This window comes from Mesorhizobium sp. B3-1-6 (assembly GCF_006439555.1).
Lineage (GTDB): Bacteria > Pseudomonadota > Alphaproteobacteria > Rhizobiales > Rhizobiaceae > Mesorhizobium.
On record NZ_VFTM01000007.1, the window covers coordinates 1 to 57,671 of the forward strand.

Here is a 57,671-nt window from a genome sequence, read left to right on the forward strand (position 1 = left end):
ACTCCAAAACCCCTTCGGGCCAAAAGTGTTACCCATGTCTCCGGTATAAACCGTAACCCATGTGTCCGGAACGGACCGATGGCAGTTGGCTGGGGCGCCAGGATTCGAACCTGGGAATGTCGGTACCAAAAACCGATGCCTTACCACTTGGCGACGCCCCAGCATGCGGGTATGCCCGCTGCGCGCGGCCTTATAGGACGAGGCGGAGCAAAGCTCAATGCCGGGAGATCAACTAAAATCGGCAGCGACGCGGGCCGTCATTCCCGGCCAGTTCATCGCTCGATCACCCGGCGGTGGATCGTAAGCCGCACGCGCCGCGCGGCAGCTTCGCGCCTGTGCTGGCGCGGGAGCCGCTCAGCTCAGGCTTCAGGGAAGCAGGCGACGCATCCTTGCCTACGCCTGGGCCACGCGCGCGCGGCAATCCTCGAGAACGGCCGCAAGCGTATCCTCGAAGGGATGCTCGGGCGCCCAGCCAAGCAGGGTCCGGGCGCGGGTCGCATCGCCGACGATGCATGGCAAATCGCTCGGCCGCAGCCGCAGCGGATCCTGCTCCGTGACGATCTTGACGCTGCTCCGGGCCAGTAGCCGATCGAGGATGTCTCCCATCCGCCAGGACGCGCCGGATGCGACATTGAAAATGGTGTTCGGGGCGAGATCGCCGCTCTTCAGCACCGCGCGCGCATACGCGCTGGCGGCGTCGCGCGCATCCAGGAAATCGCGCCTCGCATCGAGATTGCCGACGCGGATGACCGGCGGGGCCACGCCCGCTTCGATCCGGGCGATCTGCATGGCGAAGGCCGGCACGGCAAATGCCTCGGTCTGACCCGGACCCGTATGGTTGAAGGGGCGCATCCGGAAACACTTCAACCCCCTGCGTGAAAGCGCGCCGAGCGCGAGGTCGGCCGCGGCCTTGGTCACGGCGTAGTCGTCGATCGGAGCAAGCAGCGTGCGTTCGTCGAGCGGCCGCCCGGTCTTGGCGCTCTCGCCATAGACCAGGCCCGATCCGACATGAACCAGCCAGCAGTCCGGAGCCTTGGCGAGCACGGCATTGGCCACGTTGAGCGCGCCGCCCACATGAATGCGCCATGCGTTGCGGGGATCGGCTTGGGCGGCACCCAGGGCCGCGACTGCCGCCAGATGAATGACATGGGTGGGCCGGTGACGGGCGATCGCATCCTGGACGGCAGCCGCGTCCGTCACGTCCAGCGCTTCGACCTGGCCGAAAGCGGGATGCGGACCGCCATCCTTGGAGGTTGCGGCAACGACAATTTCGCGGCCGCAAACGCTGCGCAGCGCTTCGAGCACATAGGGGCCGACGAACCCGTTGGCGCCGGTCATCAAAATCCGCATGCCGACCTCACGGACCATGACGTGTCGTCCGCATGCGGCTGCGCGGCAAAAGACGGCGCGTCAAGTCATCGACCCGTAGATGCAAGAGCTTCCTTTCAACGCCTGGCGGTTGAGTGGCGTGCCAGATCGGCGTCCACCATTTCGCGGATCATCTCTTCCAGGGAGATCGTCGCTTCCCATCCGAGCTTCGCCTTTGCCTTGGCCGGATTGCCGCGCAGGATTTCGACTTCGGCCGGCCTGAACAGGTCGGGGTCGATGACGAGATGGTCGTCCATCTTCAGCCCCACATGCTCGAAGGCGATACGGCACATGTCGCGAACCGTCGTCGTCCTGCCGGTGGCGACCACATAGTCGTCGGGCTGATCCTGCTGCAGCATCAGCCACATGGCGCGGACATAGTCCCTGGAGTGGCCCCAGTCGCGCTTGGCGTCGATGTTGCCCAGGCGCAGCTCCCTCGCCAGGCCCTTCTTGATGCGCGCGACGGTGTCCGTGACCTTGCGTGTCACGAATTCGATGCCGCGAAGCGGCGATTCGTGATTGAACAGGATGCCGCTCGAAGCATGCAGGCCGAAGCTCTCGCGGTAGTTGACGGTGATCCAGTGACCGTAGACCTTCGCCACCGCATAGGGAGAGCGGGGATGGAAAGGCGTGGTTTCCGACTGCTCCGGCTCCTGGATAAGACCGTACATTTCCGACGACGAAGCCTGATAGAAACGCGCCTTGGGGATTTCGAGACGCAGCGCCTCGAGGACATTCGTCACGCCGATACCGGTGACGTTGCCCGTCAGGATCGGCTGCTGCCATGAGGATTTGACGAAAGACTGTGCGGCAAGGTTGTAGACCTCGTCCGGCCTTACGTCGCGCATGGTTCGAGTGAGACCCGACAGGTCGGTCAGGTCGCCATCGACGATCCGCACGTCGTTCTCGATCCCAAGCCATTTCAGGCGCGCGGTGTTGATGTCGGCTGTGCTCGACCGTCGCGCCAGGCCGTGGACGCTATAACCCTTCGAAAGCAGGAACTGGGCCAGATAGGCGCCATCCTGCCCCGTAATGCCGGTTATCAATGCCGTCCTTGTCATCGGTGCTCTCGGGGATCGAGCGAGATGCGGGGCGCGCACCCCCGTTGTTGTCGAACCGGCCGCGCCCCAGGCGTGCGGCAACCGCCGACGCTACTTTCGTTATACCGCCTCTGATTCATCTGCCAGTGTGCTGTCCCGCGCCCGTTCCAGCGCCATTGCCACAATTTCGGTCGCCCTGTCATGGCTGGCGGCCTCGGCATAGCAACGAAATTCGGGAGCGTTGCCGGAAGGCCGCAGATGGATGATCTCGCCGCTGCTCATCCGTGCCCTGAGGCCGTCGGTCTCATCGACGTCCGTGACGGTGCCGAAGGGGGCAAGGAATTGCCGCAACGCATCGCGGTCGGCGAGCTTGCGCATCAAGCCGCGCGATGCCTCGACAGGGAAGTTCTCGAGCCGCTCGCTGGCGCAGACCGGAAGGTTCCAACTTTCGCGCAGGCCCGACAGCGATTTGCCGGTCGATGCCGCCGTGCCCAGAACCGCCAGGATGGGCAAGAACGAATCCCGCGTCGGCAGCGCGGACAAGACCCTGCCGTTCACCAAACAGTCCGACCCCAGAAGAACCCCGCCATTGGCTTCGAAACCGACGACGATGCCGCGGGCCGATTGCGCGGCCTCCATGCCCACTATGACGAAGGGAGACCCGACCTTGGTTTTCCTGACGCTGAACCCGAAAGCCTCGGAGATGCCTGAATTGGAGGTGACCGGCGTCACCACGATGTCGGCCTTGAGGAACAGCGCCGTCGCCAGCCCGATCAGGTCGCCGCGGAACAACTCGGCACTGTCGTCAATGACGAGAGGGCGATCGGCATCGGCATCGGCCGAGAGCACGGCGTCGAATTTGAATTCGCGCACCCAGGCTTTCATCTTCGCCATCGTTTCCGGGCTGACGGCCTCGGTATCGACCGGCACGAACGTTTCCGCTTTGCCTACGGGGATCACATCGGCGCCGTAGGATCGCAGAACCTCGACCAGCAGCGCCGCCGCAACGGTGCTGTGCTGGTAGACGCCGAGCCTCATTCCGGAAAGGGCGCCAGGGGGGAGAATGCCGCCGACCCGGTCTCGGAAGGCCACGCGCGCCTGTTCGTGGGCGGTCTGCCAGTCGGCGGGAGCCGGCGGCCACGGATACTGGTCCGACAGTTCAGCGACATGATGGGTGATCGCTGCCTCGTCCGCCTTGTCGATCTCGCCCTTCGGCCCGTAGAACTTGATGCCGTTGCGGTCGGCGGGAATATGCGAGCCGGTCACCATCAGCGCCGCGGCGCCGTGCAGGCGGGCATAAAAGGCAAGCGCGGGTGTGGGGATGGGGCCGCAATCGACCGGCTGGAAGCCGGCTGCGGCCAGGGCCGCCATGCAGTCCTCTGCAATTGCCGGACTGCTGTCGCGCAGATCGCGTCCGACGAAGACCTTGCCTTGCTGAAACCCGGTCGACCGCAAGCGCCGGGCAAAACCCTCGGTATAAAGCCCGCTTGGCCTCCCAACCAATTCGGAAGCCAAACCCCGAACGCCGCTTGAGCCGAATTTCATCAGTCTGCTTTTGCCGTTGGAAGATCGCCGCTACTTATTGGAGTGAGCAAGACTGTCAACAGCAAAAGATACCTCGAAATCCGCGTCTTTCCTAATATCCCCATACAGCCAGTTCGTTGCCGGCCGGATCTGTGAAATGAAACCGTCTACCGCCGGGAAAGGCGAAAATTGGCTTGATGATGGTGCCGCCGGCACTCTCGACAGCGTCCAGCGCTTCCTCGAGGTTTTCGCAGTAGATGACCGGAAGCGGCTTGGCCGGCGCTTCGCCGCCATCGGCCTGGAAGCCGCCGTCGAGCCCTTCGGCAAAGGCGGCATAGGTCGGGCCGTAGTCGGTGAACGACCACGAAAAGGCGGCGCTGTAGAAGGACTTGACGCTGTCCAGCCTGCCGCCTGTCGCCGGCAGTTCGAGATAGTCGAGTTTTCCGTTGAGTTTCATCACGCTACCCCACTATGTTCCCTTTATGTTCTATATCGCGCCGCCCCCTCCCGCAAGTCTTTTTGACGCAGCTTTTGCTTAATCGATTGTAGTTGCGATGCCCGCTGGGCCGGTGCCTTGCCTTTCGCACTGCAGCATCCTATCGCTCGGGTCGGGGAAGGCGGGGAACCGGGCAATCATCCGGATGTTCTATCTTCCACGAACTGGAGGGCAAGCATGACCAAGTGGGTTTACACCTTCGGCGACGGCGCTGCCGAGGGCCGTGCCGGCGACCGCAACCTTCTCGGCGGCAAGGGTGCCAATCTGGCCGAGATGTGCAGCCTCGGGCTGCCGGTGCCGCCCGGTTTCACCATCACCACCGAAGTCTGCAACGCCTATTACGCCAACGGCCGCACCTATCCCGACGCACTCGAGGCGGACGTCGTCTCCGCTCTCGATCATCTCGGCCGCATCACTGGCCGCCGCTTCGGCGACCCGTCGAAGCTGCTCCTGGTTTCCGTGCGCTCCGGCGCCCGGGCCTCCATGCCAGGCATGATGGATACGGTGCTCAATCTCGGCCTCAACGACGAGACGGCCGAGGCCCTGGCCGCCGATTCCGGCGATGCGCGTTTTGCCTATGACAGCTACCGCCGCTTCATCCAGATGTATTCCGACGTCGTGATGGGCCTGGACCACGAAGTGTTCGAGGAAATCCTCGAGGACGAGAAGGCGAGCCTCGGTCACGAGCTCGACACCGGGCTCTCGGCCCAGGAGTGGCAAGGCGTGATCGGCCTCTACAAGGCCAAGGTAGAGGAAGAGCTCGGCAAGCCGTTCCCGCAGGATCCGCGGGAGCAGCTCTGGGGCGCGATCGGCGCCGTGTTCTCGAGCTGGATGAACAACCGCGCCATCACTTACCGGCGCCTGCACGACATCCCGGAAAGCTGGGGCACGGCCATCAACGTCCAGGCCATGGTGTTCGGCAATATGGGCGACACATCCGCGACCGGTGTCGCTTTCACCCGCAATCCCTCGACCGGCGACCGGCAGCTCTACGGCGAGTTCCTGGTCAACGCCCAGGGCGAGGACGTGGTGGCCGGCATCCGCACGCCGCAGAACATCACCGAAGCGGCGCGCATCGCCGCCGGCTCCGACAAGCCATCGCTGCAGAAGCTTATGCCCGACGCCTTCCAGGCTTTCGTCGACATCTCCGACCGGCTGGAAAAGCATTACCGCGACATGCAGGACCTCGAATTCACCATCGAGCGCGGCAAATTGTGGATGTTGCAGACCCGCTCCGGCAAGCGCACCGCCAAGGCGGCGCTGAAGATCGCCGTCGAGATGGCCAGGGACGGGCTGATCACCAAGGAGGAGGCCGTCGCCCGCATCGATCCGGCTTCGCTCGATCAGCTGCTGCATCCGACCATCGACCCGAAGGCCGCGCGCGACGTCATCGGCATGGGCCTGCCTGCCTCGCCGGGTGCGGCCACCGGTGAGATCGTTTTTTCCTCCAGCGATGCCGAGGATGCCAAGGCGCAAGGCCGCAAGGTAATCCTGGTGCGCATCGAGACCAGCCCCGAGGACATCCACGGCATGCATGCGGCGGAGGGCATCCTCACCACGCGCGGCGGCATGACCAGCCACGCCGCCGTGGTGGCGCGCGGCATGGGCAAGCCCTGCGTGTCGGGCGCAGGCTCGCTGCGTGTCGACTACAAGGCAGGCACGCTGCTCTCGATGGGCCAGACCTTCCGCAAGGGCGACATCATCACCATCGATGGCGCCAACGGCCAGGTGCTGAAAGGGGCGGTCGCCATGCTGCAGCCGGAGCTGTCGGGCGATTTCGCCGCCATCATGGAATGGGCGGACGCCGCGCGCCGCATGAAGGTGCGCACCAATGCCGAAACGCCGCTCGACGCGCGCATGGCGCGCTCTTTCGGCGCCGAGGGCATCGGGCTGTGCCGCACCGAGCACATGTTCTTCGATGGCGACCGCATCGTCGCCATGCGCGAGATGATCCTGGCCGATACCGAGAAGGACAGGCGTGCGGCACTGGACAAGCTGCTGCCCATGCAGCGCTCGGACTTCCTCGAACTGTTCGAGATCATGGCCGGCCTGCCGGTGACGATCCGCCTGCTCGATCCGCCGTTGCACGAATTCCTGCCCAAGACCGAGGCCGAGCTCGCCGAGGTCGCCGCGGCCATGAACGTGTCGGCGGACAAGCTCAGGCAGCGCACGGAGGCGCTGCACGAATTCAACCCGATGCTCGGCCATCGCGGCTGCCGGCTCGCGGTCTCCTATCCGGAGATCGCCGAGATGCAGGCGCGCGCCATCTTCGAGGCGGCGGTCGAGGCCGGCCACAAGGCCGGCGCGCTTGTCGTGCCGGAAATCATGGTGCCACTGGTTGGCCTCGTGAGGGAGCTGGAATATGTCAAGGCGCGCATCGACGCGGTCGCGCAGAGCGTGATGCAGGAGAGCGGCACCAAGATCGATTATCTGACCGGCACGATGATCGAATTGCCGCGCGCGGCGATCCGCGCCCATGTCATCGCCGAGGCGGCCGAATTCTTCTCCTTCGGCACCAATGATCTGACGCAGACCACCTTCGGCATCTCGCGCGACGATGCGGCATCCTTCCTCGAAACATACCGGCAGAAGGGCATCATCGAGCAGGATCCGTTCGTGTCGCTCGATGTCGACGGCGTCGGCGAGCTGGTGCGGATCGCGGCCGAAAAAGGCAAGGCGACGCGGCCCGGCATCAAGCTCGGCATCTGCGGCGAGCATGGCGGCGATCCGGCCTCGATCCGTTTCTGCGAGGAGGTCGGCCTCGATTACGTCTCGTGCTCGCCCTACCGGGTGCCGATCGCCCGGCTGGCGGCCGCGCAGGCGGCCGTGGCGGCGGCGAAGGGCGCTGCAAAACGCGCTTCCTGATGCATGTCGCCCAGAAGTGCGCAGCGGTTCTGGGACAACGACATGCATCAAAGCAAAGACCATGTCGCCCAGAAGTGCGCAGCGGTTCTGGGACAACGACATGCATCAAGACAAAGACTTGAAGCGCGCTGCCTGAATTCGTTTCAGCGCGGCGCGCTCAAGGGGCATTCGGATACCTTACGGTTTTGTATGCAATGTCACGCGAACGTGCGCGTGACGGCCCTGAATCTCGACACCGTTTCAAGGGACTTTCCGACACCGAATCTATTGGTGTCGGAAAACCCATGTTGCAGATTTCCCCATCCGCTTACCGCTCGATCCTGATCCTGCAGACCAAGTTCATCGGCGACATCGTGCTTGCCTCCGCGCTGGCGAAGAACCTGCGGCTTCAATATCCGGGCGTCCGGATCGTGTTTCTTTGCGAAGCGCATTTCGCCGGCTTCCTGACTGCCCATGGCATAGCTTCCGAGGTCGTCCCCTTCAGCCGTGCCAAGATGCGTGGCTCGCCGCTCGAGCGGGGTCGCGAGCTCTTCCGCATGGTGCGCACATTGCGGCAGCACCGTTTCGACATGACCATCGACATCACCGATTCCAAGACCTCGCGGATCATTTCCGAACTGGTCAACGCTCCGGTCAGGGTCGGCTATTTTCCGACGGAGCGGCCTTTGCGCTGGCACGAGCGTCAACCCGCCAACGTCAGGATGAAGCCCTTCGGATTTGGCAAGACGCATTATCTCTACCGCTATCTGTCTCCGTTGGAGGCGCTGGGCGTCGATCTGCGCGTCAGGGCGCCGGCCATTCGCCCGCTGCCCTTCGAGACGACGCGCGCCCTGGCCTTGCTCGCCAGGCACCAGATCCGGCCAAACGCTTTTGTTGCGGTCCATGCCGGAGCAAGCTTCGTGGGTCGCCGGTGGCAGCCGGAGCGCTTTGCCGAGGCAATCGGCAGGATCGTCCGCGAAACCGGCCTGCGCGTGGTTCTGGTCGGCGGTCCGGACGAGAGCGAGGCGACCGACAGGATCATGGCCGCGGCCAAGACGCCAGTCGTCAACCTGGCGGGCACGCTGCGGTTGGAGACGCTGCTGGCGCTGCTCAAGGAGGCTCGGCTGTTTCTCGGCAACGAAAGCGGGCCGATGCATATGGCGGCCGCGGCCGGCACGCCGGTCGTCGGCCTGTTCGGCCTGACCAGCCCGGTTCGCTGGGCGCCGATCGGGGTGCCCAGCATTTCGTTACGGCCATCCATGCCTTGCGACTGCGTCGGCGGCGACCTTTGCCGCCGGACCGACCCGCGCAAGGCATGCTGCGTCTGGCGCCTGGAGGTCGATCCGGTCGTCGACGCTGCGCTCGAACTGCTGGCGCGCACCGAGGTGCTCCTGGAGGCCGCGGTCTGACATTCGCCGGAAAGTTGCCCGTCGGCGGCGTAGCGCCCTTTTGGACCAATCCCAGGAAGGTATGAAACGTTGGGCGCGGCCCCTTCGCTTTTTCCGTGAAACGGTGGAAGGCGCCTGTCGGCGCGCGAGTCACTCTGGTCCACGATCTTGCCATCTTGTATATGAGAGCCACGTGAAACAAGCGCATGACGGCTCCACATGTCGACGTCTCAGCCCAGCTTCGTGGACTCCGATCTATCCGGCGCCCGGACACGGGTGTCGCAGCTTCTCTCCGGCCCTGTCCGGTCGATCCTGATCCTGCAAACGAAGCACATTGGCGATCTCGTTCTTTCCTCCGCGTTGGCGAGGAATCTGCAGCTCGAATATCCCGGCGTGCGCATCGTCTTCCTCTGCGATGGCCGCTTCGCCGGCCTCCTCACGGCCAACGACGTCGCCTCGGAGGTCGTGACATTCCGCCGTTCCCATATGCGCGGCACGCCGCTGCGGCGCACGCAGGAGCTCATTCTCACGCTCCTTAAGTTACGCCGCGGCCATTTCGATATGGTCGTCGACATCACCGATACGAAGACGTCGCGATTCATCTCAGGACTGGTTGGTGCACGGATTCGCGTCGGATATCACCCGTCAGAAAGGCCCCCGCGTTGGCTCGAGCGCCAACCTGCCAATGTCAAGGCAAAGCCGTTCGGCTATGGCGAGCAGCATTTTCTCTATCGTTACCTTTCGCCGCTGGAGGCGCTTGGCATAGAGTTGCGTGTGCGGGATCCCGACATTCGGCCGCTGCCGTTCGAGACGACGAAAGCCTTGGCCCTGCTGGACAAGGTCCACCTTCGGCCGAACGCCTTCGTCGCGGTGCATGCCGGTGCAAGCTTCCCCGGGCGCCGCTGGCAGCCGGAGCGCTTTGCCGCCGCGATCGACCGGATATCGGCTGAGACAGGTCTGGACGTCGCCCTGGTCGGCAGCCCGGACGAGAACGAGGTGGTCGAAAAGATCCTGGCGGCTGCGAAGACGCCGATCGTCAATCTGGTCGGAGCGCTCCCGCTCGACACGCTGCCGGCGCTGTTCAAGCAGGCGCGGCTGTTTCTCGGCAACGACAGCGGCCCCATGCACATGGCCGCCGCGGTCGGCACTCCGGTCGTCGGCCTGTTCGGCCTGCAGAGCCCGGTCCACTGGGGACCGGTCGGCGTGCCGAGCATCGCGGTGCGCCCGGCCATGCCTTGCGATTGCGTCGGCGGTGACCTGTGCGAACGGCCTGATCCCAACAAGGCGTGTTGCGCCTGGCGCCTGGAGGTCGACACGGTCGTCGATGCCGTGCTCCAGCTGCTGGCGCGAACGGAGTTGGCGCTGGAGGCCGCGGTCTAAGCGAAAGCAAATTTTCGCGACTGCTGCTTTTTGCGCTGTTTGCCGTCCCGATTTTCGCCTAGATGCGGGCTTTGTAGAGGCAAGTTTTGTTGGCGCGGCGCGGAGAATGCCCGAACGTGCCGGTTTGGAACGAATGATGGGCGTGCTTCGAAATTCCCTTTGCGCGATGGCGCTGTCGCTGTTCGCGGCGTCGGCGGTCAAAGCCGCGCCGCTGCTCGAGCCGACGCTGCATGTGAAGCCGCAGGGCCTCGAGGTCGGCGGCGGGCGCGTCGCGCTGACGCTCGATGCCTGCGGCGGCAAGACCGACACGAGGATACTTTCGGCGCTCGTCGACAACAGGATACCGGCGACGATCTTCGTTACCGGCATCTGGCTGAAGCGCAATGCCGAAGCCGTCGAGATCATGCGGGCGCATCCCGATCTGTTCGAACTCGAAAACCACGGCGGCCGCCACATTCCGGCGGTCGATACGCCGCAGAAGATCTACGGCATCCGCAGCGCCGGCAGCCCGGACGCCGTGCAGGCCGAGGTCGAATCCGGCGCCGCCGCGCTAGCCGGCGCAGGCGGGCCCGCGCCAAAATGGTTTCGCGGCGCAACCGCCGAATACAGCCCCTCGGCGATCGCCATGATCCGCAGGCTGGGCTTCAAGATCGCCGGCTTCTCGGTCAATGGCGACGGCGGCTCGCTGCTCGGCGCGAAGGAAACCGCGCGCCGCATCGCCGCCGCCAAGGACGGCGACGTCATCATCGCCCACATCAACCAGCCGACCCATGCGGCCGGCGAGGGCGTGGTTCAGGGGCTGCTCGCCTTGAAGCAGAAGGGCATGACCTTCGTGCGCCTCGACGATGCCGAGGGCATAGGCAACGACGGCACGACGGACTGAGTTGCCATGATATTCAGGTGAAGCCGGCCTGCGAACAGCGAGTCCCTGCGCTTCCGGCCTTCGCCAGCCGAAGCACTCATGAATGGCACGTCAGTTGAGGCTACGGCCGGCGTAGGCCGGTTCTCGGAACTCGTTTTTGTCGGCTCGGCCTGACCTGAATCTCAAGGCACCTCTGGCGGGCCAACAAAGGCTCAGCCCGGCTCAGCTTCGACCGTTACCTTGCTCGTATAGAATGCGCCGTGATTGCGGATTTCGGCCATCTCGTCGAATGGCGTCTCATAAGCCCACATTGCATTTTCGCCGACGTCGCCGGCTTCGCGGACGCTCCAGTAGCTGGCATCCCCTTTGTACGGGCAATGCGTCGAGTGCTCGGTGGCGGCCAGCTTGCTGAAATCGATGTCGTCGAACGGGATGTAGAAAGCATCCGCGTAGGGCGGCTCCGACAGCACCTTGGCCCGGGTCGACCGGGCGATGACGGTGTCGCCCGCGCGCACGATGACGCTGCCGCGATAGGGTTCGACGGTGATCGCCTTGTCCGGGTTGCGCTGGAAGCCGGGGGCGGGGTTGGCGAGCTTGTCCATGAATGGTCTCCTTGGGGGAGATTTACATGTGTCGGACAAGCGCGTCGCGCAAGCCCGCGCGGTGCGAGGTGTCATCACCATTCATTGAATGTCTGTCACGCAGCCATCAGGCGGCCGTCTTGAAGGCATCCATGAGGCTGGCATAGGCGGCGGCAATGCCCGCAACCGGATTGGTGCTTCTCGCCGCGGTTTCGACCTTCAGCGCGCCGCCGCTGGTCGGCAACGTCAGCAGCAGGAACTGACGATTGTCGGCGTTGCCGACGCAGGCCGCGGCGACATGTTCACCCTCGGTCCCGTTTTCGACGCGCATCTTGAACAGCAACGTTCCGCCGACGGCCTCCAGCGCGCCGCCGACGACTTCGGCAAATTCATCTTCGGAAACTGTTTTGGTGTCCGGCGTCAGAACGTCCAGACTTTCGGCAAGCGTGCTTTCGAGGGCCTTATCGTCGAGCTGCGCGTCCATGCGAACCACTCCATTCGCCAATCTCACCCAGCCCGTTAATGAAGCTTAACGGCGACGATGGCCGGATTATGGCGGTTTTTTAGGTTCTTCGATCCATCCACGGGCTTCTACTTATGGCGGCTGGACAAACCGCCGGTTCGTTCCACAATGCGTGAAACAAACGACGCGAATGCGCAAAGGGGAGGAACAGATGCTTGGATTGATGCAGGAATGGCCGCTGCTTTGCCACAAGCTGCTCGACCATGCCGAACGCCAGCACGGCGGCAGGGAGGTCGTGTCGCGTTCGATCGAAGGCCCAATCGTGCGCACCACCTTCGCCGAAATCCATCACCGGGCGCTCAAGGTGGCGCAGCGGCTGGAGCGTGACGGCTTCAGGCTCGGCGACCGCATCGCAACCCTTGCCTGGAACACGGCCCGCCATATCGAGGCCTGGTACGGCATTATGGGCATCGGCGCGATCTATCACACGCTCAACCCGAGGCTTTTTCCCGAGCAGATCGCCTGGATCATGAACGATGCGGAGGACAAGGCGATCTTCGTCGATTTGACCTTCGTGCCGCTTCTGGAAAAGATCGCCGGCGCAATCCGGTCGCTGAGAAAGGTGATCGTGCTGACCGACCGGGCGCATATGCCGCAAACGTCGCTGGCGAATGCCGTCGCCTATGAGGAATGGCTGGCCGAGGCCGATGGCGCCTTCGCCTGGAAGGCGTTCGACGAGAACACCGCCGCCGGCATGTGCTACACCTCGGGTACGACGGGCGACCCGAAGGGTGTGCTCTACAGCCACCGCTCCAATGTCCTGCACGCCATGATGGCCGCCATGCCCGACGCCATGGGCATATCCACCCGGGATGTGATCCTGCCTGTCGTGCCGATGTTCCACGCCAATGCCTGGGGTCTCGGCCAGAGCGGACCGATGATCGGCGCCAAGCTGGTGATGCCCGGCTGCAGGATGGACGGAGCCTCGATCTATGATCTGCTCGACACCGAGAAGGTGACGTTCAGCGCGGCCGTACCGACCGTCTGGATGATGCTGCTGCAATATCTTGAGGAGACCGGCAAGAAGCTGCCTCACCTGAAGAAGGTCGTCATCGGCGGCGCGTCCTGTCCGCGCGCCATCACCGCCAAGTTCCAGGACAACTACGATGTGCAGGTGGTGCATGCCTGGGGCATGACCGAGATGTCGCCGCTGGGCACGCTCTGCACCCTGAAGCCGCAATATGAGACGCTGACTGGCGAGGCGCGGCTCGATGTCCAGGGCAAGCAGGGTTTTTCGCCCTTCGGCGTCGAAATGAAAGTGACCGACGACGACGACAACGCGCTGCCCTGGGACGGCAAGACCTTCGGGCATCTCAAGGTGCGCGGCCCCGCGGTGGCCCGCGCCTATTATGGCGGCGCCGGCACCGAGCAGTTCGATGCCGATGGCTGGTTCGACACCGGCGATGTCGCCCATATCGACGCCAGCGGCTACATGCAGATCACCGATCGCGCCAAGGACGTCATCAAGTCCGGCGGCGAATGGATATCGACCATCGATCTCGAGAATCTCGCCGTTGGCCATCCCGACGTGGCGGAGGCGGCGGCTATCGGCATCCCGCATTCGAAATGGGGTGAGCGGCCCTTGCTGGTCGTCGTGAGCAAGCCCGGCAGGCAGCCGAGCAAGGGCGACATCCTCACCTTCATGAGCGGTAAGGTGGCGAAGTGGTGGATGCCCGACGACGTGGCTTTCGTCGGCGAAATTCCGCACACCGCCACCGGCAAGATCCAGAAGACCAGTTTACGCGACCAGTTCAAGGATTACCGCCTGCCGACGGATTGACCAAAAATGTCTGATCTTTCGGCTTCAAGCCGGCGTCAAAAACCGCTAACTCTCGGCGCGGGTTGGGACGACACGGCACAGAATGGCATCTATTCCTGAACGGCAGACGTCGAGGGCGGCCGGCTGGTCGCGGCGGGTCGGGGCATTTTCCCTCGTCCTTTTGCTCACCGTCATTGCAGCCTACAGGCTGGGTCTCGTCGACACACCGCCTTTCCTGTGGGTGCTGGCGGTCGTGGCGCTGCTGGCGGCGCTTGCCCTTTTGCTGGCTGGTCTCGGTCTGTCCAGGGTCTGGAGTTTCGGCGATCGCGGTGGCCGCGATCTCAGCATCGGCGCGCTGCTGGCGCTTCTGGTGCTGGCGCCATACGGCGTCGCCGTCTACTGGGCGACGATCTATCCGCCGCTGCGCGACATCTCGACCGATCTCGACGATCCGCCGGTGCTGGACACCAGCGAACGCACCGCCGACATGAACGAGCTGTCGCCGCCCACCCCGGGCGAACAGAGCCTGCAGGCCGACGCCTATCCGCTAGTTAGCGGGCGCAGCTACAACCTGCCTTTCGAAACCGTCGTCGACGCTGTTGAAACCGTGCTCGACCGCCGCGACTGGCAGCTGACGGCACCTTATCCCGACATCAACGGCCAGAGCGAGGCGACCATCAATGCGCTGGCCAAGGGCTTCGTGCTCGGACTGCCGGCCGACGTCGCCATCCGCGTCACCGACGACGGCGAGCAGGTGGTCGTCGACATGCGCTCGGCCTCGCGCTACGGCCGCTACGACCTCGGCGACAATGCCGCCCGCATCACGGATTTCCTCGGCGAGCTCGACCAGGAGGTCGCCGGGCAGGTCGGCGCGGCGCCGGCCGAATAGAGCAATTCCCGGAAAAGTGTGAGGCGGTTTTCCGTCCGGAATTGCGCCAAGAAGGAAGAAGGAGCGCTTCGCCGTTTCCGTGAGACGGTGACGCGCTCCGGACCTACGCAGCGGGCGCGAAAACGCCGTCTATGGCCGGATCGCCTTCCGTGACGACCAGACCGCGCGCGACCAGATCCTCGAGATGGGCAAGCACCGAAAGCCCCGCGGCGCCGTGCAGCCGCGGGTCCGTGTCGCGATAGATCGCAGCGACCATTTCCGCGATCGTCCGGTCTCCGGCGCGGATGCGTTCCAGGATCGCCCTTTCGCGCATCTTGCGATGCGTCTTGAGGCCGCGCATGAACCTTCGCGGCGCGGTCACTGGCCCGCCATGGCCTGGCAAAAGCAAGCGATCGTCGCGCGCCAGCAGCCTGTCGAGGGAGCTCATATAGTCCGCCATGGCGCCGTCCGGCGGCGCGACGATCGAGGTCGACCACGCCATGACATGGTCGGCTGAAAACAGGGTTCCGGCTCCCTCGAGGGCAAACACGGTGTGGTTGGCGGTGTGGCCGGGCGTCAGCACGGTGCGGATTGTCCAGCCGTCGCCCTGGGTCAGCGCATTGTCGGCCAGCACGACATCGGGAACGAAGCCAAGGTCGGCGCTGGCGTCGAGCGGATTGACCTCGCCGATGCGTAAAGGCCGTGCCGGTCGATGCGGGCCTTCGGCAAGCGTTGGCGCTCCGGTCAGCTCTTTCAATCGCGACGCGAGTGGCGAATGGTCGCGATGGGTGTGGCTGACGAAGATGTGGCTGACCGGGCGGCCAGCGATCGCGGTAAGCAACGTCTCGAGATGGGCGTCGTCTTCCGGCCCTGGGTCGATCACCGCCAGCGTCTCGCGGCCGACGAGATAGCTGTTGGTGCCGTGGAAGGTGAAAGGGCTCGGATTTCTGGCGGTGATGCGCAGCACATCCGGCGCAACCGCAACCGCCCGGCCATAGGCGGGATCGAAGCTGGTGTCGAATTCAAGGGCCATGCCGGCGGGCTCCGTTGCAATGCGGCAAAGTGATTGCCGCCCGATACGGAAGCCAATATAGGAAAATTAGTGCATGTCGCCCAAAAGTGCGCAGCGGTTTTGGGAGAACGACATGCAGCGACACAAAGTTTGAAGCGCGTTGCCTGAAATCCGTTTCTGCGCGGCGCGCTTCAAGCCAGCAAATCAGCCACCCAATAGATTAGCCAGAACGGGGAAGACCATGGCAACTGCAACCACGATGCGTCCGCTTGTTTCTCTCACCCTGCCGGATCGGGGCGCTGCCCGGCTCGCGACCCAGCTCTTCCTGGCGCTCGCCGGGACGCTGCTGCTGACGCTTTCGGCCAAGACCAAAGTGGTGCTCGGCCCGGTCGACATTTCGCTGCAGACGCTCGCCGTGCTGTTGATCGCCTCGGCGTTCGGCCTGCGGCTGGCCGTCGCCACGCTCCTTCTCTACCTCGCCGAAGGCGCTTTTGGCTTGCCGGTCTTCCAGGGTACGCCGGAAAAGGGCATCGGCATCGCCTATATGCTGGGTTCGACGGGCGGCTATCTTGCCGGCTTCGTGGTCATGGCAGCGATCGCCGGCTGGGCCGCGGATCGCGGCTGGGACCGCAATCCGTTCAAGCTGTTCGGCGCCATGCTGACGGCGGAGGTCGTCATGATGGCCATCGGCTTTGCCTGGCTGGCGATCCTCATCGGGCCGGAAAAGTCCTGGCAGTTCGGCGTTCTGCCCTTCATCGTCGGCGACCTGATCAAGGTGGCTCTGGCCGCCAGCCTGGTGCCGGCCGTGTGGACATTGCTCAAGCGCGGCTGAGAACAATCGACGAGAAAAAGGCCGGCGGGCGACAAGCGCCCGCCGGCCCTTTTTCATGGCGCTGTCGGATTTCGCTCGAAACCGCCTTATGCCAGATGATAGAAAGCGATGAAGTAACGTTGGGAAGCAGTCGAAGCCGACATTGACAAGCCAGCGCCCGAAAACTAAGCACGGGCAACTTGGCGTCGAGGCGGGGGCCGCGGTAGTTCAAGGAGAGCTTGTTGAAAGGAATTATCCTTGCGGGCGGCAGCGGAACACGTCTCTATCCGCTTACATTAGCGATTTCTAAGCAGATACTGCCGATCTACGACAAGCCGATGATCTATTACCCGCTGAGCGTGCTGATGCTCGCGGGAATTCGCCAGATTCTCATCATCTCAACTCCGCGCGACTTGCCGGTCTTTCAGGCATTGCTGGGCGACGGTTCCGAATTCGGGCTGGAATTGTCCTATGCCGAGCAGCCGCAGCCCAACGGTCTCGCCGAAGCCTTCATCATTGGCCGCGAGTTCATTGGCAAGGACAGCGTGTCGATGATCCTTGGCGACAACATCTATTTTGGCGGCGGCCTGTCGCAACTCTGCCGCGAGGCGGCGACCCGCGAGGGCGGCGCCTCGGTCTTTGCCTACTATGTCGACGATCCTGAGCGTTATGGCGTGGTTTCCTTCGACAAGGCCTCCGGCAAGGCTCTGACGATCGAGGAGAAGCCGCAAAAGCCGAAGTCCAACTGGGCGGTGACCGGTCTTTATTTCTACGACAACAACGTGGTCGACATTGCGTCGACGATCCGCCCTTCGGCGCGCGGCGAGCTCGAGATCACGGCGGTCAACAACGTCTATCTCGAGCGTGGCGAACTGCATGTCCACCGTCTCGGCCGCGGCTATGCCTGGCTCGACACCGGCACGCATGACAGCCTGCTCGAGGCATCGTCTTTCGTGCGCACGATCGAGCATCGCCAAGGCATCAAGATTGCGTGCCCCGAGGAGATTGCGCTGGAGCAGCACTGGATCAGCGCCGACAAGGTTCTGGATCGCGCCTTTCGGCTCGGCAAGAACGAATATGCTGCCTATTTGCGCCGGCGGGTGGCCGATCTGATGGAGGAACGCGGTGCTTGAGGTCAGGCCGCTCGGCCTCGATGGCATGCTGGAGATCGTGCCCAAGCGGCATGGCGACGCGCGCGGCTTTTTCAGCGAGACCTGGAATGCCGAACGCTTCGCCGAGGCCGGCATCGATCTCGCCTTCGTGCAGGACAACCATTCCTATTCCGCCGCGGCCGGTGTGCTGCGGGGCCTGCATTACCAGTTGCCGCCGCGCGCGCAAGCCAAGCTGCTGCGCGTCATCCGGGGCAGCGTGCTCGATGTCGCGGTCGACATCCGCCGTTCTTCGCCCACTTTCGGCAAATGGGAAGCGCTGGAGATATCGGCCGACAAGGGCAACCAGGTTCTGGTGCCGAAAGGCTTCGCGCATGGTTTCGTCACGCTCGTGCCGGATACCGAGGTGCTCTACAAGGTGACCGACACCTACTCGCCCGGGCACGACCGCTCGATCCGCTTCGACGACCCGGCGATCGGCATAAAATGGCCGGCGATCGCGGGCGGCTTCCAGCTTTCGGACAAGGACCGCAACGCGCCCTTGCTCGGCCTGGCGGAGGTGTTCGCGTGAGGAGGGATGGCGGCATGAATTTTCTGGTCACCGGAGGCGCCGGCTTCATCGGCTCGGCCGTGTGCCGGCATCTGTGCGCCAATCCGGCCTATCGCGTCACCAATCTCGACAAGCTGACCTATGCCGGCAACCTCGCATCGCTGAGGCCGATCGAGAACGCGCACAACTACCGCTTCGAGCAGGCTGATATCTGCGACGAGCGCGCGGTGCTGGAGATCTTGCGCCGCGACGACATCGACATCGTCATGAACCTCGCCGCCGAGAGCCATGTCGACCGCTCTATCGACGGCCCCGGCGCCTTCATCGAGACCAACATCGTCGGCACCTACCGCATCCTGAATGCCGCGCTGGAATACTGGCGCGGACTGTCCGAGACTCGCCAAGGCGGCTTCCGCTTCCATCATGTCTCGACCGACGAGGTCTTTGGCGACCTGCCTTTCGACGGCGGCATGTTCGTGGAGGAGACGCCTTACGCGCCGTCCTCGCCCTATTCGGCCTCGAAGGCGGCATCCGACCATCTGGTGCGGGCCTGGCACGAGACCTATGGCCTGCCGGTGGTGCTTTCCAACTGCTCGAACAATTATGGCCCCTATCATTTCCCGGAAAAGCTGATCCCGCTGGTCATCCTCAACGCGCTCGACGAGAAGCCGCTGCCCGTCTACGGCGCCGGCGCCAATGTGCGCGACTGGCTGTTCGTCGAGGACCACGCGCGGGCCCTTGAACTGGTGGCCACCAGGGGGCAGCCGGGCGAGAGCTACAATGTCGGCGGCAATTCCGAGCGCACCAATCTCGGCGTCGTCGAGGCGATCTGCGATCTTCTCGACCTGAGGCGGCCGCGCGCCGGCGGCAAGCGCTATCGCGATCTCATCGCCTTCGTCACCGACCGCCCCGGCCATGACCGCCGCTATGCGATCGACGCCTCCAAGATCGCGCGCGACCTCGGCTGGGCGCCGCGGGAGGACTTCGACAGTGGCCTGGCCAGGACCGTCGACTGGTATCTCGACAACAAATGGTGGTGGGGGCCGATCCGCGAGCAGCGCTACGATGGCGCGCGGCTAGGCCGAGCTACGGCGCAAAAGCGCCCGATCGAGAACGCCCCGGTCGAGAACGCCCAGATCGAAAATGCAAGGGTCGAAAGCAGCCCGGCCGGGAACGCGGCCGAGAGCAGGAAGGTGACCACGTGAGGCTTGCCGTCACCGGACGTGAAGGCCAGGTAGCCGCAAGCCTGGTCGAGGCGGCGCGGGGCCGCGACGATGTCGAGGTCGTCGCCGTCGGCCGGCCGGTGCTCGATCTGGCGCGGCCAGACACGGTGTTCGCAGCCCTCGAAGCGGCAAGGCCCGACATTGTCGTTTCGGCCGCCGCCTACACCGCCGTGGACCAGGCCGAGGACGAGAAGGATCTGGCCTTCGCCGTGAACGCCACCGGCGCCGGCAAGGTGGCCGAAGCCGCGGCAAAGCTCGGCGTTCCCGTCATCCATCTGTCGACCGACTATGTCTTCGACGGCACCAAGGACGGCGCCTATGTCGAGACCGATCCGACCGCGCCGCTCGGCGTCTACGGCGCCTCCAAGCTCGCCGGCGAAGAGGCGGTGGCGGCCGCCAATCCGCGCCACCTCATCCTGCGCACCGCCTGGGCCTACAGCCCCTTCGGCAGGAACTTCGTCAAGACCATGCTGAGGCTCGCCGCCGAGCGCGACGAGATCGCGGTCGTCGCCGATCAATGGGGCAACCCGACATCGGCGCTCGACATCGCCGACGCGATCCTGCATGCGGCGGCGAAACTGGCGAACGACAAGAATTTTGCCGCCTTTGGCGTCTATCACCTGGTAGGAAGTGGCGACACCAACTGGAGTGGCTTTGCCCGTTATATCCTGGATACAAGCCGAGAGCTTGGTGGTCCTTATGCGCGGATACGCGATATCGCTACGGTGGACTATCCGGCCAAAGCCCGGCGTCCTGCCAACTCACGACTCTCAACGGTGAAGTTCGCCTCGGCGTTTGAATGGACCGCGCCGCAATGGCGCCGGTCTACCGTAGAAATCGTGTCCTATCTTGTGCTCGGAGAGGCAAGACGGGCAAACATACAACTGGACCAGTAGGCGACGCTGGAGGAACTATGACTGTTCAGCTATTTGTACCAAGTTTTCGCATTGAAGAGTGTCTGTCGGAAATCCGCGAGTGCCTCGAAAAAGGCTGGACGGGACTAGGCTTCAAGACAGCGGAGTTTGAGACGGCGTGGAAGGATTATACCGGAATTCCACACGCTCACTTTCTTAATTCTAATACCGTCGGACTTCATCTGGCCTTCCAGATTTTCAAGTCGAAGTATGGATGGACCAACGAGGACGAAGTCATAACGACGCCATTGACATTCGTTTCGACAAACCATGCCATTCTTTACGCTGGCCTCAAGCCGGTGTTCGCGGATGTTGACGAATATCTTTGTCTCGATCCTGAAAGCGTCGCCAAGCTCATCACCGACAGAACAAAAGCTCTCATTTTCGTCGGCATGGGCGGGAATGTCGGCAGGTATCAGAAGATCCTGGAAATATGCCGTGCGAGCGGCATCAAAGTTGTGCTCGATGCGGCTCACATGGCGGGAACGCGCGTTGACGGCAAGCACATCGGCGGTGAAGCTGACGTATCAGTGTTCAGCTTTCAGGCTGTCAAAAATCTCCCCACAGCCGATTCCGGAATGATTTGCTTCAAGGATGCCGAAGACGACGAGCGGGTCCGCAAGCTCACTTGGTTGGGCATCAATAAGGACACCTATGCCCGCACTGCTGCCCAGGGGGCTTACAAATGGATGTATGACGTCGAGGAGGTCGGCTATAAATTCCATGGCAACTCGATTATGGCAGCGATGGCCATTGTCCAGTTGAAGTATCTGGATATCGACAATTCCTTCCGGCGCCAGCTGGCCGTCTGGTATCGGCAGCATTTTGATGGGCACAACAGAGTAAGCGTCGTGCCAACCGCCAAGGGATGTGAATCTGCGCAGCATCTCTTGCAGATACGCGTGAAGAATCGCGACATGCTGATGCTGGCGTTGAACGAGCACGGCGTTTATCCCGGCGTCCATTATCGCGACAACACCGATTACCAGATGTACGCGTTCGCCGCAGGCACATGCCCGAATGCGGCAGCCGCAAGCCGGGAAATCATCTCCCTGCCTCTGCACCTTCGGATGCGCAAGCCGGATGTGGATCTGGTTTCCGAATTGGTCCTCAAATACGTACAATGAAGCGGCACGTCGCTCCCTTCGGAGACGGAACCGTCCTCTTGAGGCTTATGGAGGAAAGAGACCTCGAGACCATTCTCGCTTGGCGCAATCGCGACGAGGCGAGGGTCTGGTTCAAAAACTCCGGCAAGATTGCCTTCGATGCGCACCTTGCCTGGTACAAAAGCTACCTCCAAAAGGAAGACGATTTTTTCTTCCTAGTGGAAGCGAACGGGGTGCCGGTCGGCCAATGCGGTGTTTACGACATCGATAATGGAGGCGCCGAAATAGGGCGGTTTCTTGTCGCGCCGGAAATGGCGGGGAAAGGCTACATTGGGCGATCGTGCGCTGAGATCATCCGTTTCAGCATGGGGTTTCTGAATCTCTCCTATCTCTTTCTGGAAGTCATGGAGGAAAATGCCAAGGCTATTCGTGTCTACACACGCCAGGGATTCGCTGAAGAGAGCCGCCAGGACGGCTTAATTCGCATGGCCCTAGGCCGAGATAGAGCCCCATGATCCTAAGGCGCACCGTCAAGCGGATGCGGTGGTCGCCACATCGAACAGCTATGCGAGCCCGACATGGCTAGCATTCTAATGGTTATAGAAGCAAAGATTGCTACCACATATTTGCTAGAGCAAATCATGGGAGCCTGTCGATTACATGGCGTTGATTACGAAGTGAAGTTCCTCAATGAGCTTGAGATCGGCGACATTACTCCAAATACCATCCCGATGTTTGTGCGGTGCGGTGACCCGCTGGTTCTTTCGTGGGCACAGTTGCTTGTCGACGCAAACAGGTCGTACATATACTATATTGATGACAACTTCTGGCGGATCAGAGGGGAAAGTCCGCTTGCCGTATACTATCGGCACCCCCTTGTGAGAAAGTCACTGCAATTCGCAGTCTCCCATGCCGAAACGGTGATCGTCAATTCTCCTGAACTAGCAACATTCGTTTCCAGATTTAATACCCGCGTCGCAATCCTGCCGGCTTTTTTCGATTTTTCGCTTATTGAGGGCGTGGCCCAATCTGCTAGCGAGGAAATCCGGATCGGATTTGCGGGAAGTCCCTCACGTGTCGACGATCTGGATCTGATCGCGCCACTTATAGAGCCGGTTCTGGAGAGATTCCCAAAAGCGCTTTTCGAGTTTGCCGGTGTTCTTCCGAGGGGGATCGCAGCGGGGGCGAGAGTGCGGTTCTTCCCGCATACCGGCGACTACGCCACCTACATCAGGTTCCAAGCTTCGAGGAATTGGGCAATTGGCTTGGCGCCACTGCTCGACCACGAGGCGAATCGCGGCAAGACCGACAACAAGTATCGTGAATATGGCGCGTGCCACATAGCTGGTGTCTACTCAAATATTCCTCCTTACAGAAACGTCGTGAGAAACAATGAAACTGGAATATTGATAGAAAACACAACAGAGTCATGGTTAAAAGCTATATCAGTTTTAATTGAATCGCCTGAAATGCGAAAAAAAATCGAGAATATGGCGTTTAAATACATAAAAAATCAGTACGATTTGCCTGTAGTTTCCTGTGAATGGGCAAGTTTATTCGAGAGATTGGATAGTACGCGACCGAAAGATATAAAGCCGCTTGCGAGTGGAGGGCTTGGGTGGAGAAAGATTTTAAGAAAGTTAGAAAGATACGCGATTTATGTATTTATTTCTTATAAGGAGGGTGGAGTTTATTTGGTAGTTAGGAGAGCTGCAAAAAAATTAATGGTAATCGCTTGATGTTTTATTTCCTGTTACCTAATCCGACCCGGTTGCGCCATTTGCTGCGGGCGTGCGCGCGCCGAGGGCTTGTGGTCGCTCTGGGCGATGTCGTGTCAACTGATCCAGATCTGCCCGCACCCAAACCTTGGAATTGCCCGAAATGGCGTCATTGCTGGAAACGAAACGATCTTGGGCAAACCGGTGCAGTTCATGAAGCATAGCTATTCAAGCGCGGACAAGAGCAGGCTGCTCCGAGATGTTATCCGCTCGCTGCTGCTGCATCGCGTCTGGTTTTTCATCGGCATGCAGGACGTCAAGCGTCGCTACCGTCGTTCGTTCATTGGTCCATTGTGGATTCTGCTCAACCTCGGCATGTATGTTGGGGCCATTGGCTTCGTCTATGGCGTCATGTTCGGGCAAGATCTGAAGGCGTTTCTACCCTATCTGATGCTCGGTTTTGTCACTTGGGGGGTGATTTCCGCGTCCGTAGTCGATGCCGGCACGGTCTTCGTGAGCGCTGAAGGTTATATTAAGCAGTTTTCATACCCAAAGCAGATATATATCTTTCGAGCAGTCGTAAGCGCCAGTACAAATTTTGCAATGGGTCTATTGGCCGTGGCTGTAATGCAAATTTTTATAGGAACCATTCAGATTTCCGGATGGATTTTGGCTGTTCCTGGTCTGGTGTTGCTATATATTGCGCTACTTGGCCACACTGCTATCTTTGCTTATCTGGGAACCGCCTTCCGCGACCTGCCGCATGCCTTGGCCGGCGTGTTGCAAGTAGTGTTCTATCTGACCCCGATTGTCGTTCCTGCGAGTATCCTAAAGACTCATGGCCTAGAATTTGTTTATCTCCTCAACCCGATCTATCACTTGATTGAAGTCGTTCGCAATCCAATACTGACTGGAGGCTTGGCACCGCTCTCGAGCTATAGCTTTGTGTTCGGCTATATTCTGGTGGTGTATTGCGTTGCCTGGTACGTGGCGTGGCGGCTGGACAAGAAGGTGGTGTTTCTCCTTTGATGCAGAATTTCATACGATTACAGAACGTCGGTGTGCGTTTCACCGGCGATATGAACACCGACGGCTTGATAGGATGGCTAGCCAGAAAGCGGAGCGGAGGCGCAACCCCCAGCACCTATAGTGTTGAGGCTCTCAAGGACGTCACCGTCGCTATCGAACAAGGCGAAAGGGTAGGGCTTATCGGACTTAACGGGGCGGGTAAGAGTACCCTGTTGAAGGTGATGGCAGGTATCTACACGCCGACCAGCGGCATCGCAGAAACGGAGGGCCATATCTGCCCTATGTTCGAATTTGCAACCGGTTTCGAAATGCATCAAACCGGTCGAGATAATATACGCATCCGAGGGTTGCTACTCGGCATGACGCCCGATGAGGTCGAAGCCAAGCTGCCGGAAATCGAGGATTTTACCGAGCTCGGAGAATTCTTGTCATATCCCGTCCGCACGTACTCTGCGGGGATGTTCATCCGCCTAGCATTTGCTGTATCTACAAGTATAAATCCAGAAATACTTTTGATTGATGAGGTTATGGGAGCCGGAGACATTCGCTTTGCACATAAAGCTAAGAGGCGCATGTTTGAATTTATGGAGCAGGGTAAGATATTAGTTTTCTCGTCGCACAATTTCGACCTATTGAGAAGCTTTTGTTCTAGGACAATATGGCTCGAAAAAGGAAAGATCGTCATGGATGGCAGCACGGAGGACGTAATAGAAAAATACGAATCGGTGCAGTCATAATTTTTTTGCGCGATGGATATAATCTATACCTGACAGACGAGGTTGCGAGGAAATTAGCATGAAGTTTGGCGACTGCGGGCACGATCTGTCTATAAGGCGCTTAGAGAAAGGAAGATCGGAGCCGAAGGTGACGGTTATTCTTCCCACATTTGCGCGCGCGGACGGACCTCTGCAGCTATCGATTGAGAGTGTCCTTTCGCAGAGTTATGGTGACTTCGAACTCATTGTTGTCGATGATGGTTCGCGCGATGGAACCGCTGATATATTGAATGAATATTATTCAGCTGACACTCGAGTCGTCATCCACTCTTATAAATATAACAGCGGCCTTCCAGCTTTACGTGTGAATCAGGCTGCGCTTCACGGTCGTGGCAAGTACATCGCCTACCAATTTGACGATGATCTTTGGACGGAAGACAGCTTGAAGGTTCGCATGGCATGGCTCGAGCGCCAGTCCGTACCAAGCGTCGTCTATGGAAGTTGCGACGCCTATCGCGCGACGGAAGAGGGCGAGGTCTTCCTGCGTGTACTCGGGCAGGAGTTCAACTATGCCCTTCTCCTGCAAGGCAATTATATCGCGAACAACTCAGTGATTCACCATGCCGCTCTTTTCGAGAAGCACGGCATGTACGATCCTCACGTGGTGGCCAGGCGATATTCGGACTACGATCTTTGGCTGCGCTTCGGACGGAGCGCGCCATTCCAATGGATAGATACGACGTGTTCGGTTGTTCGCGCTAACATGGTGAACTCGCTTGGTCGCGATATACGGGCAGATTTTACCCGCACCTCAAAATACCTGCAAATTGATCGGGATAGAAAGCTAAGCCCTAACAATATTTCTCATTATGATCTGATTTCAGCGGAAAGTTGGCGGAATAGGTTCTCGGATAGAGAGATAAGGGAATATTATAGAGAGGAGGCGTTACCCTTCATATCTAAGTTCAATGACTATTGTAGTCCCACAGAAATGGCTGTTGCGGCATCTGGAGCAATGCAGCACAGGCGCGTCTTGGTGTCGAAGCCGGACTACAGCACGTCTGTTGATGTAACCATACGCAATTTCGAGCGGCTTGAGGGTCAGCGGGGCTTTACTAGTACCTTCGTTAGGGAACGAGATATCTCTTCCTTCGACACGTCGGATACAGACATCGCCATTCTATACCGCACTGTGGGTCCGGCAGAAAAGTTGGTGACGGGCACTGAGCGAAAAGAAATCCCCTGCGCCTACCTTATGGATGACAATATGCTTCGCTTCCATGAAGTGGGGCCGGAACATTCCTCTATCGCGCCTGGAACACCAGCATATCGCAGCATAGTGGCGCAGGTAACCGCTTCTGATGCCGTTATTGGATATAGCGATCAAATTATCGACGATTTCAAAACGTATAATTTGCATGCAATTAGGTTAAATGCGAATATCCAGCGTCGCTACATAAAGCCGCGTTTTTACAAACGTAATGAGAAGATTCGGATTGCGATATTTAGCAATAAATTCCGCGCGCCGGTTATTAGAAAAATATGGCCAGGGCTTCAACGCATTGCATCGGAATACCAAGACAAGGTTGAATTTCATTTCTGGGGAATTGATCCAGGTGATTTTCCGACACTGAAATGCGATGTTTATTTCAGGCCTTTCACGCATTCTTACGAGCGATATCTGGATGAGTTGAGCAGCACGTATTTTGATCTTTCACTCACGCCTCTCGAGGGTGAGACACGTGCAGATCAAAGCAAGAGTCCTATCAAACTGCTGGAGTCGGTCGCGGCCGGTGCAGTTAGCGTGATGAGTGACGTGCCACCCTATAGCGGCCTACCTGATTCGGTTTGTGTCAAAGTACGCAATCGGCCGGAGGATTGGGCCGACGCGATTGAAGGTCTGCTCACACTCAAGGCGGAGCAACGCGACGAAATCTTGGAACGGGCACGGGCATTAGTCGAAAATGTCTATACTGCGGAGGTGCAATATTACGATGTTTATGGTGCGCTCGCTGCGACGGGGCTTCATGCGCGTTTGAAGAATAAGGCAATTCTATACGCATTTCACGAAGCCGCCCTGGGAGGAGCAACACTTCATTTGCTACGGCATGTACGGCTTGCGGCGTCATTCGGCTTCGCGGTTGTTGGTTTGGTTCGGCGGGATGATAGGTTTGGGGTAGAGTTTGCTCGTCGTTGGCGCGAAGCAGCGAAAAATGCACCTTTGTTGGAGGAAGATTGGCCTCACGGAGCGAATAGAGTCGATGAATCTAAGGCACGGTCACTAGATGTGACCGATACGGAGGTCGCTCTACGCATCGGGGAAAAACTAGCCGATTTGAATGTTGGGCTTGTTCATTTTGCTACATGGCAGCCAACTATGACGGCACTCGGGTCGGTACTTGGCGTTCCAGTTGTCGCCAGCGTGCACCAATATTACGAAGGGGCCAACACACGGGCCTTCGCCCATGCAATTCATTGTTCCTCGTCAACCCATGGTGAGCGATGGAAGAAGGCGTCTGGGGTTCCCGTACGGCGCATTGTCTGTCCGGTTGACAGCGTCTTTTTCTCGCTTTTCCAGGACCGTGAGTCTCGGAATTTTGCTATGCAAGGTCCGTTGCAGATAGTCGTCTCCGGCACGCTCCAGCCTCGCAAGAATCAACTCGCTGCCATTAAGGCGGCTCTTCTTCTGCGGAAGGCCGGGCACGACGTTACGGTTCATGTGATCGGTTACGATAACCTCCGTCCCGATTACGCTAAGGTATGTCGCGATTATGTGGTGGAGCAAGGTCTAGAAAACCATGTAATTTTTCATGGTTTCGTTTCCGATCCGGAACGCTTCTACGCTAGCTGCGACTTGTTGCTTATTTCCGCACTAGACGAATCCATGCCGCAGACGATGCTTCAAGCTATGGCGTCCGGTTTGGCTGTTGTGTCACCTAACGTTGGCGGTGTGTCCGAATTGATAAAGCATCGCTATAGCGGTTTGATAACAAAGAATACGTCATCCGAAGAACTGGCGAACGCAATCAAGGAGTTTCTTGGGTATTCAACTGTACGGCGGGCGGAGATGTTGCGCACTGCCTACCGGACGATATCTATCCTTGGACGCTCGAGCTATGTCCGCGCGGAATTGATGGACCTCTATTCCGACGCCTTCAAAAGATTGGAGCCCACGAAGTCCATCAACATGGTTACCGACATCTCGGAAGTTCGGCCAGACCTGCTCCGCGAGAGATTTGAACCCGGTGTGGCTTCCACAATTGCCAGGCTCCATTCGGAGGTGGAGGCGCAGCATTTCTCGCGCCCACTCAGGCTTGCGAGAGCCGTCACCTGGCGGTCGAGCGAAGTGTGGGGTTCGATTTCCTCCGTATTCGCGCCGCTTGAGTTGTTCAGCCACCGGCACTTCGGTCGGACGCGACGTGATGAACTGCGGCTGAGCGAGAGTCTATCAGACATATCCTATAGAGAGTATACCGTGCATTTCGCACTTCCCTCCCTGGAGGCAATCCATCTTGGCGTCGTGCCGCTTGCTACGACGTCAGTCGGGTTTATTGGCGTAGAAATCGTGTCAAACAAAGACAAAATTCTGGGCGCCACGACACGCTCCCTCGCGGGCCTTGAAGCAGATCTTCCAGCGAAATTTTCACTGAAGACACCTGTCAACGATCTTCAGGCGGGCTGGCGGCTCAGAGTATTCGTGCGGGAAGCGGACGTACCGGTCACCATCTATGAAGTAGTGCGGCCAACGGTGCTGCGCGGCGCGCCAAAGCGTTTCCCTTTTTCCAAGTTCGAGTAGTCGGCCAGGGGTGCCGCGTCCTAACAAGGCAGAAATGTCGATTAACTTGAGGCCGTTATTCGCAAAAGTTGTCAGGAAGGGCGCGTAACAATATAGGCCTGCCCTCCTGAGCGGAGGCTAACGGATTTAATGTCGTTTAGGTTCTCACCCCCTCTGCTGCGGATAATTTTCCGAATGAAGGCATCTGGATACCGCCGGTGTAAAAACTGAACGTCGCCAATGGTTTCGTAATTTTCCACTACCTCCTGACCCTCGCTCGGCCAAGTAGTAAAGATGCATGTTTTACGTGAGACACGAAGCAATTCGGCCACGAACTGCTCTATCTCGGGAATATGCCCGAGCACCTCGAAGCACAGGACCACGTCGAATTCCTGATCTTTGAAAACAAGCCCATAGCCGTCTCCGAAATGAAATTCGCCCTCGGGGAAATTTCTTCTCGCTATATCCAGCATTTTCAAAGACGAGTCGACGCCCATATAGCTGGCACCAGTTGGTAGATGCCTTACTAGCTTTTGGTGGATAAGGCCCGTTCCGCAGCCGACTTCCAAAATGGACGGTGCTGTAGCAGGAAAATGACCTAATACTATATCGACTAGCTCTTGGCGATGAGCGTCTTCAATTGGCGAGTTCTGCCAGATTGAATGAATCTCATTTGCGATTTCACCAACATCCCAGTTTTCCCAGTCTCGGCTCACTGATAACTTCCTCTGATTTCGAATGTCGGATCGGCAATTCGTAGGAGCATCCATCTAACCAGTAATCTGGGAAACATCAGGGCGGTAGCTTCCTACTAAGGCAATCGATGAACGCGGCAGTCTTCACTTTGACGTGAACTTCAAAAGTATCAGCTCGCTAGGTCCGCCGCAGCTGGCCATTGATTCATTCCAAAAAACCTCTAGCTCTCCCGCACTCTCCGCGCTAAGGCGATAACCGGGCGACGGGGTCGGGGATTTGCAATCTGAAGTGGCGGTGGACGATGTTCTGTCCAGGGCCGTTCTGATAGCATCCCCACGCCTGGAGCCAGTACTGCCCAATGACCGCATACGTAGAAGCCGTATCGGAACTCCGACCGAGGATGCGGCGCGCCATCATCATGGTCCAGGACCTCGTCATGGTCCTGGTCGCGGTTGCGCTTAGCCTCATCCTGTCGCAGTCGCGGCTTTCCTTCGACGCGTTCTCTTCCGGCGGGCTGGCGTGCTGGGCGCTCATCGTGCTCATCGCCCATCTGCTGTTCCGCACTTGCGGTCTCTACAACACCGTCTGGCGCTTTGCCTCCACGCCCGACTTCTTCAACATCCTGAAGGGCTGCGGCAGCCTGACGGTGGTCCTCTATCTGGCCTCGCTTGCCTTCCGCTTCTTCTTCCAGCCGGTCGCCGGCCTCAACGAGCGCCAGTTCATCGTCTTCTTCCTGGTCTCCTTCACCATCATTTCGGCGCCCAGGCTCTATTATCGCTTCCTGCGCGACGGCGCGAGCTGGCGCATCCTGCGCCGCGCCGCCGGCGATGCCTCGACCAAGCAGGCGCTGTTCATCGGCCGGCTGAGCGAGGCGGACCTGATCGTCCGCTTCACCCGCACGGCCATGCCTGCCGAATACGCCATCGCCGGCATCATGGCCACCGAGAGCGACGCGCCGCTCGGCACGCGGATCCAGGGCGTTCCGGTCGTGGCGCTGCGGCCGCGCCTGGTCGAGGTGCTGGAGGAATATGTCAAGGGCACGGAAAACCTCGACCTCCTGATCTTCGGCCAGGGGGTCGAGCGCGAGATCGAGGACTATGCCGAGCTGGTGCGCATCGCCCGCCACAGCGGCATCGCCGTCGTCCAGTTTTCCGGCCTGTCGGAACTGGGGCAGGGCGGCAAGCTGGTTCTCGATGCCGTCGAGATGGCGACCATCATGCGCCGTTCGGCGGTAGCCACCGACATCACGCGCATCGGCGCCTTCGTCGGCGGCAAGCGCGTGATGGTCACCGGCGGCGCCGGCTCCATCGGCCGCGTGCTGGTCAAGCGCGCGCTGGAACTGGGCGCCGAGGCGGTGCTGGTGGCCGACAATTCCGAGTTCGGCATCTTCCAGCTCGATCAGCAGACCGACGACGGCGAACGCGACCGGCTGACCAGCCGCATCGTCGACGTCACCGACCGGCCTCACATGACGCGCCTCGTCAGCGAGTTCAAACCCGCGATCATCTTTCACGCCGCGGCGCTGAAGCACGTGCCGCTGCTCGAGGAGAACTGGGAAGCGGCGATCGAGACGAATGTCTTCGGCACGCTCGCCTGCGCCGAGATCGCCGCCGAATGCGGGGTGCCGCAGTTCCTGCTGATTTCCAGCGACAAGGCCGTCGACCCGACTTCGGTGCTGGGCGTCACCAAGCGGGCGGCCGAACAGGTCGTCTCCTCGCTGCATGAAGCCCAGGCGGCCTCGCGGCCGCTGCGTGCCGGCGCGGCAAATGGCCACCATGCCGGCGCCCCCGATCTGCGTCACTCGGGCACGAAATTCATCGCCGTGCGCTTCGGCAACGTCTTCGGCTCCAACGGCTCGGTGGCGACCATCTTCCAGGCGCAGATCGAGGCCGGCGGGCCGGTCACCATCACCGACCGGCGCATGACCCGCTATTTCATGACCGTGGCCGAGGCCGTCGACCTCGTCATCATGTCGGCCGCCGATGCCGAGCAGCGCCGGGGCGCGGATGACTACGCCATCTACATGCTCGACATGGGCAAGCCCGTGCCGATCCTCGAAGTCGCCGAAACCATGATCCGCATGGCCGGCAAAAGCCCCTATACCGACATTCCGATCCGCTTCACCGGCATCAGGCCGGGCGAGAAGCTGCACGAGACGCTGCATGCCGAGAACGAGGAGGTGGTCAAGCTCGACACCGCCAAGATCTTCGGCCTCAGGACCAGCGTCATCGAATGGCCGAAGATCGAGGCGGCCCTGCCGGCGTTGGTGGCCGCGATGCACGATCGCGACAAGGCCGCCGCGCTTGCCATCCTGGCAGGGCTCTACGGGGTGGAAGAAGCTGTTGGCGGCGCGCGTGAAGATGCGTCGCCGAAAACGGCCGGACAGGTCGGTTAACATGTCTCCCGAAAGTGGAAACCGGTTTCGGGATAAAGACATGCGTAAAATCAAAACTTTTAGACCTGTGCCGTACGCCAGCAATTGTCCATTGAAACCTGTTCAAGCACCCTTCGGGCAAGTGATTTCAGAGCCGTGACCAGAAGAGATCAGCGCGTGGCCGTTCTCATGGGCACGAAGGATGGCGCGGCCTATATCGGCGAACAATTGCAATCCTTGGCTACGCAATCCTGGCCGCTCGTCGATCTCTGGGTCTCCGACGACGGCTCGTCGGACGCCACAACCGCAATCGTCGAAACGTGGCGATCCCGCTGGACCAAGGGGTCCCTCACCCTTTTGCAAGGCCCGCAAAGGGGCTTCGCCGCCAATTTCCGCTCGATGATCATCGATCCGTGCATCGATGCCGATTTCTACGCCTTTTGCGACCAGGACGACGTCTGGGAGCCGGACCGGCTGGAGAGCGCAATCCGCTGGATGGAGGGAGAGGACATCGAAACGCCGCTCCTGTTCTGCTCGCGCACGGCGACCATTTCGCAGACCGGCGTGCCGGCCGGCTATTCGCCGCTGTTTCGTCGCCCGCCGTCCTTCCGCAATGCGCTGGTGCAGAGCATCGCGGGCGGCAACACCATGCTCTTCAACCGCGCGGCGCGTCAGCTTCTGGCGAAAGCATCGGCGAGAACCGAGTTCGTCAGCCATGACTGGTGGGCCTATCTCATCGTCACCGCCGCCGGCGGCAAGGTCCGCTACGAGCCGCGGCCGCTGGTTAGATACCGCCAGCACGCGGCAAATCTCGTCGGCGCCAACGTCTCGTGGGGGGCGAGGTTTTCAAGACTGGGACGTCTGTTCAAGGGCCAGTTCGCCACCTGGACGGACAGCAATCTGCGCGGCCTCGCCGTCAACCGCGACCTCATCGCGCGCGACACCGCGCTTTGCCTTCGCCTGTTCATCAGGGCGCGCAAAGGCAGTGTCTTCAAGCGCTTCGGCCTGCTCGGCAAAAGCGGCGTCTACCGGCAGACATTCATGGGCACGCTCGGGCTCTACATCGCTTTCCTTTGGCGACGGATCTGAGCGATGACCGCGAAGCGCGTGCTTGACCTCGCGGTCGCCGTTCCGATGCTGGTGGCGGCGGCTCCCGTCCTGCTTGTCGCGATGCTGGCAATCAGCGCGACGTCGCCCGGTCCGGCCATCTTCTCGCAGATCCGCGTCGGCCGGGGAGGAGCCCTCTTTGCCTGCCGCAAATTGCGCACGATGTATCGCGCAACGCCTTCCTTGCCCACGCACGAAGCGCCGGCCGGTTCGGTCACCGCGGTCGGCAAGGTGCTGCGGGCAACCAAGATCGACGAATTGCCGCAGCTCTGGAACGTGCTCAAGGGCGAGATGAGCCTTGTCGGCCCTCGTCCATGCCTGCCGACGCAGGCGGAACTGATCGAACGGCGCAGGGAACTGGGCGTGCTCACCGCACTTCCAGGCATCACAGGGCTCGCGCAGATCAAGGGGATCGACATGTCCGATGCAAAACTTTGCGCGGAAACCGACGCGGCCTACATCAAGGCCGCCTCGACCAGCCTGGACCTCAAGATATTGCTGGCTACGTTCTTTTGAGGCGCTCCCGGAAGGAAAGCTACGGCGAAGGCGCCGAGCCTGGCCGCTTTCCGGAATCGTTCTGACCGGCCTGCCGCGCCAGTTCCTCAAGCCGGCCGAGCGTGTCGGTTTCCGGCATCCAGCCCTCCGAGGCCAGCAGGGACGGGTCACAGATCTGCGTCGCCATCAAGGCTTGCCATGGCGCCTGCCGGCCAAGCAGCGTGGCCAGCAGGCGCAGCGGCAAGGCCGGCATGGGGAAAAGCCGGGCCGGCCGGCCGTATCCGCGCCGGAACGCGGTGATGATTTCGGACATCGCAACCGGCGAAGCATCGCTGAGCACATAGATCGGGTGCGGCGGCGTGGGACGGGTCAGAAGATGCATCACGGCGCCGGCCACGGCGTCTTGCGAGACGAGCGAGCGAACCGCCGTCAGGGCGGCTTCTGGCAGCGGCAGGCCATTGGCAGCGAGGCGCGTCAGCCCGCGCAGATTTCCCTTCATGCCTTCGCCATAGACGGGCGGCAGCCGCAGCGCCGTCGCCCCGGCGCGCCCTGCCGCTGCGAAAGCCTCCTGCGTTTTGATCTCACCTTCGCGCTTGGAACGCCCATAGGCGTCTTGCGGGGCAGGGGGCGTGGCCTCGTCGATGGTGCCGCTGAAACCGGCGCCCACCACGGCGCGGATCGAGGAAAGATAGATGAAGCGCCCGGCGGTGCGCATGGCCGCCGCCTGGGCGAGCCGTCCGGTCAGCATCGCATTGACGGCCTGGAAGTCGGCCTCGCCGGCGCGGCGGTCATTGTTGAGCGCCGCACAGTGGACGACATGCGTCACCTCGCGCATCAGCTCCAGGAAGGCTTCGTCCGGCGCATCGGCGCTGGGCAGCGCTACGGCATCGTCCGCGCCCGCCAGTTGCTGCGGCTGGCGAGAGGCGATCCGTATGCCGAATCCGGCCTCACGCAACCGGCTGACGACCCGGCGTCCAATGAAGCCTGTCGCGCCGGTGACCAGGACCTTCATGGTTGCAGGCTGGCGTCCGGCGCCGCCGCAGGCGCGCTTCTCCCGGTTGGCGCTGCCGTCCGTCCGGATGCAAGGTAGGTACCCGAGATCAGGAACACCATCAGCGTCGCGTCGAGGATGTCGTGACCGACCAGGATGCCGGCCATTCCGCCGGTGAGATAGGTGATGACCGCGACAAGGACGATCGTCGCGCCGAACCGCTCCACCGGATCGACGCTGAGGCGCAACGTCCGTGCCGCGTTCCAGGCGGCGACGACGAAAATCGACGCCAGGGCCAGCGCCCCCAGCAGACCGGCCTCGACCAGCGCGGTCAGGAAGCCATTGTGAAAATGGCTGAAACCCGCGCTTAGGCCGAACTGCTCGTGAAAACCCTGCTTCATCAGCGCCCGGCTCGCCGAGATGCCATGGCCGAAAATCGGCATGTCGCGAAACGCGGCAAAGCCGATTTCCCACATCGCCACGCGCAGGCCGAGCGCCGTCGAATGGTCACCATTGGCGTTCAGCGCATCCCAGTCGCTGACCAGGAAGTCGGTTCTATCCAGCACGGCGCGGGAGCCGATGGCGGCGATCACAAGGGCGACCACGACGCCGATCGCCACGAAGCGTGCCAGGCTGGCGCCGGTGAACCGGCGACGGTTGATGAGAAGCACGACGATGCTGGCGATCGGCACGGCCACCCAGATCATGCGCGATCCCGAATAGACAATCGCAATGGCTCCGGCGACCGCCGCCAGGACCAGCAGCTTCCAGCGTTTCTCGATGCCCGACAGCGCGCCGGCAAGGCATGTCATGACGGCAAGGCAGGTAACGGTTGCGAAGACGATCGGATTGCCGGCGCCGCCCTCCGCCCTCACGCCGAGCCGATGATACTGGAACACGGCCATCGCCAGCGCGCCGAAGCAGGCCGCGGTGCTGGCCAGAATGGCGATGCGTGCCAGCGCGCTCTTCTCGGTGATGCTCCAGGTCGAATAGGAGATGGGGAAAAGCAGGAAGGTGATCAGCGGCAGGAAAAACCGTAGATCGGCGGCCAGCGTGCCGTTGACGATCGAAGCCAGAACCATGGCCGCGCAATAGGCATAGATCGCCACCGTCAAGGCGAGCATCGGCCGGTCGATGTTGAAGCGCCGCCGTTTCGCGGCCAGAAGCATCGCGGACCACACGCCACCGGCATTGAAAGCGATGCTGACCAGCGATCCAAGCACCGGCGGCGAGAAAAAGCAGACGATCGAGAAATAGATATTGATCTGGGCGGGCGTGAGGTGGCGCCGGAGCGTTGTAAACGGGTTCAAATGCTTGCTTCGCAATTTTCCAGGTTGCGCCCGGATCCATGGAGCCAGCCAGAGGCCGCCTCGCCGATCTCCGTTTGCCGCGCCTTGCCCGTTCCCCGAGCCCGTATAGCGGCTGGCGCCGCTCCGCGATAGTGCGGTCGACGATGTTGCGGCAGAAATTCCCGATCAGGCCACGATCGGACGGCCTCGGAATTCCCCGGACGCCACGGGCTTTCTCCGCTTCCGCGTTTTCGATGGCTCCGGCAGGATTTTCCGCTTTGCCGGCCGCGCTTGGAAAATTCGTTCTCTAATCACCTCGCGCCGCGCGGGTCTTGCATTGTTATCGGCGGCGCCGATCTGTTAGAACGCCCGCACGAAACAGTTTGTCTGAAGTGAAATCTGCGCCCGGGGGGCATGGAATTGCGCCTGCGATGCAAGATTTCCGCTCCACGGCACGAAAGAACGCTCGACGCTCCATGAATATCGCGCTCACGCATCTGCAGCGGCTCGAGGCCGAATCCATCCACATCTTCCGCGAGGTCGCGGCATCTTTCTCCAAGCCGGTGATGCTCTATTCGGTCGGCAAGGATTCGTCCGTGCTGATGCATCTGGCGATGAAGGCCTTCTATCCGGCCAAGCCGCCTTTCCCGTTCCTGCATGTCGACACCACCTGGAAGTTCCGCGAGATGATCGCCTTTCGCGATCAGATGGCGCAGAAGCTTGGCTTCGACCTCCTGGTCCACGTCAATGAGGATGGTGTTCGCGAGGGCATCAACCCCTTCGATCATGGCTCCAACACCCACACCCATGTGATGAAGACGGTGGCGTTGCGCCAGGCGCTCGACAAATACGGCTTCGACGCCGCATTCGGCGGCGCCCGCCGCGACGAGGAGAAGTCGCGCGCCAAGGAGCGCATCTTTTCCTTCCGCAACGCCCAGCACGCCTGGGATCCGAAGAACCAGCGGCCGGAAATGTGGAAGATCTTCAACACCCGCATCGCGCCGGGCGAATCGATCCGCGTCTTCCCGCTGTCCAACTGGACCGAGCTCGATATCTGGCAGTACATCCTGCAGGAAAACATCCCGATCGTGCCGCTCTATTTCGCCAAGGAGCGGCCGGTGGTCGAGCGCGACGGCATGCTGATCATGAAGGACGATGACCGCATGCAGCTGCGCCCCGGCGAGGCGGTCGAGAACCGGCTCGTGCGCTTCCGCACGCTGGGATGCTACCCGCTGACCGGCGCGATCGAGTCCGACGCCGACACGCTGGAGGCGATCGTCGGCGAGATGCTGACCGCGCGCACCTCCGAGCGCCAGGGCCGCCTCATCGACCGCGACGAGGCCGGCTCGATGGAAAAGAAGAAGCGCGAGGGTTATTTCTGATAATGCGCCACATCATGGCAAAAAGCCTCGCCCCGACCGATTCGATCCGCGACTACATGGCCGCGCAGGAGAAGAAGTCGCTGCTGCGCTTTCTCACCTGCGGCTCGGTCGACGACGGCAAGTCGACGCTAATCGGCCGTCTGCTCTCCGACACCAAGCAGATCTTCGAGGACCAGCTTGCGGCGCTCGAGAAGGATTCGCGCAAGCACGGCACCACCGGCGACGACATCGACTTCGCGCTGTTGGTGGACGGGCTGGAGGCGGAGCGCGAGCAAGGCATCACCATCGATGTCGCCTATCGCTTCTTCGCCACGCCGAAGCGCAAGTTCATCGTTGCCGACACGCCCGGCCATGAGCAGTATACGCGCAATATGGCGACCGGCGCCTCGACCGCCGATCTGGCAATCGTGCTGATCGACGCGCGCCAGGGCGTGCTGCGCCAGACCAGGCGCCATTCGATCATCGCCTCGCTGCTCGGCATCCGCCACATCGTGCTTGCGGTCAACAAGATCGACCTCGTCGGCTTCGACGAGACCGCGTTCGACCGGATCGTCACCGACTATGGCGAGTTCGCGAAGGAGCTCGGCTTCGTCAGCATCGCGCCGATCCCGATGTCGGCGCGCTTCGGCGACAACGTCACCAGCCGATCGGAGCGCACGCCCTGGTATTCTGGGCCATCGCTGATCGAGCATCTCGAAACCGTGTCGGTCGACGAGGCCGCCGTCGAGTTGCCTTTCCGCTTCCCCGTCCAGTATGTGAACCGCCCGAACCTCGATTTCCGCGGCTTCGCCGGTACCATCGCCTCGGGTGTGGTCTCTGAAGGAGACGAGGTCGTCGTGGCCAAGTCGGGCAAGGCGTCGCGGGTCAAGCGCATCGTCGCGCAGGGCGGCGATCTCGAGCAGGCGGTTGCCGGCCAGGCGGTCACGCTCGTCCTCGAGGACGAAGTGGAGGTGTCGCGCGGCAACCTGCTGGTGTCGCCGGCCGCACGGCCGCAGGTCGCCGATCAGTTTGCCGCCAACATCGTCTGGTTCGACGAGCAGGCGCTGCTGCCCGGCCGCTCCTACGTCCTGCGCACCGAGACCGATCAGGTCAGCGCCACCGTCACCGAGCTCAAATACCGGGTCAACGTCAACGATTTCGCGCATGAGGCGGCGAAGTCGCTCGACATCAACGAGGTCGGCGTCTGCAACCTCTCTACCCGCGCGCCGATCGCCTTCGATCCCTTCGCCGAGAACCGCACCACCGGCGCCTTCATCCTGATCGACCGCATCACCAACGCCACCGTTGGCGCCGGAATGATCCTGCATTCGCTGCGCCGCGCCGAAAACATCCATTGGCAGTCGCTCGACGTCGGCAAGCGCGGCCGCTCCGACCTGAAGAACCAGCGCCCGGCGGTGTTCTGGTTCACCGGCCTTTCCGGCTCCGGCAAGTCGACCATCGCCAATTTGTTCGAGAAGAAGCTGTTCGCGTCCGGCCGCCACACCTACATCCTCGACGGCGACAATGTCCGCCACGGCCTCAACCGCGATCTCGGCTTCACCGACGCCGACCGCGTGGAAAACATCCGTCGCGTCGCCGAGGTGGCCAAGCTGATGGCCGATGCCGGCTTGATCGTCATCGTCTCCTTCATCTCGCCCTTCGCCGCCGAACGGCGCGTGGCGCGCGAGCTGATGGCCGAAGGCGAGTTCGTCGAGGTCTTCGTCGATACGCCGTTCGAGGAATGCGCCCGCCGTGATCCGAAGGGTCTTTACGCGCGCGCCTTGAGCGGCGAGATCAAGAATTTCACCGGCGTGGATTCTCCTTATGAGGCGCCGCAGAATCCGGAAATTCACCTGAAGACTCTCGGCAGGAGCCCGCAGGAGATGGCGGAAGCCCTGGAACACTGGCTGACTGAGCGCGACATTGCCGAGGAGCAGTACGACAATGGCGGCGGTATCTGACGACGAGGCGATGTTGGGCGTCTTCGAGCGCCTGGCGCTCGAAGCCGGGCGCGAGGTGATGCGCGTCTTCCACGAGGGCTGCGCTGTCGACAGCAAGGCCGACTCTTCGCCGGTGACGGAAGCCGACCGCGAAAGCGAGAAGATCATCTTGGCCGGCCTGCGCGCCGCCTATCCGGAAATCCCTTGCGTGGCCGAGGAGGAGGTTGCGGCAGGTGTTTCAACGCCCGACCTCGACGGCGCTTTCTTCCTGATCGATCCGCTCGACGGCACCAAGGAATTCGTCAACCGCCGCACCGATTTCACCGTCAACATCGCGCTGGTCCGCCATGGCGTGCCGGAAGTCGGCGTCGTTTTCGCGCCGTGCACGGGGCGCTTTTTCTCCGGACGACCCGGCAAGGCCGAGGCGCTCGAGGTCGATCCCGACTATCGCGTGGCCGGCCGCCGGCCGATCACGGTGCGGGCAGGCGGCTCGCCGCTCGCCGTCGTCGCCAGCCGCTCCCACAACACGCCAGAGACCGATGCCTTCATCCGCGATCTCGGCGCCGCCGAGATCGTCTCGGTCGGCTCGTCGCTGAAATTCTGCCTGCTCGCCGCGGCGGAAGCCGACGTTTATCCGCGCTTCGGCCGCACCATGGAATGGGATACGGCGGCGGGCGACGCGGTGTTGCGCGCCGCCGGCGGCATGACGCGCACCCTGGACGGCGAGCCGCTCGTCTACGGCAAGCGCAACCAGGCGAGCGACAGCGATTTCGCCAACCCGCATTTCATCGCGACGGGGAAGAGCGCGGCTTAGGGCAGCGTTGCCAATTATCGATGCCGGCGGGACAGAGGGGCGTCCGGCGCCGACCTTTCAGGCTTTAAGCCGCCGCCACATGCGCCGAGTTCGACCCGATATAATTGCGGATCGTCTCGATGATGCGGTCCTGGTCGGCCTCGCTCAAATAGGCGTGCATCGGCAGGCAGAGGATCTGCTTTGGCAATGCCTCCGAGACGGCGAGGCCGGTCGGCGTGCGCGGATAATCCTTGTAGGCCACCTGCTCGTGCAGCGGCTTCACATAATAGATCACCGACGGAATGCCCTTTTCGCCGAGATGGGCCTTGAGCCCGTCGCGTTTCGGCGTCTCGATCGCATACTGCGCCCAGGCCGAGCGGCCATGGCCAAGATTGCGCGACGCCTTGACGATGTCGCCGAGGCCCTTGGCATAGCGGTCGGCGACGACCTGGCGCGCCACCATCTCATCCTCGAGGATGGCGAGCTTTTCGATCAGGATCGCCGCCTGCAGCGTGTCGAGGCGCGAATTGATGCCGACGCGGACATTGTCGTATTGCGTCTCGCCCTTGCCGTGGAAGGCGAACGAGCGGAGCTTGTCGGCCAGCGCGCCGTCATTGGTGAACATGGCGCCGCCGTCGCCATAGCAGCCAAGCGGCTTGGCTGGATAGAAGCTGGTCGAGCCGACATGGCCGAAAGCGCCGCACATCGTGACCTCGGCGGAACCGCCCATCGACTGCGCGGCATCCTCGATCACCAGAAGGTTCTCGCGCTTGGCGATCGCCATGATCGCCTCGTAGTCCGCCGAGAGCCCGAACAGGTCGACGGGGATGATCGCCCTCGGCTTCAGCCTTCCTTCCTTCTTGATCATCTCGATCGCCGCCTCGAGGCTGGCGATATCGATGTTGTAGGTGTCGCGGTCGACGTCGACGAAGACCGGCTCGGCCTTGGCCAGCGCGACGACTTCAGCCGTCGCGGCAAAAGTGAAGCTCGGCACGAACACCGCATCGCCCGGGCCGATGCCGGCGGCAAACAGCGGCAGAAGCAGCGCGTCGGTGCCGTTGGCGCAGGCGACCACATGCTTGACGCCGATATAGGCCGCCAGCTTGTTCTCGAATTCGGTAACCTGCGGGCCGAGGATATAGCGGCCGTCCTCGACGACTTTGTCGATAGCGACCTTCAGCCGGTCGCGGATACGTTCGCGCTGTGCGCCAAGATCGATGAACTGCATGTCGGCCTCAATGCCTGTAAAACCGGCCCGCTGGTAACAGACTTGAACCGGCTGAGAAAGCCGGCGGCGGCCGGCGCAAAATTGCTTATGTGTCGCAGCGTGTTACCGACTTTGCCGGCGCAATGCCTGAAAAAGCCGGAAATCCGAGCTTTGAGAGGCGTTTTCCGGCCTCTCTTATCGCGTCGTTCCACCGATGGGAAACATAAAGTGATCGGCCGCGAAGGGCGGGCTCACGTCCGTCCCCGCGCCGGATCAGGCGATCTCGTGCCGCCATGGCGGGTTGGCGCCGGCCCGCGAAACCGTTACCGCGGCGGCCTTGGCACCGAGTTCCAGCGCCTTGCGGATGGCGTCCTCGGAGAGGCTGCCGATCGCCGCCTTGGTGAGCAGGCCCTGCTCGTGCAGCGAAGCCAGGATGCCGGCATTGAACGTGTCGCCGGCGCCGACCGTGTCGATGACCTTCACCTTCTGCGGCATGACCGTGACCTTGTGCGCCTTGCTGTAGCCGACGGCGCCTTCGCCGCCATGCGTGACGACGATCAGCTGCGGCCCGCGCTCCAGCCAGTTGCGCACCACATCCTCGTGCGAGCCGGCCTCGTCGAACCATTTCAGGTCCTCGTCCGACAATTTCACGATGTCGGCCATCGCCATCATCTCGCGGATGCGTCTGAGATGCTTGGCCTTGTCCGGGATGAAGTTCGGCCGGATGTTGGGGTCGAGCATCATGACGCGGCTTTGGTGCTCGCGTCGCATGAATTCCTCATAGGCCGAGCCCGCCGGCTCAGAGATCAGGCTGATGGCGCCGAACAGCATCGCCTCGATCTCGGCCCCGAGCTTCGGCAGGTCCTCGATGGTCAGCATGCGCCCGGCGGTGTTCTCGTCATAGAAAGTGTAGGTCGCCTGGCCGTTGGTGAGCCGCACGAAGGCGAGCGTGGTCGGACGAGGGGAGGTGTGCGCATAGGTGGAACTCACCTTGCTGGCGCCGAGCGCGTCGCGGAATTGGCCGCCGAACAGGTCGGAGGAGAGGCCGGAAAAGAAGCCTGCCGGGGCGCCGAGCCGGCCGAGCGCGATCGCCGAGTTGAACACCGCGCCGCCGACATAGGGCGCGAAGGCCGCTTCGCCTTCCGTCGTGGTGCGCGGCAGCATGTCGATCAGGGCTTCGCCACAGCAAAGGATCATGTCGTCTCGGTCTCCGGCGGATGGATCACGCCCTTGCGGATGATGATGTTGGCAAAGAGCCTGGGTTCGCTGGTCGCCACGATCGCGTGCGCGGCCTTGACGCGTGCATAGAAGTCGGGCCCGGCCAGCGCAACCACCTTGTGGCCCGGCGCGCGCCTGGCGCAGACCGCTTCCATCTCGCGATGCACGGGGTCGGCGAGCGCCGGGTCGCCCTGCACCGAGGCCCGGAACAAAGCCTCCGGCACCGCCTCGTCCACCGGCAGCACGCTGAGCACGGCGTCGAGGACGGCTATGACGTGGTGGCCGTCCGCGCGGATCAGCCGCCGCGCCTGTTCCTCGGCCGGATAGTTGCCGTCGACGATCGCGATCTCGTCGCCATGGCCCATTGCCCTGAGCGTCGCCAGGAACTGAGGCCCGAGCAGCGACGGGATGCCGATCAGCATGTCAGGCGCCCCCGGACGTGTTCGGTCCGATCAGGAAGCGCTCGGAGAGCGGCAGACTGGCGCCGCCCATGGCGCGTGCGTGGATGCCGACCGTTCCCTCGCGCACGACAGGCAGTTTCAGTCCTTCGGCATCGATGCGGGCGATCGCTTCCGTGACGGCATCGACCAGCCGGCGCCGCACGTCGAGCGGCATCCAGCCATCGATGACCGCCGCTTCGAAATCGATGACCGACGAGGCAGCGACGATGGCATAGGCGAGCGCCCGCGAGGCGCTGGCGATCCACTCGTCGAGATCGGCGCCGATCTCGCCCCATTCCTGCGGCGAGGTCCAAAGATAGGAGCCGTCGATGCCCTTGGCGGAGAGCGCCCTTTCCAGCATCGCGATCGAGGCGACGTCGATGAGCTGCGTCGGCTTGCCGTCCGGCCCCGGCACCGGCATCGAGCCCAGCGCGCCGGCGTTGCCGTTCGGCCCGCTGTAGAGGCGGCCGTTGAGCACGATGCCGCCGCCGGCGAAGGCGCCGATATAGAAATAGACGAAATCGCGCGCCGCGCCGGCCCGCCCGAAGACGAGCTCCGCACCACAGGCCGACGTCGCGTCGTTCTGCAGGTAGACGGGAAACTCGCACTGCCCCTGGATGTCGGCGCGGATGTCGCGATGGCGCCATTCGTCCATGATCTCGCGCGGCGCGCCGGCCGTGTCTGCCCAGTTCCATAGCTCGAACGGCATGGCGATGCCGAGCCCGGCGATGCGCTTGTCCTGAGCCGGCGTCAGCGCGCCGCGCATCGTCTTGATGCCGGCGGTGACGAACTCGACGGTCTCGCGCGGTGCGGGATAGCGGTAGGAATGCTGCAGCATGGCGCGCACATTGCCGAGGAAGTCGATCAGCACGAGCTCGGCGCTGCGGCGACCGATCTTGAGGCCGATGAAAAAGGCGCCTTCCGGATTGAGCGCCATCGGGATCGAAGGTTGGCCGATCTTGCCGCGCAGCGGCGCCTGGCGCACGAGCAGCTTGTCTTCCTCGAGCTCGCGCATGATCACCGACACTGTCTGGGCAGACAACCCGGTCATGCGCGCAATGTCGGATTTGGCCAGGCTGCCATGCTGGCGCACCAGGGACAGCACGAGCCGCTCATTGTGGTCGCGCATGCCGCTCTGGTTGGTGCCGCGATGCAGCCGGCTTTCCAAAGCCTCGGGCGAACCGTGCCTCGCAATGCCGGTCTCCACCCTGTTCCTCCCGTCTGTTTCCCCTCGATGCTTTTCGTTCAGAATGAGTGAACAGCGCAAGAGTGTCAATAATAAATAAGAGTGATTTAATTATTGACAGCCGTTCCGGACTGGTGTCTCTTTGACATCGCGCCCATACTGGGAGAACTTCGGTGGGCGCTCCGCAGGCGCCGGTTGGCCGGCGCCGGAGTGGTTCACTGGGAGGAAATCATGCGTAAATGGACTATCCTGAAGGCGGCCGTTGCCGGCCTTGCCTTTTACGGCGCGATGGCCACGGCCTCGTATGCCGCCGACATCGTCGGCCTGATCACCAAGACCGAGGGCAACCCGTTCTTCGTCAAGATGCGCGAAGGCGCGCAGGCCAAAGCCAAGGAGCTCGGCCTCACGCTGCAGACCTTTGCCGGTAAGTTCGACGGCGACAATGACAGCCAGGTCGCGGCCATCGAGAATCTGATCTCGGCCGGCGCCAAGGGCTTCGCCATCGTGCCGAGCGATTCCAGCGCCATCGTGCCGACCATCAAGAAGGCGCGCGATGCCGGCCTGCTGGTCATCGTGCTCGACACGCCGCTCGATCCGATCGACGCAGCGGACGCCACTTTCGCAACCGACAATTTCAAGGCAGGTGAGCTGATCGGCGAGTGGGCCAAGGGCACGCTGGGCGACAAGGCCTCCAGCGCCAAGATCGCCTTCCTCGATCTCGCCACCAACCAGCCGACCGTCGACTATCTGCGCGACCAGGGCTTCATGAAAGGCTTCGGCATCGACATCAAGGATCCGAAGAAATACGGCGATGAGGACGACGCGCGCATCTGCGGCCATGAGATGACCGGCGGCGCCGAGGATGGCGGCCGCACCGCCATGGAAACGCTGCTGCAGAAGTGCCCGGACGTGAGCGTGATGTACACGATCAACGAGCCGGCGGCGGCCGGTGGCTACCAGGCGCTCAAGGCGGCCGGCAAGGATGACGGCTCGGTGCTGGTGGTTTCGATCGACGGCGGTTGCCCGGGCGTCAAGAATGTCGCGGCCGGCGTCATCGGCGCGACCTCGCAGCAATATCCGCTGAAGATGGCCGCCATGGCCATGGAAGCGATCGAGAAGTTTGCCAAGACCGGCGAAAAGCCGAAGCCGACCCCCGGCAAGGAGTTCTTCGACACCGGCGCCACGCTGATCACCGACAAGCCCGTCAATGGCGTCGAGTCGATCGACAGCAAGAAGGGCGCGGAACTTTGCTGGGGCTGACGCCTTCCTAAGACCCGCAACAACGGACTAAACTCACTGAAAGGGCGGCTCCGGCCGCCCTTTCCCGAAGCACGGGATCCTGGGAGGGGATAAAGATGAGCGACGACACAACCGGCTCGGTCTCGGCCGAGCGCGGCCTTCAGGGCCACGACCAGTCCGTGGCGAGTTTTGATGAGGACCGGGGTTCATTTGTCAAAACCCTGCAGCGCTTCCTGCACGAATATCCCACGGCCATCCCGTTCATTGTCCTGGTCATCGGCGTTTTGATTTTCTCGGTCGCGGCGGGCGGGCGCTTCTTCGCGCCGTTCAATCTTTCGCTGGTGCTGCAGCAAGTCACTATCATCGCCTTTCTGGGCATCGCCCAGACGCTGGTCATCCTGACCGCCGGCATCGATCTTTCGGTCGGCGCCATGATGGTGCTGTCGTCCATCGTCATGGGCAGGCTGACCGTCACCTATGGCGTGCCGGTCGAATTGAGTTTCGTGCTGGGCCTGCTCACCGGTCTTGTCTGCGGCCTGATCAACGGCGTGCTGGTGGCGGTGATCAAGCTGCCGCCCTTCATCGTCACGCTCGGCACCTGGAGCGTCTACGGCGCGATGGTCATCTACGTCTCGCATTCCGAGACCGTGCGCGCCCAGGACATCGAGGCGGCGGGACCGCTGCTGCAGTGGCTGGGCCACACGATCAGGTTGGGTGGCGGCGCGGTGCTGACCTACGGCGCCATCGCCATGATCCTGACGGCTCTGATCATCTGGTATGTGTTGAACCGCACCGCCTTCGGCCGCCATGTCTACGCCACCGGTGACGACGACGAAGCCGCACGCCTCGCCGGCATCAACACCCGCGGCGTGTTCATTGCCGTCTACACGCTGGCCGGCTTCATCTGCGCCGTCGCCGCCTGGGCGCTTATCGGCCGCATCGGCGCCGCAAGCCCGCTCGGCAACCAGACCGCCAATCTCGATGCCATCACCGCCGTGGTGATCGGCGGCACCTCGCTGTTCGGCGGGCGCGGCTCGATCGTCGGGACATTGTTCGGCGCGTTGATCGTCGGCGTCTTCCGCAATGGGCTGGCGCTCGCCGGCGTCGACTCGCTCTGGCAGGAGTTCACCGTCGGCATCCTCATCATCCTCGCCGTCACCATCGATCAGTGGATCAGGAAGATTTCGGCATGAGCACCCAGTCGATTCATCAGGTCCCCATTCTTCAGGCCAAAGGCCTCAACAAGCGCTACGGCAGGGTGGTCGCTCTCGACAATGCCGATTTCGACCTGATGCCGGGCGAGATACTTGCCGTCATCGGCGACAACGGCGCCGGCAAGTCGACGCTGGTGAAGGCGCTCTGCGGCGCGGTCATCCCGGACTCCGGCGCGATCGAGCTCAACGGCCAGCCGGTGCATTTCCGCTCGCCGATCGAGGCGCGCATGGCTGGCATCGAGACCGTCTACCAGAACCTGGCCTTGTCGCCGGCGCTGTCGATCGCCGACAACATGTTCCTCGGCCGCGAACTGCGCAAGCCGGGTTTTGCCGGGCAATGGCTGAGGAGGCTCGACCGCTCGGCCATGGCGCGCATCGCCCGCGAGAAACTGTCCGAGCTCGGGCTGATGACCATCCAGAACATCAACCAGTCGGTCGAAACGCTCTCGGGCGGCCAGCGCCAGGGCGTGGCGGTGGCCCGCGCCGCGGCCTTCGGCAGCCGCGTCGTCATCATGGACGAGCCGACCGCGGCGCTCGGCGTCAAGGAAAGCCGCCGCGTGCTGGAGCTGATGCTCGACGTCAAGAAGCGCGGCCTGCCGATCGTGCTCATCTCGCACAACATGCCGCATGTCTTCGAGGTGGCCGACCGCATCCACATCCATCGTCTGGGCCGTCGCCTCGCCGTCATCGATCCGAAACAATATACAATGTCCGACGCTGTCGCTTTCATGACCGGCGCCAAGGCTCCGCCGGAAGTTTTGGAGACGGCCTGATTGGGCCGTCTTGTTCCGGCACACGACCATTGGCCAGCCGTCTAAATCGATTGAGTATATGTTGCAATGCACTAGGATGGGCTGGGAGGAACGATACAAGCCGTTATGATCACGCCAGTTGAACGAGAGGCGAAATGACATCCGCCATGACGATCGAAGCCCCTGTTCTCGACAATCCCGATCCCAAGACCCTCGCTGAGGAGGTCTTGATGTCGCTCAAGTACCGGGTCGGCAAGGACACAACCGTCGCCACGCCCTATGACTGGTTGACGGCTTCGATCAAGGTCGTCCGCGACCGCATCGTCGACCACTGGATGCAGGCAACCAAGGAAGCCTATGACCAGCAGGAAAAACGCGTCTATTACCTTTCGCTGGAATTCCTGATCGGGCGCCTGATGCGTGACGCCTTTTCCAATCTCGGCCTGATGGAGAACATGCGCGAGGCCCTGTCCTCCCTCGGCGTCGACCTCGACCTCATCGCGGGGCTCGAACCGGACGCCGCGCTCGGCAATGGCGGCCTCGGCCGTCTCGCCGCCTGCTTCATGGAAAGCATGGCGACCGTCGATATCCCCGCCCATGGCTACGGCATCCGCTACGCCAACGGCATGTTCCGCCAGGAAATCCACGGCGGCTGGCAGGTCGAGCTGCCGGAGACCTGGCTCGATCACGGCAATCCCTGGGAGTTCGAACGGCGCGAGCGCTCCTTCGAGGTCGGCTTCGGCGGCTCGGTGGAATCGATCACCTCCAAGGACGGCCGGCTCGAACGCCACGTCTGGAAGCCGACCGAGCATGTGCTGGCAGTTGCCTACGACACGCCCGTCGCCGGCTGGCATGCCAGGCGCGTCAACACGCTGAGACTTTGGTCCGGCATGCCGATCGATCCGATCCTGCTCGACAAGTTCAACGCCGGCGACCACATCGGCGCGCTGGCCGAAAGCAACAAGGCCGACGCGCTGTCGCGCGTGCTCTATCCGGCAGATTCCCACATGGCCGGGCAGGAGTTGAGACTGCGGCAGGAGTATTTCTTCTCCACCGCCTCGCTGCAGGACATCGTGCAGCGTCATCTCAGCCAGTATGGCGACCTGAAATCGTTGCCCGACAAGGCGGCGATCCACTTGAACGACACCCATCCCGCGGTCGCCGTGGCGGAGCTGATGCGGCTCCTGATGGACGTCCACGGCATGGACTTCGACCAGGCCTGGGACATCACCAAGCGCACCTTCGGCTACACCAACCACACGCTGTTGCCCGAGGCGCTGGAAAGCTGGCCGGTGCCGCTGTTCGAACGTCTGCTGCCGCGCCACATGCAGATCGTCTACGCCATCAATGCGCAGGTGCTGCTCGAGGCCCGCGCCACCAACCAGTTCTCGGGCGATCAGATCGCCCGCATCTCGCTGATCCAGGAAAATGGCGACCGCCGCGTGCGCATGGGCAATCTGGCCTTCGTCGGCTCGCATTCGATCAACGGCGTCTCGGCCCTGCACACCGAGCTGATGAAGGAGACGGTGTTCGCCGATCTCCACAAGCTCTATCCCGACCGCATCAACAACAAGACCAACGGCATCACGCCCAGGCGTTGGCTGATCCAGTGCAACCCGGGCCTGACCTCGCTTGCCCGCGAGGCGATCGGCGACCGCTTCATGGACGACATCGAGGCGATCAAGGATCTCGATCCGCTCGCCGACGACGCGGCGTTCCGTGAGAAATTCGCCGCCGTGAAGCGGCAGAACAAGGTGAAGCTCGCCAACCTGATCGCCGATCGGCTCGGCGTTCGGCTCGACCCGTCGGCGTTGTTCGACATCCAGGTCAAGCGCATCCACGAATACAAGCGCCAGCTCCTCAACATCATCGAGGCGATCGCGCTCTACGACCAGATACGCTCGCATCCCGAGCGGGACTGGATGCCGCGCGTCAAGATCTTCGGCGGCAAGGCGGCGCCGAGCTACCACAACGCCAAGCTGATCATCAAACTGGCCAACGACGTCGCGAAAGTCATCAACGGCGATCCGTCGGTGCGCGGGCTGCTGAAGGTGGTGTTCGTGCCGAACTACAATGTCAGCCTGGCCGAAGTGCTGATGCCCGCCGCCGACCTCTCCGAGCAGATATCGACCGCCGGCATGGAAGCATCCGGCACCGGCAACATGAAGTTCGGCATGAACGGCGCGCTCACCATCGGCACGCTCGACGGCGCCAATGTCGAGATGAAGGAACATGTCGGCGACGACAACATCTTCATCTTCGGCCTCACCACCGCCGAGGTCGCCGATCGGCGCAACAATGGCTACAACCCGCGCGGCATCATCGAGGCGTCCCCTGAATTGTCGCAGGCCGTCGCGGCGATCTCGTCCGGCGTCTTCTCGCCCGATGACCCCAATCGCTACCGCGACCTCATGAACGGGCTCTACAGCAGCGACTGGTTCATGGTGGCGGCCGACTTCGATTCCTACGCCGCCTGCCAGCGCGACGTGGACCGCGTCTGGCGCGACAGCCCCGATTGGAACGCGCGCGCCATCCGAAACGTTGCCCGCATGGGCTGGTTCTCGTCCGATCGCACGATCCGCCAATATGCGAAAGAAATCTGGAACGTACCCGTCTGATGTGATTGCATGAGATCACGAACAATGTGGTGTCGTGCATGTCGCCCAAAAGTGCGTTGCGGTTTTCGGGCAACGACATGCACAAAACAAAATAACTCCCGGGGAGGGAACACCGCCTGATGAGGAAGCCGCGCGCGACCGCTGCGACAAGCGGGCCGGACGGACTGGCGCCAGCCGGCGATGTCGCGGCGATTGTCGCCGGAACGCATGGCGATCCTTTCTCGGTCCTAGGCGTGCAGGAAGCCGGTAAAGGCTTCGTCGCCCGCTGCTTCGTGCCCAACGCCGAATTCGTCACCGCCTATACGCTGACCGGCAAGGAGGTCGGCGAGCTCTCCCGCCGCGACGATGCCGGCTTCTTCGAGGGCAAGGTCTCGATCCGCAAGCGCCAGCCGCTGCGCTATCACGCCAGCAACGCCGGCGGCGACTGGTGGCTGACCGATCCCTATTCCTTCGGTCCGGTGCTCGGTCCGATGGACGACTATTACATGGCCGAAGGCTCGCATCTCAGGCTGTTCGACAAGCTCGGCGCCCACATCGTCGAACACGAGGGCGCCACCGGCGTGCATTTCGCCGTCTGGGCGCCCAACGCAAGGCGCGTCTCCGTGGTCGGCGCCTTCAACGATTGGGACGGCCGCCGGCACACCATGCGCGACCGCAAGGACACCGGCATCTGGGAATTGTTCATTCCCGATCTCGGCGCAGGCCAGCCCTACAAGTTCGAGATCATCGCGCCCGACGGCGTGCGCCTGCCGCTCAAGGCCGATCCGTTCGCCTTCGAGTCGGAACTGCGCCCGGCGACCGCCTCGGTGACGGCGCCGCCGATCGCGCATCAATGGGGCGACGAGGCGCATCGCGGCTACTGGCGCAAGGCCGATCCCAGGCGCGAGGCGATCTCGATCTACGAGGTCCATGCCGGTTCCTGGCAGCGCCGCGACGACGGCACGTTCCTGTCCTGGGACGAGCTGGCCGCGCGGCTCATCCCATACGTGGTCGACACCGGCTTCACCCATATCGAGTTCCTGCCGATCTCGGAGCACCCTTACGACCCGTCCTGGGGCTACCAGACCACCGGCCTTTACGCGCCGTCGGCTCGCTTCGGCGACCCCGACGGCTTCGCCCGCTTCGTCGACGGCGCGCACCGCGCCGGCATCGGCGTCATCCTCGACTGGGTGCCGGCGCATTTCCCTGTCGACGAGCACGGGCTGGTGAAGTTCGACGGCACCGCGCTCTACGAGCATGCCGATCCGCGCCAAGGTTTCCATCCCGACTGGAACACGGCCATCTACAATTTCGGCCGCCGCGAGGTGGTGTCGTTCCTCGTCAACAACGCGCTGTTCTGGGCCGAGAAGTACCATGTCGACGGCCTGCGCGTCGACGCGGTCGCCTCGATGCTCTACCTCGATTATTCGCGCAAGGCCGGCGAGTGGATCCCCAACGAGAAGGGCGGGCGCGAGAACCTGCAGGCCGTCTCGTTCCTGCAGAAGATGAACAAGGAGCTTTACGGCCACCACCCCGGCGTGATGACGATCGCCGAGGAATCGACCTCATGGCCGAAAGTGTCGCGTCCCGTGCATGAAGGCGGCCTCGGCTTCGGCTTCAAGTGGAACATGGGCTTCATGCACGACACGCTGGAGTATCTCTCCAAGGAGCCGATCTTCCGCAAGCACCATCACAACGACATCACCTTCGGCCTGGTCTACGCTTTCTCGGAAAACTTCGTGCTGCCGCTGTCGCATGACGAGGTCGTGCACGGCAAAGGCACGCTGCTCAACAAGATGGCCGGCGACGACTGGCAGAAGTTCGCCACGCTGCGCGCCTACTACGCCTTCATGTGGGGCTATCCCGGCAAGAAGCTCCTGTTCATGGGCCAGGAATTCGCCCAGCGCCGCGAGTGGAGCGAGGAACGCGCGCTCGACTGGGACCTGCTCGAATTCGCGCCTCATCGCGGCGTCTGGCAGGCGGTGCGGGATTTGAACTACCTCTACCGTTCGCGCCCGGCGCTGCATGCGCGCGATTGCGAGCCGGAGGGCTTCTCCTGGCTGATCGTCGACGACCGCGACAATTCGGTCTTCGCCTGGCTGCGCAGCGCGCCGGACGGCAATTCGATCGCCGTCATCTCCAATTTCACGCCGGTGCCGCGCCAGAACTATCGCGTGCCGCTGCCGAAGGCGGGAAAATGGCGCGAAATCATCAATACCGACGCCGAGGTCTATGGCGGCTCCGGCATGGGCAATCGCGGCGTGGTCGAGGCGAGCGGGGAAGGGGGAGGCATATCGGCGACGATGCTCTTGCCGCCGCTGTCGACGATCATGCTGGAATTCGTCGCGGATTGAAGCAGATGATGTCTCATCCTGCTCTTGCAACGGTCGGGGCAGCTTGTTTGGGAGGGTAACAAAATGGCAGAGATCAAAAGAACCCAGCCGCTGGCGCGCGATGCCATGGCCTATGTGCTGGCCGGCGGCCGCGGCAGCCGCCTCAGGGAACTGACCGACCGGCGCGCCAAGCCCGCCGTCTATTTCGGCGGCAAGACGCGCATCATCGATTTCGCCCTCTCCAATGCGCTCAACTCCGGCATCCGCCGCCTCGGCGTCGCCACCCAGTACAAGGCGCATTCGCTGATCCGCCATCTGCAGCGCGGCTGGAACTTCCTGCGGCCCGAGCGAAACGAAAGCTTCGACATCCTGCCGGCATCGCAGCGCGTGTCTGAAACGCAGTGGTATGAAGGCACCGCCGACGCCGTCTACCAGAACATCGACATCATCGAGGCCTATGGGCCCGAATACATGGTGATCCTCGCCGGCGACCACATCTACAAGATGGATTACGAGCTGATGCTGCGCCAGCATGTCGACGCCGGCGCCGACGTCACCGTCGGCTGCCTGGAAGTGCCGCGCATGGAGGCGACCGGCTTCGGCGTCATGCATGTCGACAAGAAGGACAACATCATCGCCTTCGTCGAGAAGCCGGCCGATCCGCCGGGCATTCCGGATAAACCGGAATTCGCCCTGGCCTCGATGGGCATCTACGTCTTCAAGACCAAGTTCCTGATGGAACAGCTGCGCCGCGACGCGGCCGAGCCTGGCTCCAGCCGCGACTTCGGCAAGGACATCATCCCTTACATCGTCCAGCATGGTAAGGCGATCGCTCACCGTTTCGCTAAATCCTGCGTGCGTTCCTCGCACGAGTCCGAGCCCTACTGGCGCGACGTCGGCACGGTGGATGCCTATTGGGAGGCCAATATCGACCTCACCGACGTCACGCCCGAGCTCGACCTCTACGATCGCGACTGGCCGATCTGGACCTATGCCGAATTGAAGCCGCCGGCAAAGTTTGTGCATGACGAGGACGGGCGCCGCGGCGAGGCGATCTCCTCGCTGGTGTCGGGCGACTGCATCGTCTCCGGCGCATCGCTGCGCCGCAGCCTTATCTTCACCGGCGCCCGCATCAATTCCTATTCCAAGCTCGAGGAAGTGGTGATGCTGCCCGACGTTACTGTTGGGCGTAAGGCGCGCCTCAAGCGCGTCGTCATCGACCATGGCGTGCAGATCCCCGAGGGGCTGGTGGTCGGCGAGGATCCGGCGCTGGACGCCAAGCGTTTTCGCGTGTCGGAGAAGGGCATCTGCCTGATCACCCAGGACATGATCAACAAGTTGTCGACCCCGTAGGGTCGATCAGCAAGCTGTCGGGTCGATCAGCAAGCTGATGACTTGATCAACAGATTGTCACTTTGACCTGTCACGTTGAGATCGGAATGTGGAGCGCATGCAGGTTCTGTCGGTTACGCCCGAAATCTTTCCGCTGGTCAAAACCGGCGGGCTTGCCGACGTGACCGGCGCCCTGCCGATCGCGCTGGTCGGCAAGGGCGTGGCGATGCGCACGCTGGTTCCCGGCTATCCTGTCGTGATGGCGGCCTTCGCCAAGAAGAAGGCCGTTTACCAGTACCCGCTGCTGCAAGGCGGCAAGGCTTCGGTCCATGCCGTCAAGATCGGCGAGCTCGATCTCTTCGTGCTCGACGCGCCGCATCTCTTCGATCGCCAGGGCGGCCCTTACGGCACGGCCTCCGGCGCCGACTGGCCGGACAACTGGCGCCGCTTCGCGGCCTTGAGCCAGGTTGGCGGCGACATTGCCGGCGGCGCGATCTCCGGCTACCAGCCGGACATCGTTCATGCCCATGACTGGCAGTCGGCGATGACGCTTGCCTATATGCGATACGGCAAGGCGGTCGGCGTGCCGTCGCTGATCACCGTGCACAATCTTGCTTTCCAGGGCCAGTTCGGCGCCGGCATCTTCGGCGAGCTCGGCCTGCCGGCTGTGGCTATGCAACTCGACGGCGTCGAGTATTATGGCGGCGTCGGCTATCTCAAGGCCGGCCTTCAGGCGGCCTGGGCGATCACCACGGTGAGCCCGACCTATGCGCAGGAAATCCGCTCGCCGGAATTCGGCATGGGCCTCGATGGGCTGATCAACATGCGCGCCACCGATCTCTACGGCATCGTCAACGGCATCGACGTCGACATCTGGAATCCCGAGACCGACAAGCATCTGGTGGCCAATTATTCGGCCGAGACGCTTGCGGCGCGGGCCAAGAACCGCAAGGCGGTCGAAGAGCGCTTCAACCTGGAGGCGGACGGCAGCCCGATCGTCTGCGTCGTCAGCCGGCTGACGTGGCAGAAGGGCATGGACATCCTGGCCGCGGTCGTCGACGGCATCGTCGCCGCGGGCGCGCGCCTCGCCATCCTGGGCTCGGGTGACGCCGGTCTCGAAGGCACGCTGCTTGCCGCCGCCGCCCGTCATCGCGGCCGCGTCGGTGTCGTCGTCGGTTACGATGAAGGCCTTTCGCACGTCATGCAGGGCGGCTGCGATGCCATCATCATTCCGTCCCGCTTCGAGCCCTGCGGCCTGACCCAGCTCTATGGCCTGCGCTATGGCTGCGTGCCGGTCGTCGCCCGTACCGGCGGTCTGGCCGACACCATCATCGACGCCAATGAAGCCGCGTTGTCGGCAGGCGTCGCCACCGGCTTCCAGTTCGCGCCCAACAATGGCGGCGCGATGCTGCATGCCATCCAGCGGCTGGTCGAGCAGCATGCCCGGCCGGCGACCTGGGCCTCGATCCAGCGCCAGGGCATGAAGGCCGATGTCTCCTGGGACAAGAGCGCCGAAAAATACGTCGAACTCTATCGCTTGCTGCTTTCGAAAAGGGCTGCCTGAGGCATGATCAAAACCGTCCCCACCAAACCCTATACCGACCAGAAGCCGGGCACCTCCGGCCTGCGCAAGAAGGTGCCGGTGTTCCAGCAGGAGCACTATGCCGAGAACTTCATCCAGTCGATCTTCGATGCGCTGGACGGATTCGAAGGCAAGACGCTGGTGATCGGCGGCGACGGCCGCTTCTACAACCGCGAGGTCATCCAGAAGGCGATCGCGATCGCCGCCGGCAACGGCTTCGGCAAGGTGATGGTCGGGCAAGGCGGGATTCTGTCGACGCCCGCCGCCTCCAACATCATCCGCAAATACAAGACCTTCGGCGGCATTATCCTGTCGGCCAGCCACAATCCTGGCGGTCCGCACGAGGATTTCGGCATCAAGTACAATGCCGGCAATGGCGGCCCGGCGCCGGAAAAGATCACCGACGCGATCTTTGCCAAGTCGAAGGAGATCAAGAGCTTCAAGATCGCCGATATAGGCGCTATCGACATCGACACCATCGGCACCGTCAAGGCGGGCGACATGACGGTCGAGATATTCGATCCGGTCAAGGACTATGCCGAATTGATGGAAAGCCTGTTCGACTTCGATGCGCTGAAGAAGCTCTTCAAGTCGGGCTTCCGCATGCGTTTCGACGCCATGCACGCGGTGACCGGCCCCTATGCCAAGGAGATCCTCGAACATCGCCTCGGCGCGCCCGAAGGCTCCTGCCGCAACTTCAAGCCGCTTCCCGACTTCGGCGGTCATCACCCGGATCCGAACCTGGTGCATGCAAAACACCTCTATGATGAGATGATGGGGCCGGACGCGCCGGACTTCGGCGCGGCCTCCGACGGCGACGGCGACCGCAACCTGATCATCGGCAGGGGCATCTTCGTCACGCCGTCGGACTCGGTGGCGATGCTTGCCGCCAATGCCAAACTGGCGCCGGGCTACAAGGACGGCCTGAAAGGCATCGCCCGGTCGATGCCGACCAGCGGCGCGGCCGACCGCGTCGCCGAAAAGCTCGGCATCGGCATCTACGAGACGCCGACCGGCTGGAAGTTCTTCGGCAATCTGCTCGACGCCGGCATGGCGACCATCTGCGGCGAGGAGAGCGCCGGCACCGGCTCCAACCATGTGCGCGAGAAGGACGGTCTGTGGGCCGTGCTTTTGTGGCTCAACATCCTCGCCGCGCGCGGCGAGAGCTGCAAGCAGATCGTCACCGAGCATTGGGCGACGTATGGCCGCAATTACTATTCGCGCCACGATTACGAGGAGGTCGAAAGCGACCGCGCCAACGCGCTGGTCGACGAACTGCGCGCCAAGCTTGGTTCGCTCCCCGGCACCGGCGTGCGCGGCCTCAAGATCGCCAAGGCCGACGATTTTGCCTATCACGATCCGGTCGACGGCTCCGTGAGCGAGCATCAGGGCATACGAATCCTGTTCGAGGGCGGCTCGCGCGTAGTCCTGCGCCTCTCCGGCACCGGCACGTCAGGGGCGACGCTGCGCGTCTATATCGAGCGCTACGAGCCGGACAAGGCCAGGCACGATCTCGACACGCAGGAGGCGCTCGCCGATCTCATCGCCGCCGCCGACGACATCGCCGGCATCAAGAGCCACACCGGCCGCAACAAGCCGAGCGTGGTTACTTGAGCGTGGCGGCGCGGCGCGGCTCCCCTTGTGGGAGAAGGTGTCGCCGAAGGCGACGGATGAGGAGTGCTCCAGCTTGGCGCAAACCGGCGGTGGCACCGCCGGCGCCTCATTTCTTCCAACACCCCTCATCCGTCTCGGCGCCGCGCGCCGGTCCACCTTCTCCCACAAGGGCAGAAGGGGAGGCGCTCGCATGACCCAGCTTGGCGTCACCATCACCCCCGATGGCATCCGCTTCGCCGTCTGGTCCTCATCGGCGCGGCGTCTCTGGGTCTCGATCTTCGACGACACCGGCGCGCGCGAACTCGACCGGCTGGAGCTCAATCCGGAAGGTGAGGGCGTGCACGCGCTCCTCGTCCCCGGCCTTGGCGAGGGCACGCGTTACGGCTTTCGCGCCGATGGCGACTATGCGCCGGAGCGCGGCCTTTGGTTCGACCCGAACAAGCTTCTCACCGACCCCTACGCCGTCGAGTTGGACCGTCCATACCAATACCATTGGCGGCTCGCAGCCAAGCGCAACGAAAGCGCCGACACCGCCTCGCTGATGCCGAAGGCGATTGCGCGCCCGCTGCCCAAGCCGCAGCCGGCCAAGCCGCCGCTGTTCCAGGCCGGCGGGCTGATCTACGAGCTCAACGTCCGCTCCTTCACCAAGCTGCATCCGGAGGTTCCGGAAGCGCAGCGCGGCACCATCGCGGCGCTCGCCCATCCGGCTGTCGTCGAGCACCTGAAGCGTCTCGGTGTGTCAGCCGTCGAGTTGATGCCGGTCACCGCGTCGATCGATGAGCGGCACCTGCCGCCATTGGGGCTGAGCAACGCCTGGGGCTACAATCCTGTCACCTTCATGGCGCTCGATCCGCGTCTCGCGCCCGGCGGCCTCGAGGAACTGCGCGATACCGTCGCCGCGCTGCGCACAGCCGGCATCGGCACCATCCTCGATCTCGTCTTCAACCACACCGGCGAGAGCGACCGGCTTGGTCCGACGCTGTCGCTGCGCGGACTGGATGCGATAAGCTACTACCGGCATCAGCCGGACGGCAGGCTGGTCAACGACACCGGCACCGGCAACACCGTCGCCTGCGACCGTCCGGTGGTGCGCGAGATGGTGCTCGACACGCTCCGCCACTTCGTTCGCCTCGCCGGGGTCGATGGCTTGCGTTTCGATCTGGCGCCCGTGCTCGGGCGGGTCGACGGCGCCTTCGATCCCGAGGCACCGCTGCTTCAGGCCATCGCCGGCGATCCTGCGCTCGCCGATCGCGTGCTGATCGCCGAGCCCTGGGATATCGGTCCGAACGGTTACCAGCTCGGCAGTTTCCGTCCG

Annotated in this window: 46 protein-coding genes and 1 tRNA gene (1 of these 47 running past the window's edge); 32 read left to right on the forward strand and 15 right to left on the reverse strand. The window is 62.4% G+C overall.

All coding sequences use genetic code 11. From position 1 onward, the window contains the following. Positions 1-86: 86 nt before the first annotated feature. The 5 genes from FJ414_RS08330 to FJ414_RS08350 form a co-directional block, all read right to left on the reverse strand. Positions 87-161: transfer RNA gene (locus tag FJ414_RS08330), tRNA-Gln, on the reverse strand. A gap of 232 nt (positions 162-393) precedes the next feature. Then, a complete protein-coding gene (locus FJ414_RS08335; protein WP_246672335.1) occupies positions 394-1,368 on the reverse strand; it encodes an NAD-dependent epimerase/dehydratase family protein in 975 nt (324 codons plus the stop codon). 77 nt (positions 1,369-1,445) lie between these two features. Next, the gene (gene gmd / locus FJ414_RS08340; RefSeq protein ID WP_140643330.1) at positions 1,446-2,429 is read right to left on the reverse strand and encodes a GDP-mannose 4,6-dehydratase; all 984 of its coding nucleotides are present in this window, start codon (positions 2,427-2,429) and stop codon (positions 1,446-1,448) included. Between the two features lie 99 nt (positions 2,430-2,528). Next, entirely contained in the window at positions 2,529-3,953 is a 1,425-nt protein-coding gene (locus FJ414_RS08345) for a phosphomannomutase (protein WP_140643333.1), read from the reverse strand. Between the two features lie 91 nt (positions 3,954-4,044). Next, on the reverse strand, positions 4,045-4,389 hold the full coding sequence (locus tag FJ414_RS08350; protein ID WP_140643336.1) for a VOC family protein: 345 nt from the start codon (positions 4,387-4,389) through the stop codon (positions 4,045-4,047). A 216-nt stretch (positions 4,390-4,605) separates the two neighbouring features. On the opposite strand from FJ414_RS08350, the gene ppdK reads away from it, so the two are divergent. The 4 genes from ppdK (at position 4,606) to FJ414_RS08370 (ending at position 10,923) form a co-directional block, all read left to right on the forward strand. Continuing rightward, complete coding sequence (gene ppdK / locus FJ414_RS08355) at positions 4,606-7,293, forward strand: pyruvate, phosphate dikinase (RefSeq protein ID WP_140643338.1); 2,688 nt, start codon at positions 4,606-4,608, stop codon at positions 7,291-7,293. Between the two features lie 284 nt (positions 7,294-7,577). Beyond that, positions 7,578-8,681 (forward strand): glycosyltransferase family 9 protein, encoded by a 1,104-nt coding sequence (locus FJ414_RS08360; RefSeq protein WP_140643340.1) that lies wholly within the window; start codon positions 7,578-7,580, stop codon positions 8,679-8,681. A gap of 255 nt (positions 8,682-8,936) precedes the next feature. Then, entirely contained in the window at positions 8,937-10,040 is a 1,104-nt protein-coding gene (locus FJ414_RS08365) for a glycosyltransferase family 9 protein (protein ID WP_246672336.1), read from the forward strand. Between the two features lie 136 nt (positions 10,041-10,176). Continuing rightward, positions 10,177-10,923, forward strand: a complete 747-nt coding sequence (locus FJ414_RS08370) for a polysaccharide deacetylase family protein (protein ID WP_140643344.1) — start codon at positions 10,177-10,179, stop codon at positions 10,921-10,923. A 191-nt stretch (positions 10,924-11,114) separates the two neighbouring features. Here FJ414_RS08370 and FJ414_RS08375 read toward each other — a convergent pair whose 3' ends face one another. Both FJ414_RS08375 and FJ414_RS08380 read right to left on the reverse strand, forming a co-directional pair. Then, positions 11,115-11,504 (reverse strand): DUF427 domain-containing protein, encoded by a 390-nt coding sequence (locus tag FJ414_RS08375; RefSeq protein WP_140643348.1) that lies wholly within the window; start codon positions 11,502-11,504, stop codon positions 11,115-11,117. 106 nt (positions 11,505-11,610) lie between these two features. Then, a complete protein-coding gene (locus tag FJ414_RS08380; RefSeq protein WP_140643350.1) occupies positions 11,611-11,967 on the reverse strand; it encodes a hypothetical protein in 357 nt (118 codons plus the stop codon). A gap of 190 nt (positions 11,968-12,157) precedes the next feature. Between FJ414_RS08380 and FJ414_RS08385 the strand changes: the two genes are divergently transcribed. Continuing rightward, positions 12,158-13,786, forward strand: a complete 1,629-nt coding sequence (locus FJ414_RS08385; RefSeq protein ID WP_140643352.1) for a fatty-acid--CoA ligase — start codon at positions 12,158-12,160, stop codon at positions 13,784-13,786. Positions 13,787-13,868: 82 nt separating this feature from the next. Further along, the gene (locus FJ414_RS08390) at positions 13,869-14,654 is read left to right on the forward strand and encodes a DUF1499 domain-containing protein (RefSeq protein WP_140643354.1); all 786 of its coding nucleotides are present in this window, start codon (positions 13,869-13,871) and stop codon (positions 14,652-14,654) included. A 103-nt stretch (positions 14,655-14,757) separates the two neighbouring features. Here the strand turns inward: FJ414_RS08390 and FJ414_RS08395 are convergent, their stop codons facing one another. Then, a complete protein-coding gene (locus FJ414_RS08395) occupies positions 14,758-15,666 on the reverse strand; it encodes an MBL fold metallo-hydrolase (RefSeq protein WP_140643356.1) in 909 nt (302 codons plus the stop codon). A 220-nt stretch (positions 15,667-15,886) separates the two neighbouring features. Between FJ414_RS08395 and FJ414_RS08400 the strand changes: the two genes are divergently transcribed. The 11 genes from FJ414_RS08400 (at position 15,887) to FJ414_RS08450 (ending at position 28,617) form a co-directional block, all read left to right on the forward strand. Continuing rightward, positions 15,887-16,477 carry a biotin transporter BioY gene (locus tag FJ414_RS08400; protein ID WP_140643358.1) on the forward strand — a complete coding sequence of 197 codons (591 nt, stop codon included), beginning with the start codon at positions 15,887-15,889 and terminating at the stop codon, positions 16,475-16,477. Positions 16,478-16,698: 221 nt separating this feature from the next. Beyond that, positions 16,699-17,589: a glucose-1-phosphate thymidylyltransferase RfbA gene (gene rfbA, locus FJ414_RS08405; protein ID WP_140643360.1), complete on the forward strand. Its 891-nt coding sequence runs from the start codon at positions 16,699-16,701 to the stop codon at positions 17,587-17,589. Further along, the gene (gene rfbC, locus FJ414_RS08410) at positions 17,582-18,136 is read left to right on the forward strand and encodes a dTDP-4-dehydrorhamnose 3,5-epimerase (RefSeq protein WP_140643362.1); all 555 of its coding nucleotides are present in this window, start codon (positions 17,582-17,584) and stop codon (positions 18,134-18,136) included. The genes rfbA and rfbC overlap by 8 nt, the downstream gene beginning before the upstream one ends. 14 nt (positions 18,137-18,150) lie before the next feature. Beyond that, entirely contained in the window at positions 18,151-19,320 is a 1,170-nt protein-coding gene (gene rfbB, locus FJ414_RS08415; RefSeq protein ID WP_246672337.1) for a dTDP-glucose 4,6-dehydratase, read from the forward strand. Further along, positions 19,317-20,234, forward strand: a complete 918-nt coding sequence (gene rfbD, locus FJ414_RS08420) for a dTDP-4-dehydrorhamnose reductase (RefSeq protein WP_140643364.1) — start codon at positions 19,317-19,319, stop codon at positions 20,232-20,234. The genes rfbB and rfbD overlap by 4 nt, the downstream gene beginning before the upstream one ends. Before the next feature lie 17 nt (positions 20,235-20,251). Continuing rightward, positions 20,252-21,379: a DegT/DnrJ/EryC1/StrS family aminotransferase gene (locus tag FJ414_RS08425; RefSeq protein WP_140643366.1), complete on the forward strand. Its 1,128-nt coding sequence runs from the start codon at positions 20,252-20,254 to the stop codon at positions 21,377-21,379. After that, entirely contained in the window at positions 21,376-21,873 is a 498-nt protein-coding gene (locus FJ414_RS08430) for a GNAT family N-acetyltransferase (RefSeq protein ID WP_246672338.1), read from the forward strand. The genes FJ414_RS08425 and FJ414_RS08430 overlap by 4 nt, the downstream gene beginning before the upstream one ends. A gap of 63 nt (positions 21,874-21,936) precedes the next feature. Continuing rightward, the gene (locus FJ414_RS08435) at positions 21,937-23,097 is read left to right on the forward strand and encodes a glycosyltransferase family 4 protein (protein WP_140643368.1); all 1,161 of its coding nucleotides are present in this window, start codon (positions 21,937-21,939) and stop codon (positions 23,095-23,097) included. Between the two features lie 171 nt (positions 23,098-23,268). Next, the gene (locus FJ414_RS08440) at positions 23,269-24,105 is read left to right on the forward strand and encodes an ABC transporter permease (RefSeq protein WP_246672339.1); all 837 of its coding nucleotides are present in this window, start codon (positions 23,269-23,271) and stop codon (positions 24,103-24,105) included. After that, the gene (locus FJ414_RS08445) at positions 24,069-24,842 is read left to right on the forward strand and encodes an ABC transporter ATP-binding protein (protein ID WP_246672340.1); all 774 of its coding nucleotides are present in this window, start codon (positions 24,069-24,071) and stop codon (positions 24,840-24,842) included. The genes FJ414_RS08440 and FJ414_RS08445 overlap by 37 nt, the downstream gene beginning before the upstream one ends. 58 nt (positions 24,843-24,900) lie before the next feature. Further along, positions 24,901-28,617 (forward strand): glycosyltransferase, encoded by a 3,717-nt coding sequence (locus FJ414_RS08450; RefSeq protein ID WP_140643371.1) that lies wholly within the window; start codon positions 24,901-24,903, stop codon positions 28,615-28,617. 71 nt (positions 28,618-28,688) lie between these two features. Here FJ414_RS08450 and FJ414_RS08455 read toward each other — a convergent pair whose 3' ends face one another. Continuing rightward, positions 28,689-29,312 (reverse strand): class I SAM-dependent methyltransferase, encoded by a 624-nt coding sequence (locus FJ414_RS08455; protein WP_181181566.1) that lies wholly within the window; start codon positions 29,310-29,312, stop codon positions 28,689-28,691. Between the two features lie 338 nt (positions 29,313-29,650). Between FJ414_RS08455 and FJ414_RS08460 the strand changes: the two genes are divergently transcribed. The 3 genes from FJ414_RS08460 to FJ414_RS08470 all read left to right on the forward strand — a co-directional run bounded on the left by FJ414_RS08460 (position 29,651) and on the right by FJ414_RS08470 (position 33,289). Next, a complete protein-coding gene (locus FJ414_RS08460) occupies positions 29,651-31,687 on the forward strand; it encodes a nucleoside-diphosphate sugar epimerase/dehydratase (RefSeq protein ID WP_181181567.1) in 2,037 nt (678 codons plus the stop codon). 156 nt (positions 31,688-31,843) lie between these two features. Beyond that, positions 31,844-32,755, forward strand: a complete 912-nt coding sequence (locus FJ414_RS08465; RefSeq protein WP_246672341.1) for a glycosyltransferase family 2 protein — start codon at positions 31,844-31,846, stop codon at positions 32,753-32,755. Positions 32,756-32,758: 3 nt separating this feature from the next. Beyond that, the gene (locus FJ414_RS08470; RefSeq protein ID WP_140643379.1) at positions 32,759-33,289 is read left to right on the forward strand and encodes a sugar transferase; all 531 of its coding nucleotides are present in this window, start codon (positions 32,759-32,761) and stop codon (positions 33,287-33,289) included. 19 nt (positions 33,290-33,308) lie between these two features. Here the strand turns inward: FJ414_RS08470 and FJ414_RS08475 are convergent, their stop codons facing one another. Both FJ414_RS08475 and FJ414_RS08480 read right to left on the reverse strand, forming a co-directional pair. Beyond that, complete coding sequence (locus tag FJ414_RS08475) at positions 33,309-34,280, reverse strand: NAD-dependent epimerase/dehydratase family protein (RefSeq protein ID WP_140643381.1); 972 nt, start codon at positions 34,278-34,280, stop codon at positions 33,309-33,311. After that, entirely contained in the window at positions 34,277-35,569 is a 1,293-nt protein-coding gene (locus tag FJ414_RS08480; RefSeq protein ID WP_140643384.1) for an O-antigen ligase family protein, read from the reverse strand. The genes FJ414_RS08475 and FJ414_RS08480 overlap by 4 nt, the downstream gene beginning before the upstream one ends. Before the next feature lie 455 nt (positions 35,570-36,024). Between FJ414_RS08480 and cysD the strand changes: the two genes are divergently transcribed. From cysD to cysQ, 3 genes are read left to right on the forward strand one after another with little or no spacing between them, the layout of a single operon-like run. Next, positions 36,025-36,930, forward strand: coding sequence for a sulfate adenylyltransferase subunit CysD (gene cysD, locus FJ414_RS08485; protein WP_246672342.1), 906 nt, complete (start codon positions 36,025-36,027; stop codon positions 36,928-36,930). Between the two features lie 2 nt (positions 36,931-36,932). Next, on the forward strand, positions 36,933-38,870 hold the full coding sequence (gene cysN, locus FJ414_RS08490) for a sulfate adenylyltransferase subunit CysN (protein WP_181181568.1): 1,938 nt from the start codon (positions 36,933-36,935) through the stop codon (positions 38,868-38,870). Positions 38,871-38,880: 10 nt separating this feature from the next. After that, positions 38,881-39,663 carry a 3'(2'),5'-bisphosphate nucleotidase CysQ gene (gene cysQ / locus FJ414_RS08495; RefSeq protein WP_181181572.1) on the forward strand — a complete coding sequence of 261 codons (783 nt, stop codon included), beginning with the start codon at positions 38,881-38,883 and terminating at the stop codon, positions 39,661-39,663. 64 nt (positions 39,664-39,727) lie between these two features. Here cysQ and FJ414_RS08500 read toward each other — a convergent pair whose 3' ends face one another. The 4 genes from FJ414_RS08500 to FJ414_RS08515 all read right to left on the reverse strand — a co-directional run bounded on the left by FJ414_RS08500 (position 39,728) and on the right by FJ414_RS08515 (position 43,714). Then, positions 39,728-40,870 (reverse strand): DegT/DnrJ/EryC1/StrS aminotransferase family protein, encoded by a 1,143-nt coding sequence (locus tag FJ414_RS08500; RefSeq protein WP_140643391.1) that lies wholly within the window; start codon positions 40,868-40,870, stop codon positions 39,728-39,730. Positions 40,871-41,122: 252 nt separating this feature from the next. After that, the gene (locus tag FJ414_RS08505) at positions 41,123-42,046 is read right to left on the reverse strand and encodes a carbohydrate kinase (protein WP_140643393.1); all 924 of its coding nucleotides are present in this window, start codon (positions 42,044-42,046) and stop codon (positions 41,123-41,125) included. After that, on the reverse strand, positions 42,043-42,489 hold the full coding sequence (locus FJ414_RS08510; RefSeq protein WP_140643395.1) for an RbsD/FucU domain-containing protein: 447 nt from the start codon (positions 42,487-42,489) through the stop codon (positions 42,043-42,045). Before FJ414_RS08510 ends, FJ414_RS08505 begins: the two co-directional genes overlap by 4 nt. Before the next feature lies 1 nt (position 42,490). Then, positions 42,491-43,714, reverse strand: a complete 1,224-nt coding sequence (locus FJ414_RS08515) for an ROK family transcriptional regulator (protein ID WP_140643397.1) — start codon at positions 43,712-43,714, stop codon at positions 42,491-42,493. Between the two features lie 210 nt (positions 43,715-43,924). On the opposite strand from FJ414_RS08515, the gene FJ414_RS08520 reads away from it, so the two are divergent. From FJ414_RS08520 to glgX, 9 genes are all read left to right on the forward strand, one after another. Then, on the forward strand, positions 43,925-44,953 hold the full coding sequence (locus FJ414_RS08520; protein WP_140643399.1) for a sugar ABC transporter substrate-binding protein: 1,029 nt from the start codon (positions 43,925-43,927) through the stop codon (positions 44,951-44,953). 95 nt (positions 44,954-45,048) lie between these two features. Next, positions 45,049-46,125 carry an ABC transporter permease gene (locus FJ414_RS08525; RefSeq protein ID WP_140643401.1) on the forward strand — a complete coding sequence of 359 codons (1,077 nt, stop codon included), beginning with the start codon at positions 45,049-45,051 and terminating at the stop codon, positions 46,123-46,125. After that, positions 46,122-46,919, forward strand: a complete 798-nt coding sequence (locus FJ414_RS08530) for an ATP-binding cassette domain-containing protein (RefSeq protein ID WP_140643403.1) — start codon at positions 46,122-46,124, stop codon at positions 46,917-46,919. The genes FJ414_RS08525 and FJ414_RS08530 overlap by 4 nt, the downstream gene beginning before the upstream one ends. Before the next feature lie 134 nt (positions 46,920-47,053). Continuing rightward, a complete protein-coding gene (locus tag FJ414_RS08535) occupies positions 47,054-49,516 on the forward strand; it encodes a glycogen/starch/alpha-glucan phosphorylase (RefSeq protein WP_140643405.1) in 2,463 nt (820 codons plus the stop codon). Between the two features lie 119 nt (positions 49,517-49,635). Then, positions 49,636-51,849, forward strand: coding sequence for a 1,4-alpha-glucan branching protein GlgB (gene glgB / locus FJ414_RS08540; RefSeq protein ID WP_140643407.1), 2,214 nt, complete (start codon positions 49,636-49,638; stop codon positions 51,847-51,849). Between the two features lie 63 nt (positions 51,850-51,912). Next, positions 51,913-53,181, forward strand: a complete 1,269-nt coding sequence (glgC, locus tag FJ414_RS08545; RefSeq protein WP_140643409.1) for a glucose-1-phosphate adenylyltransferase — start codon at positions 51,913-51,915, stop codon at positions 53,179-53,181. Positions 53,182-53,278: 97 nt separating this feature from the next. Beyond that, positions 53,279-54,724 carry a glycogen synthase GlgA gene (gene glgA / locus FJ414_RS08550; RefSeq protein WP_140643411.1) on the forward strand — a complete coding sequence of 482 codons (1,446 nt, stop codon included), beginning with the start codon at positions 53,279-53,281 and terminating at the stop codon, positions 54,722-54,724. 3 nt (positions 54,725-54,727) lie between these two features. Further along, positions 54,728-56,356 carry an alpha-D-glucose phosphate-specific phosphoglucomutase gene (locus FJ414_RS08555; RefSeq protein ID WP_140643413.1) on the forward strand — a complete coding sequence of 543 codons (1,629 nt, stop codon included), beginning with the start codon at positions 54,728-54,730 and terminating at the stop codon, positions 56,354-56,356. Between the two features lie 190 nt (positions 56,357-56,546). Beyond that, on the forward strand, positions 56,547-57,671 hold the 5' portion of the coding sequence (gene glgX, locus FJ414_RS08560; protein WP_140643417.1) for a glycogen debranching protein GlgX. The gene runs 876 nt beyond the window's last position; 1,125 of the gene's 2,001 nt are visible here — the first part of the coding sequence; its start codon is at positions 56,547-56,549; the stop codon falls past the right edge of the window.

Coding starts and splice junctions, on each gene's coding strand:
- FJ414_RS08520 (WP_140643399.1), top strand. CDS start 43,925: ATGCGTAAATGGACTATCCTGAAGGCGGCCGTTGCCGGCCTTGCCTTT.
- FJ414_RS08335 (WP_246672335.1), bottom strand. CDS start 1,368: ATGGTCCGTGAGGTCGGCATGCGGATTTTGATGACCGGCGCCAACGGG.
- FJ414_RS08400 (WP_140643358.1), top strand. CDS start 15,887: ATGGCAACTGCAACCACGATGCGTCCGCTTGTTTCTCTCACCCTGCCG.
- ppdK (WP_140643338.1), top strand. CDS start 4,606: ATGACCAAGTGGGTTTACACCTTCGGCGACGGCGCTGCCGAGGGCCGT.
- FJ414_RS08390 (WP_140643354.1), top strand. CDS start 13,869: ATGGCATCTATTCCTGAACGGCAGACGTCGAGGGCGGCCGGCTGGTCG.
- glgB (WP_140643407.1), top strand. CDS start 49,636: ATGAGGAAGCCGCGCGCGACCGCTGCGACAAGCGGGCCGGACGGACTG.
- cysD (WP_246672342.1), top strand. CDS start 36,025: ATGAATATCGCGCTCACGCATCTGCAGCGGCTCGAGGCCGAATCCATC.
- rfbB (WP_246672337.1), top strand. CDS start 18,151: ATGAATTTTCTGGTCACCGGAGGCGCCGGCTTCATCGGCTCGGCCGTG.
- FJ414_RS08475 (WP_140643381.1), bottom strand. CDS start 34,280: ATGAAGGTCCTGGTCACCGGCGCGACAGGCTTCATTGGACGCCGGGTC.
- FJ414_RS08530 (WP_140643403.1), top strand. CDS start 46,122: ATGAGCACCCAGTCGATTCATCAGGTCCCCATTCTTCAGGCCAAAGGC.
- cysQ (WP_181181572.1), top strand. CDS start 38,881: ATGTTGGGCGTCTTCGAGCGCCTGGCGCTCGAAGCCGGGCGCGAGGTG.
- gmd (WP_140643330.1), bottom strand. CDS start 2,429: ATGACAAGGACGGCATTGATAACCGGCATTACGGGGCAGGATGGCGCC.
- glgC (WP_140643409.1), top strand. CDS start 51,913: ATGGCAGAGATCAAAAGAACCCAGCCGCTGGCGCGCGATGCCATGGCC.
- FJ414_RS08510 (WP_140643395.1), bottom strand. CDS start 42,489: ATGCTGATCGGCATCCCGTCGCTGCTCGGGCCTCAGTTCCTGGCGACG.
- FJ414_RS08375 (WP_140643348.1), bottom strand. CDS start 11,504: ATGGACAAGCTCGCCAACCCCGCCCCCGGCTTCCAGCGCAACCCGGAC.
- FJ414_RS08425 (WP_140643366.1), top strand. CDS start 20,252: ATGACTGTTCAGCTATTTGTACCAAGTTTTCGCATTGAAGAGTGTCTG.
- FJ414_RS08345 (WP_140643333.1), bottom strand. CDS start 3,953: ATGAAATTCGGCTCAAGCGGCGTTCGGGGTTTGGCTTCCGAATTGGTT.
- FJ414_RS08470 (WP_140643379.1), top strand. CDS start 32,759: ATGACCGCGAAGCGCGTGCTTGACCTCGCGGTCGCCGTTCCGATGCTG.
- FJ414_RS08430 (WP_246672338.1), top strand. CDS start 21,376: ATGAAGCGGCACGTCGCTCCCTTCGGAGACGGAACCGTCCTCTTGAGG.
- FJ414_RS08460 (WP_181181567.1), top strand. CDS start 29,651: ATGACCGCATACGTAGAAGCCGTATCGGAACTCCGACCGAGGATGCGG.
- FJ414_RS08505 (WP_140643393.1), bottom strand. CDS start 42,046: ATGATCCTTTGCTGTGGCGAAGCCCTGATCGACATGCTGCCGCGCACC.
- FJ414_RS08370 (WP_140643344.1), top strand. CDS start 10,177: ATGGGCGTGCTTCGAAATTCCCTTTGCGCGATGGCGCTGTCGCTGTTC.
- FJ414_RS08450 (WP_140643371.1), top strand. CDS start 24,901: ATGAAGTTTGGCGACTGCGGGCACGATCTGTCTATAAGGCGCTTAGAG.
- FJ414_RS08555 (WP_140643413.1), top strand. CDS start 54,728: ATGATCAAAACCGTCCCCACCAAACCCTATACCGACCAGAAGCCGGGC.
- FJ414_RS08395 (WP_140643356.1), bottom strand. CDS start 15,666: ATGGCCCTTGAATTCGACACCAGCTTCGATCCCGCCTATGGCCGGGCG.
- FJ414_RS08360 (WP_140643340.1), top strand. CDS start 7,578: ATGTTGCAGATTTCCCCATCCGCTTACCGCTCGATCCTGATCCTGCAG.
- FJ414_RS08380 (WP_140643350.1), bottom strand. CDS start 11,967: ATGGACGCGCAGCTCGACGATAAGGCCCTCGAAAGCACGCTTGCCGAA.
- FJ414_RS08525 (WP_140643401.1), top strand. CDS start 45,049: ATGAGCGACGACACAACCGGCTCGGTCTCGGCCGAGCGCGGCCTTCAG.
- FJ414_RS08435 (WP_140643368.1), top strand. CDS start 21,937: ATGGCTAGCATTCTAATGGTTATAGAAGCAAAGATTGCTACCACATAT.
- FJ414_RS08535 (WP_140643405.1), top strand. CDS start 47,054: ATGACATCCGCCATGACGATCGAAGCCCCTGTTCTCGACAATCCCGAT.
- cysN (WP_181181568.1), top strand. CDS start 36,933: ATGCGCCACATCATGGCAAAAAGCCTCGCCCCGACCGATTCGATCCGC.
- FJ414_RS08350 (WP_140643336.1), bottom strand. CDS start 4,389: ATGAAACTCAACGGAAAACTCGACTATCTCGAACTGCCGGCGACAGGC.
- glgA (WP_140643411.1), top strand. CDS start 53,279: ATGCAGGTTCTGTCGGTTACGCCCGAAATCTTTCCGCTGGTCAAAACC.
- FJ414_RS08500 (WP_140643391.1), bottom strand. CDS start 40,870: ATGCAGTTCATCGATCTTGGCGCACAGCGCGAACGTATCCGCGACCGG.
- FJ414_RS08385 (WP_140643352.1), top strand. CDS start 12,158: ATGCTTGGATTGATGCAGGAATGGCCGCTGCTTTGCCACAAGCTGCTC.